The following is a 57,671-nucleotide window of genomic DNA, read 5'->3' on the forward strand; positions in this document are numbered from 1 at the left end:
ATTTTTTGCATACACTGCAGGGAATCACCCTTTGTATTTAAACTATTACAAAATAAGTTTAGGAAGGATTAACAGGAAATTCAAATGAAGAATATTCAATTTTCAGGACACGATACAGTTGCCTTAGCAGAACAGTACGGCACCCCCCTTTACGTCATGAGCGAAGATATTATTCGCGACCGCATTGAATCTGTCAAAAAAGCATTTGAAGAAGCAGGTGCGGATTACGAAATCAATTTTGCGGGAAAGGCCTTTACCAATATTGCTATGTGTAAAATCGTCGATTCGGAAGGTATTGCACTGGATGCTGTTTCAAAGGGAGAAATCATGACTGCGCAGGCAGCTGGTTTTCCGATGGACCGTATCTGCTATCACGGTAGCAACAAAAAGGCCAGTGAACTGAAATACGCTTTGGAAAATGGTGTCGGGCTTATTGTTGTCGATAGTGAAGACGAACTCAAAAAACTGATCCAGGTGACGGACGAATTAGACCAGGACGTCAATATTATGTTCCGCGTCTCTCCAGGCGTTGAAGCCCATACCCACGAATTGATTCAAACTGGCACCCAGGATACAAAATTTGGCCTGCCCTACAGCTTGGCGAAAGATATTATTGTGAGTGCTAACGCACAGCCGCACATTTCTGTTGTCGGCATTCACTGCCATATCGGCTCTCAAATTGTCGATGAAGTGCCGTTTATTGCAGCAGCAGACAAGATGATTAGTCTATATCAGGATATTCGAAATGACGGTGTCGATCTGCGTGCCATCAATTTAGGCGGCGGCTTTGGTATTCCGTATCTCGAAGGTGATGAATACTTCGAAACACTGAAATACATTCCTAAGCTGGTTGCACACGTGCGCACAATCTGCGCTGATCGCGATGTGCCGATGCCGAAACTTATCGTTGAACCGGGCCGTTTTTTGGTCTGTGAAGCTGGCGCAACTTTGTACACCATTGGAACTGTTAAGGAAATCCCTGGCGTGCGCAAATACGTCAGCGTTGACGGCGGTATGAATGACAATCCTCGTCCGGCGCTTTACGGTGCGGAATACGAAGCTGTCGTCTGCAATGGCAAGGAGTCTGAAAAAATGGAACCTTACCGTGTCAGCGGCCGCGCCTGTGAAACAGATACACTGATCGATTCGGCAATGCTCAACCAGCCTCAGGTTGGCGATATTTTGATGGTTAAAAATACAGGCGCTTACAATTACTCAATGGCCAGCCGCTATAACCGCTATCCGATTCCGGCTGTCGTGCTGCTGTCGGGGGATCGTTCGGCTGTGATGGTTGAACGGGAAAGTTACGAAGATCTTCTCAGCCACGACCGCGTACCGGATTGGTTGAAATAATCGACTTGGTTTGCGATGATGTATTCATCTAATTACTTTCTGTCGCTGCTGCTGAGTTTGCCAGGTATCCTCATTGCCATTACCTTTCATGAAGCGGCTCACGGTTATGCGGCGGAGGCAATGGGCGATGATACGCCAAGACTTTCCGGAAGGCTTTCACTCAATCCGTTTCGTCATATTGATTGGATCGGTTTTTTGGCCATGATTTTTCTGCATTTCGGCTGGGCTAAGCCGGTGCCGATTAATCCGAATAATTTTTCGGATCGAAAGAAGGGAATGATCCGCGTTGCACTGTCTGGCTGCCTGACCAATCTTCTGCTCGGGTTCATTGGCTACGCAGTTTATTTGATCTGCCTGCCGCTTAATAATCTTGTACTGTCGATCGTGCTCCAGTCTATTTATGAATACAATGTCGTCTTCGCGGTTTTCAATTTGATACCAATTCCGCCACTGGACGGGTATCATATTTTGTACGAGTTTCTCCCGTACCGCGGCAAGGTGCGCATGGAGGCCATGGCGCGGTATGGATTTATTATCCTATTGATTTTGATGTTTGCCGGTGTTTTTGGATGGATCATTACACCGCTTTCCAGTGGGATCATTCGGCTTTACAATTTAGTCCTTTCGCCCCTTGCAAAATTGGTTGCGTTATGATCGAGAATAAATCGATTCAGTACGATGTAGGCGATTTTGAAGGGCCGTTGGATCTGCTTTTGCGTCTCATTCAGAAACATCAGGTTGATATTTACGATGTTTCGATTACCGAGATCATCGATCAATATTTGGAAACCATTGAGAAGTGGGAGCAGGACCGGATGGCGGTTGCCAGCGAATTTATCGTGATGGCGTCGCGGCTGATCAAGATCAAATCAAATAAACTGCTGCCGTCTGCAAATGAAAACCACGAAGACGAAGTGGATGACGAGGCGCTCTTGATCCGTCAGCTGGCCGACTACAAGCAGATCAAGGCAGCCAGTTTGGCCATTGAAAAAAGATTTGAACAAAAAAGCGGGTCCGTTTATCGTGATCCGCTTTATTTGCCGGAATTATCACAAAAAAAATGGGATCCGGAGCTGAAAATCAAGCCTGAAAATCTCGGTCAGACCTTTGACCGTTTAATCCGGCGCTACCAAGAAGAGCACACCTATCGGAACATTCTCAGGCCGGAGCCGGATCGCTATACTGTCGAACATCAAGAAGCCGTCATCACCCGTTCTTTAAATGAATGTGCGGAGATCACTTTTAGAAATGTGATTCAATATCACGAGGCCAGTGAAGTGACGACTTCTTTTTTTGCAGTATTGGAGCTTTACAAGAAAGGCATGCTCGACATGACGCAGCAGCAAAATTTTAGTGAAATTCAACTTAAGGAGAAAAAGGGTCACGATGATCAAACGCAATAATCAGACAGAGGCAGAAGGCTTTGAGCTGGAGGTCTTCGGATGGCTCGAGGCGCTGCTTTTTGCGTCAGGCGATGGGCTGACGGTAAAAGAGTTGTCTGGCGCTGTCGGGCTCAGTGAGAAAGATACCGGACGCTATTTAGAAGTGCTGTCGGATTCATATCAAACCGTACGCCGGGGATTGCGTCTGGTCTGCACAGCGGGGGTCTGGCAACTGTCGACTAAACCGTCGCTCTATCCTGTTCTGATGAAGTGGAAGCAGCTTGACAAGGGTCACAATCTGTCGCGTGCAGCTTTTGAGACCCTTGCCATCATTGCGTACAAGCAGCCGGTGACTCGAGTGGATATAGAAGCGATCCGCGGCGTCGCATCGGCCAGTTCGATTCACGTGTTATTGGACCGAGAGCTGATTGCGGAAGCCGGGCGCAAGGAGGCGCCGGGCCGACCATTTTATTACAAAACGACGCCAGCGTTTTTAAAGTCGCTGGATATTCGAGAATTGTCAGAACTGCCCGATTTTGATTCGTTTCAGGAAAGGGAAGCGCAGAATGTTTTGATGACAGAGGACGAAGATTGATGAGATTACAAAAATATATGGCCCATTGTGGTGTCGCGTCGCGGCGGAAGGCCGAGCAGATGATCGCGGAAGGGCGCGTTCAAATCAATGGTGAGGTGGTAACCTTTCCGGGCACACAGGTGCGCGAAATAGATGAGGTCTTGGTGGACGGCAAGCGCATTGCACCGGAACAGCACGTCTACATTTTATTGAATAAACCCAAAGGCGTGGTTTCCACATCTTCAGACCGCCATGCGGATCAAACCCTTTTGGATTTGATCCATTCCCACGCGCGCCTTTATTCTGTGGGCAGACTCGACAAGGAAACATCGGGGCTCTTAATTTTGACTAACGACGGCGACTTGACTTTTAAGCTGACGCATCCGAGCAAACACGTTACGAAAACTTATCGATCCACCGTAAGGGGAAAAGTGGAAGCATCGGCTTTAAAATGCCTTAGAAATGGTGTTTCGATTCCGATGGACGACGGCAGCCGTTATCAGACGCAAAGCGCTGAGGTCGAAGTCGCCAAAGAAAACCGCGGGTCGACCGTGCTCATAATACGCATTTCGGAGGGAAAGAAACGCCAGGTCCGGAAAATGTGCGCAGCGGTTGGTCATCCGGTCATTCACCTCGAACGAACGGCAATCGGCAGTCTGACCGATCCGTCTCTGAAACCTGGACAATGGCGTTATCTAACATCAGATGAAATTGAACAGCTGAAGGCGGAACATTAAATGATTGAAACATTCAGACGACAGACTTTTTTTATTAAGGCTTGCATTCAGGATGTGCTTAAGCCCGGGGATTCAGCCATCGATGCGACAGTCGGAACGGGAGAAGATACGGTTTTTCTGGCTGAATGTGTCGGCAGCGGGGGATGCGTCTACGGCTTCGACATCCAACAGGGCGCGATCGACGAAGCGAAAAAACGAGCAGAGCAGCAGGGCGTCTTGGAGCAGATTACGTGGTTCTGCGACGGTCACGAGCATATGGACCAGCATCGCGACATCGTGTGCAACCCGAGGATTGGCGCAGTGACTTTTAACTTGGGTTATTGGCCGGACGGCGACCCTGGTATAACGACACAGCCCCAAACCACGCTTGCAGCCCTTGAACAGAGTGCGGTGCTTTTGAGAGCCGGTGGAATTCTAACCATTTGTGCATATTCCCACTTGACGGGACAAGCGGAAAAAGAGAAAATTGAGGCGTGGGTTCAAAATTTGGGACGCGGATATGACGCCTATAGTTTTGAAGTAAAGAATCACCGGAAAGCCCCAACGGCTTTTATCATTTTAAAAAAGTGAAACAGGAAAATAATTGAGATATATATGAGTGAAAATGTCATAGTAATCGGTGGCGGTCCCGCCGGCATGATGGCAGCGTACTCGGCTGCGTCGGAAGGCAGTACGGTAATCCTCTGCGAAAAAAATGAAAAGCTGGGGAAAAAGCTGTACATTACCGGAAAGGGACGATGTAATCTGACCAATTTCTGCGATCAGGAAACTTTTCTAAAAAATGTCATCCATCATCCGAGATTTTTGTATTCGTCGATTTCTCGCTTCGATCGGGAAAATCTAATGGATTTTGTGACGGACAACGGCTGCGAGCTGAAAGTTGAACGAGGGCAGCGGGTTTTCCCAAAATCGGATAAATCGAGTGATATCATTAAAGCGTTTAGACGGGCGTTGATTTCAGCGGGCGTTGAGGTCCGGCTCAATACACCGGTGGCGTCGATTGTAACGCAGGATGATGAAGCGCTTGGCGTTAAGCTTAACGATGGCACGACGCTCGAAGCGGATAAAATCATTGTAGCGACTGGCGGACTCAGTTATCGTTCGACCGGATCGGACGGCTGGGGTCTTCAGGCTGCAAAAGCCCTTGGACATACGGTGACACCGTGCCGGCCGTCGCTCGTCGGAGTGAAAACCAAAGAAACCTGGCCGTCTCAGGTTCAGGGGCTCGCGCTTAAAAACGTGGACGTGACGCTGGTGCACAAAGGGAAAAAGCTTCGGACGGAACGGGGCGAGATGCTCTTGACGCATTTCGGCGTTTCTGGACCGTTGATTTTGACCGATTCGGCTTATATGGACGATGCACCGGAAACCTACCAGCTTATTTTAGATTTGAAGCCGGCGCTGACCGATCAAAAGCTGGATCAGCGGATTCAGCGGGAATTGAGAGCGAATGAGCGCAAGCAGGTTGTGCACGCGTTAGGATCGCTGCTTCCGAAGAAACTGATGCCGATTATGCTGAATTTGGCCGGTGTCGATCAGACTAAAACCGCCAATCAAATAACGAAAGCGGAACGGCATGCGGTGGTCGATGCGCTCAAACGGCAGAAACTTCAGATCAGTGATTTTCTAGACATCAACACAGCGATTGTCACATCAGGCGGTGTGAGCGTAAAAGAAATCAATCCCAAAACCATGGCATCAAAAAAGATTCGTCATTTGTATTTTGCAGGGGAAATGATCGATGTTGACGCGCTGACAGGCGGATTTAATATACAAATTGCTGCGACGACAGGATTCGTAGCGGGAACAAGGAGTGAATAACGTGCAAATTGCGATAGATGGACCTGCAGGCGCAGGAAAAAGTACCATAGCGAAACAGATAGCCAAAACTTTAAATATTACTTATCTGGATACTGGTGCGATGTATCGTGCGATCACAAAAGGGGTTATTGATCGTAAAATTGATTTTGCTGATCAAAAAGCCATTGCGCAGTACGCAGCGAGCGCAGTCATCACCTTTAAAGGACAGCGTGTATTTTTAGACGGAGAAGAAGTAACCGAAGGGATCCGTACGCCGGAGGTTAGTGAACATACGAGTGAGGTTGCACCGATCCCAGAAGTGCGGAAGGTTCTCGTTCAGCAGCAGCAAAGAATTGCTGAAGGGACAGACGTCATTATGGACGGACGGGATATTGGTTCAACGGTGCTGCCGAACGCGGATTATAAATTTTATTTGGACGCGGCCGTTTCTGAAAGAGCGAAACGCCGCTACGAGGAACTTCAGGAAAAAGGCGGACTCAATGGAAAAACTCTCACGGATATTGAAGCTGATATTGCAAGACGTGACTACAACGACAGCCACAGAGCAGTCGATCCGTTGGTCTGCTGCGATGACGCAGTGCGCATTGATACGACGCACATGACGATTCCGGAGGTTGTGGCTTGCGTTATTGATCACGTTGAAGACGGTACGGCGAAATAACGGAGGGTGAGATGATTTATCGAATCGCACACGTTTTATTTAATATTGTCAATTTTTTATGGCTTAATATCACCGTTGAAGGGGTTGAAAATGTGCCGAAGGACAGCCGCGCGGTGATTTGTCCGAACCACATGTATTGGTACGACCCGCTGTTGATCGATACGCTGATCAAAAAACCGGTCAGGCCGGTCAATTTTATGGCAAAGGCGGAAATTTTTTCCAATAAATTTGTCAATTGGATTCTTAAAGAAGTTCATGTTTTCCCAGTGGAACGGCACAAAGTATCCATGACGACGCTCAGAACAGCAATGGGGATATTAAATGATGATCACCTATTGGGCATTTTCCCAGAAGGGACACGCGTCAAGCCAGGTGAAAAAGTTAAACCCGCGGACGGTTTCATTTTCTTTGCGTTAAAGACCCATTCGCCGATCGTGCCGGTGCACATTCAAGGCAGTTATAAATTTCGCGGAAAAATCAAGGTGGTCTTTGGCAAACCCATTGAATTGACAGAATATTACGGGAAGCGACTGAGTGCAAAAGAAAATGAGGCCCTCGGCCAAAAAATTCTCGATCAGATCTACAGCCTGTGATCGATTGAATTGTCAATCTTGAAAAAAATTAAGAAAAATAAAAAAAAAGATAGACAACAGGCATTTTATCAAATAAAATAATGGAGATAGTATATGAAGATCATTGTAGCGGAGAAGGCCGGTTACTGTTTTGGCATTACCAATGCGATGAAGCTCGCGGAGGATACACTGAAACAGAAAGAGAACCAGCCAATCTACTGTTTGGGCGATTTGTCTCACAACCGCCAGGAAATGAAACGCCTGGAAGAACGGGGTATCATCAAAGTAGATCGAATTGATGATATTCCAAGGGGAACAGTCATTATTCGATCCCACGGTGTGAGTAAGGAAGTCATCGATCAAGCAAAAGCGAAGCATTTAAAAATTGTCAATGCGACCTGTCCATTTGTCGGCGCTATGCAGCACAAAGTGTACGATTACGACCGCAAGGGTTACCAGATCGTGATTGTTGGCGATGCAGATCATCCGGAGGTCCAGGGGGCAGTCGGCTGGTGCGATGAACGCGCCATAGTGATCAATACGCCTGAGGAAGCAGAGGCCCTGCCACATTACGAGAAAATGTGTGTCGTGGCTCAGACGACCGCTATAGAAAAGAAATTCAATGCCATCACATCGATTCTGCAGGAAAAAGCAGATGAATGTATGATATTTAACACGATTTGTTCGGCGACCGCAGAACGCCAATCAGCTGCAGTTGAAACGGCAAAACGTGTGGAATATATGATTGTTGTGGGCGGCTACCACTCGTCAAATACGCGGAAGCTTTTTGAAGTTTGCAAGGCGCACTGCAGCAATACATGTCACATAGAGACAGCCGGAGAATTAAATCTCGCTGAGGTGAAAAAATACAACGTCATCGGAATTACAGCGGGAGCGTCCACGCCGGACTGGATCGTTAAGGAGGTAACGGAAAGAATGGAAGAAAACAAAACGGAAAACACACAAGTTCAGGATCAGGCAGTCGAAGAAACAGTTGATGAAAATGATTTTGCCGCAATGCTGGACCAGTCTCTGCAGGATAAGCCAATCCACAGGGGTTCAACAGTTGAAGGGGAAGTCATTGAGGTCACTGACGATGAAATCATCCTGAACATTAAATATAAAGCAGATGGTGTCATCAAAAAAAGTGATTACTCATGGAAAGATGATATTGATCTGAAGGAAGAAGTCAAAAAAGGCGATATGATCAACGCGGTTGTCACCAATATGAACGATGATAACGGTGCGGTCAGACTGTCTAAAATTAAATATGACAATCAGAAAATTCAGCGTCAGCTCGAAGAAGCTTACAAGGATGAAACCATCCTCGACGGTAAAATTAAAAGTGTATCCGGCAGCGGCCTGATTGTCGATATCGGATTCACAGATATTTTCATGCCGGCTTCTCAGTACAGCGTCCGCTATATCAAAGATTTAAATACTTTGGTCGGCAAAGACGTCCGCGGTAAAATCATTGACTACAATGCAAGACGCCGTCGTGCTATTTTCTCACAGCGTGTCATTCTCGAAAAGGAAATGAAAGAACGCCAGAAGGAACAGCGCGCAAGAAAAGAAGAACGTTTCAACGAAATTCAGCAGGATGATGTCGTGACCGGTAAAGTCAAGACCATCACCAATTTTGGGATCTTCATTGATTTGGATGGCATTGACGGATTTGTGCATCGCTCAGATTTAACATGGTCTCGTGCTAACGAACCGAAAAACCTGGTCGAAAAAGGACAGGAAATCGAAGCGAAGGTCATCCAGAAGAATGACGAAGAAAAGAAAATTAAATTAAGCGTGAAGGCACTCCAGCCGAAACCTTGGGACGCGTTTGTTGAACAGTACAAAGAAGGGGACATTGTCGATGTCAAAATCACAAATGTTCTGGATTTCGGTGCGTTTGCCGAAATTATTCCGGGTGTCGAAGGCTTAATTCACATCTCTGAAATTTCTTACCGCCGTGTTGAATCTGTCGCATCTGAACTGAACCCTGGCGATGTGGTCAAGGTGAAGATCATCGGCATCAACCGCGAAAAAGAAAAGATCAGCTTGAGTATTAAAGCCACCCAGAAGGCGCCGGAACGTGCTCAGAAACGTCACCGCAAGAGCGGCGAAGGTTTCCAGGGCCGTCAGGGCGGACGCAAACCGCGTAAACGCCAGCCACAGCATAACACCACTGTGTATGAAGATAACGCAAACTTCACACTGGGTGATTCCTTCGGCGATCTGTTGGGTAAACTTGATTTCGGCAATGCTGAAACCGAAGAAACAACAGATAGCGAAGAATAATCTACGCCATCAAATAGAGCTCCAATCGGAGCTCTTTTTTTGTGCCCTTTTGGACAGAATTGAAGGCGGCACTTGATCTTATTGATGCAGATATATTTCGAGTGAACTGTTGAAGTTTTGCGGATTTTCTATTGGCAGGCTCGGAAAATGCGAGTATAATAAAAAAAACGTTATCATCAGAAGCGGCAGAAGAGCAGCATCAAATAAGGAGAAGATCATGTTAGCGAAAATTTTCAGCTGCGGTTTGCTGGGTGTGGAAGGTGTAATCGTCACAGTAGAAGTGGATTTAAATTACGGTTTGCCGGGCTTTATTGTCGTCGGCTTGCCGGATGCGGGCGTCAAGGAATCCAGAGATCGGGTTTTTTCTGCGATTAAAAATAATGGATACGCCTATCCGGATAAGAAAGTAACGGTCAATTTGGCACCAGCAGATCTCAAAAAGGAAGGGCCATCCTACGATTTGCCGATTGCGATCGGGCTGTTAACGGCGTCCAATCAAATTGAAGGTAATTTTTCAGACACATTGTTTTTTGGCGAACTGTCTCTGAATGGGGATCTGCGTCCTGTCCGTGGTGTCCTGCCCATGGTGTTGGCCGCCAAACGCGAAGGCTTTCACAAAGTCGTCCTGCCTCAGGCCAATAAAACCGAGGGAGCGGTGGTGGACGGTATGGATATTTTGCCAGCTGACAATCTCAAACAGGTGATTGAACATTTAAAAGGCAAAAAGTCGATTGTACCTTATCAGATTGATTCACAGGCACTGCTTAACAAAGGGCAGGCGTCGTACCGTGTGGATTTTTCGGAGATTAAAGGACAGGACAACGCGAAGCGCGCGCTCGAAATTGCGGCGGCAGGCGGCCACAATGTACTGATGAGCGGCCCGCCGGGCAGTGGGAAGAGTATGCTGGCTAAGGCGTTTCCGTCTATTCTGCCTGCCCTGACCCTAAATGAAGCCTTGGAAATCACTAAAATTTATTCGATTGCGGGGCTGCTCAAAGATAATATCATGACCCACCGGCCTTTCAGAGCACCGCACCACACGTTGTCCAACGTTGCCATTGTCGGCGGCGGATCGCTTCCAAAACCAGGCGAGGTGTCGCTGGCGCATCTCGGTGTGCTGTTCCTCGATGAGCTTCCCGAATTTCAGAAGACGGCTCTGGAGGTACTCAGACAGCCGATGGAAGACCACGAGGTGACGATTTCTCGGGTCAATGCAACATTGACCTATCCGGCGTCTTTTATGTTGATTGCGAGCATGAACCCCTGTCCCTGCGGATATTACGGCGATCCGACGCATCAGTGTACGTGCACAAAAAATGAAATCAGGCGTTACAACAGTAAAATTTCCGGTCCGCTGCTGGATCGCATCGACATCCGTGTCGAAGTGCCGGCGGTGGATATCAAGGAACTCGAGAGCCGCGCACCGGGGGAATCCTCGGAAAGCATCCGGGACCGGGTCAATCGGGCGCGGGCCATTCAGAATGCGCGCTTTAAAAATGACAAGGGCGTTTATTTCAATGCACAGCTCGAGCCCCATTTGATTGATCAATACTGCGCGCTCGATCAGGAGGGCAGGGATTTTATCGAGATGCTTTACGATAAACTGAAGCTGTCCGGGCGGGGGTATCATCGGATATTAAAGCTGGCCCGAACGATCGCCGATTTGGATGGAGCAGAACAGATTGGACTGATCCACCTGTCTGAGGCGACGTCATATCGTTCAGGGCAGTAGTGCGAGGGAGGACAAATATGGACAGCAAAATGATCTACGATATCTGGCTTTCCTCGCTTACCAACGTCTCAAACATCAAGAAAAACACGCTGCTGACTGTTTATGAAACTGCAGAAAATATCTACAAGGCATCCGCATCAGATCTTCAGCGAACAGGACTGCTTCGGGAAAAAGACATACAAAAGATCCAGGATCAGAAGAGCATGGCGTTGGCAGAGCGCGCTGCGCGTTTTATCGAGAAAAATAATATTTTCTGTCTTCCAAAAAATAGTCTGCATTATCCGAGCCGACTTGAGAAAATATACAATCCTCCGGTCATGCTCTACGCGATGGGAAACGTCGGGCTTCTCGAACGAGATTTGACCGTTGGCATGGTCGGGTCGAGAAAATCCAGCCTAGAGGCGAGAAAAACAGCACGGCAATTCGGTGGACGTTTTTCAGAGATGGGGATCACGGTGGTTTCTGGAATGGCTGACGGTGTCGATAGCGCAGCAGCTGAAGGGGCCCTTTGCGGCATCGGCTCAACAGTCGCCGTTTTTGGCTCGGGGATCGATGTCTGTTATCCGGCAGGAAATCGCAACCTTTACGAGCGTATTCGGGAAAAAGGGCTGCTATTAAGTGAGTTTTTCATCGGTCAGCCGCCAAAGTCCGGGCATTTTCCGCTGCGCAACCGGATTATCGCAGGGCTTTCCGACGGTGTTGTAGTGGTCGAAGCGCGCCTTAAAAGCGGGGCACTCATCACGGCGGATTGCGCCCTTGAACAAGGCAAAACGGTTTACGCAATGCCCCAGAGCATAAATGTGAAATCGGCGGTGGGCTCCAATCAGCTGCTGAAAGAAGGCGCGAAGCTGGTCACCGAGCCAGAGGATGTACTCGAGGATTTCATCGAAATAAAGGACATCCAAAAAATAAAACCGGCACCGCCTGAAAAGTCTCAGGAATCGGTGCGGTCTGAAAAAAACGTGTCGCTTTCAGAAGACGAAAAGACAATTCTAGACGCCGTAAAAGCGGGAGTAAATACTGTTGATGGGCTGGTTCAGAGGCTCGACGAGCCGATCGCCAAGCTCAACGCGGCGCTGATGATGATGGAAATTAAACAAATGCTCAAAGTCTCTTACGGGCAGATTACGCTTTTATTTTAGTCGTGTGTCATTTACAGTAAAATGAAACGTTTTGTCACCAAAGAGCGAATTATTTATCAGGGGGGGATGGAATAAAGAAAGATAAAAAATAATGTAAAAATAGGCCTGGCTTTGCTTAATGGGAAGAGATTTTGATTTGCATAGAGGCTGTCTTGTGTTAGAATAGCGTGAAAATGTGGGAATGATATCTCCCCTGGAAAACTAAAACCGCAATCATGCTGATGATGTCTACACTTAATACAACAAGGAGGTTATTGATGTTGAATTGTGTAGCTGTTGGAATAGGTGGTTTTTTTGGTTCAGTAGCCAGGTATCTCATTAGTCAAATTCGCATCAAGAATGGAACAGTATTTCCAATCAATACATTTATTATCAATGTGGCTGGGGCTTTTGCCCTCGGTTATGTTGTGGCAGCATTATTACGAGGTGGAAATATTGATCCGAGAATTACATTGTTTTTAAAGGTTGGCGTATGTGGTGGTTTTACCACTTTCTCGACGTTTTCTTTAGAAACTCATGAACTCATGCAAACCGGGCACATGACGATAGCGGTTGTATATGCTGCCGCGAGTATATCTTTCTGTGTCTTGGCAATTTTTATGGGACAGGCGGTCGCAAAATAAAAATATAAAGCATCTCTTCGGAGATGCTTTTTTGGATTAACGACAAAAAGAAAGTCGGTAACGATTATGGGATTTTTTGATAACAGATTATTTTGTTTAGCCTTGCTCGTTTTGAACGTCGCGGATGGCGTCGAGAATACAGTGGGCGACCTCGGATTTAGTCATCAGCGGCAGGGCGACATTGCCGCTTCTAGTGATTAGGGTGACAACATTGGTGTCGCCCTGAAAGCCGGCGCCGCGCACCTTTAAATTATTGGCGACGATCATGTCGATGTTTTTCTTTTCCAGCTTTTTGCGGCTATTTTCAATTAAATTTTCCGTTTCCATTGAGAAGCCACAGATAAATTGATGATCTTTTTTGATGTCGCCAAGTCCTTTTAAAATATCTGTTGTGCGTTTAAGCTCGATCGTCGGGACACCCTTCTCTTTTTTGATTTTTTCGCAAGCTGTTGTTTTGGGCGTGTAATCGGCGACGGCAGCCGCTTTGATGATGATGTCCTGTTCTGGAGCAGCAGAGAATACGGCTTCTGCCATGTCTTCAGCGGATTGGATTGGAATCAGATTGACGAAGGGGACGGGCTTCAGATACGTCGGTCCGGATACGAGGGTGACCTCAGCACCGCGCAGCATTGCGTCGTAGGCGATGGCGTAGCCCATCTTTCCGCTGGAATGGTTGGTGATGTAGCGCACCGGATCGATGGCTTCGTACGTCGGTCCGGCTGTAATTAATATTTTCTTCCCGGTCAAATCCTTCTTGTAGGCGATTTCGCGGTAAATATAATCGAGGAGCGCATCGGGCTGGGGGAGCTTGCCAGCACCATTGTCCTTGCAGGCGAGGACGCCGGAATCGGGCGTGATGACAGTCCAGCCGTATTGTCTTAGAATATCCAGGTTGTGCTGGACGATCGGATTATTGTACATAGCGGTATTCATGGCCGGTGCGATGTATTTTGGGCAGGTACAGGCCAGCGCCGTTGTCGTCAGCATATCGTCGGCAAGACCATAGGCCAGTTTCGCGATGATGTCGGCGGTAGCCGGTGCGATGAATAATAGATCGGCCTTCTTAGCCAGCGCGACGTGGGCGACGCTGTATTGAATTGTCTTATCGAAAGTATCTGTGATACAATTATTTCCAGTCAGCGTGGAAAAGGTCATCGGCTGAATGATTTCGGTGGCGTTCGGCGTCATGATGACGTGAACATCACATTTTTGTTTGGCCAGAGCCGATGCGACATCGGCCATTTTATAGGCGGCGATGCTCGCAGAAACGCCGAGAATCACCGTGCGGTTTTCTAAATTCATGTTGCCCTTTCTCCAATATTTTGGCATTCGTTATTTTTCAGTATTATAGCAAAAAGGTGGGGCGTATACAAGATGAGCACGATTGATCCGCACTGGAAGGAGGTTTAATATGTATACCTTAATACGCAGCAACCGAAAAACCATCGCCCTAAAGGTATTGAAGGATGGCACTCTGCAGGTGAAGGCGCCGCGGCAGGCCAGCCGCGAAGAAATTGAAAAGTTTATTGATGAAAAATCGGACTGGATTGCGAAACGGACCGCACAGGCCGTTTCGGCTCAAGATTTTGAAATCGCGGACGGTTCCTGGCTTCGGGTGCTCGGTGTCGACATTCCGGTTTTAGCGGTTCCAGACGGCCATTTTGAGTTTAAGCGCGCAGTGAAGCTGAACCATTCTGTGATCACAATCCCAACAGGTGCGGATCCAAAAACGGTCAAGGCAGAGATCGTCAAAATGTATCGGGAATTGGCAGAGGATGTGATCCTTAAGCGTGCCGCCTGGTACGAGACTGTCATGGACTTACATCCGTCCAAGGTGCGCATTAATAACGCCGGCGGCCGATGGGGATCGTGTTCGTCTAAGAAAAGTGTGAATTTTTCGTGGCGGTTGATCATGGCAGACGGCAAGGCCATTGATTCTGTCGTGATTCACGAGCTGGCACACATTAAGTACATGAACCATTCGAAAGATTTCTGGCATTTGGTCGAACAATTCTGTCCAGACTACAAAGTCCAGCGTAAAAAGTTAAACCGGCTTTCTGAAAAATTGATGGGTGAAAATTGGGATGTGTAAAAAAAACATTAAAACTACAAATTCAATTTGCATTTTTACTCATCCTATCATATAATACTTTGTATACATAATGAAAATATTACAAAAAACCTGATTGTACATCTGTTTCTCGAAAAATAGTCGAAACTTAACGGAAAACGATCGGTTGTAATGTAAATACTTGAAAATATGAAGTGTAATTTTATGTATGCAATTTAATAAATATAAATCTGAAAGGAAGACTTATGTACGATTGTGATTTATCTTTTTTGGGATTAGACGGAAAAAAAGCACTCGCGAATGCGAAAGCATCAGTTTTGACAGAAAAGGCACTCTCCCGCGGTGAAGGACATTTGTCTGATACCGGCGCGATCGTCGTCAACACTGGCAAATACACCGGGCGTTCACCGAAAGACCGCTTCATCGTTGATGATGAAGTCAGTCACGACAAAGTCGCTTGGGGTTCCATTAACATGCCCTTTGACGAAGATAAATTTGAAGCTTTATACAAAAAGATGACGGCATATGTCGGCACTTTAGACGAGGTCTACGTCTTCAACGGGTACGCTGGCGCAGATAAGGATTATCAACTGCCGATCCGCGTTGTTAATCAATACGCAAGCCAGAATCTTTTTGTCCGCAATCTATTTATTGATCCGGAAGATGATGAAGAAGCCAAGAAAATCGATCCGCAGTTTACTGTGATCGCTGTTCCAGGATTCCACTGCGATCCAGAAGTTGACGGCACCAACAGCGAAGCGGCGATTATCATCAGCTTCAAGAAACGTGTAGTGCTGATAGCGGGCTCCCGCTACTGCGGCGAAATTAAAAAATCGATTTTCTCTGTTATGAACTACCTGCTGCCGCAGAAAGACGTTTTAACCATGCACTGCTCAGCTAATATGGATGACGACGGCCGAACAGCACTGTTCTTTGGGCTTTCTGGAACAGGGAAAACGACGCTATCTGCCAACCCTGAACGCGGCCTCATTGGCGACGACGAACACGGCTGGAGTGACAACGGCATTTTCAACTTTGAAGGCGGATGTTTTGCAAAATGCATCGATCTCGAAGAAGAAAGCGAGCCTGAAATCTACCGCGCCATTCGCTTCGGCACGGTGGTCGAAAACGTCGTTTTAGACGAAAACGGCAAGCCCGATTACAGTGACGACAAATACACGCAGAATACGCGCGCGGGCTATCAGCTGAGCTATATTCCCAATGCGGTGATTCCGAGTATTGGCGGTCATCCGAATACGATCATTTTCCTGACGGCTGACGCATTTGGTGTTTTGCCTCCGGTCGCAAAACTCAATAAATACCAGGCCATGTTCCACTTTGTTTCCGGTTACACCAGCAAACTGGCGGGGACGGAACGCGGCGTTACTGAACCGCAGACGACATTTTCCACATGCTTCGGCGAACCCTTTATGCCCCTTCCGGCATCGCGTTACGCCGAACTTTTAGGTGAAAAAATCGATCAGTATCATTGCAACGTTTATTTGGTTAATACCGGGTGGTCCGGCGGCCCTTACGGTGTCGGCAGCCGCTTCAAATTGAAATACACGCGCGCGATTGTATCCGCAGCGACGGCAGGAAAACTTGAAGACGTTCCAACCGTCCACGACGATTTATTCAATATCGAAATTCCGACAAGCTGTCCGGGTGTGCCTTCAGAACTTCTGATGCCGAAGAACACATGGGAAGATAAAGAAGCATACGACAAAACGGCCAAAGATCTGGCTGCACATTTTGTTGACAACTTCAAGAAATACGACACCATGCCGCAGGAAATCATCGACGCAGGCCCGAATATCAAGTAATTGAATCGCTTTGTCTAAAGGCCGGATATCTCTGACAAGGGATATTCGGTCTTTTTCTTTAAATAAAACTGAAGCGCCTTGACAATCAGATGGGGAATGTATATACTGACATCGAAATTTAGGTAAAACCAAACTAATTTATACAAGCGATTTCGATGTATGACAGGAGCGTATATGGCATGTAGAAGGCAAGATTTAATTCAGGCATTGAGTCATTTAACTGCATTGGGAACCCATTGCAGCGATGCGGCGAAAGATGAGTGTCGTACGATGCTGACGCGCCGTCAAGTCGAGTGCCTGCACATTATTGATGAGCGTCAGAATATTACTTTTTCTGATTTAGCACATACTTTTAGTTTATCGAAACCGACCATTACGGAAATGATCGACAAACTCTCAGATCAAGGCTGTGTGGTTCGTGAGCGAAGTCAACAGGACAGACGGGTCTCTTATATCCGGCTGACCGAAAAAGGCGAGGCAGCCGCACGCTGCGAACAGCGCGGAAAAATGCAGCTGATTTATCACATTGAAGCCAGTTTGACGGACGATGAGATTGATCTGCTGATTGCGTTGTTGAAAAAAGTGCATTAACACAAACAGGAGGCGATACTATGGCCACAGAAGGAAGAATCCCAATGAAGGCACCGGTCATTCCAATAACAGAGACCGTTATCTTTCCGGGCATCAAAAACCGGATCTACGTCAATGAGACCATTGGCAATAACATTAAACAGTACATGGGTGATGCGAACACGCTGGCTGTCGGTTTAACGACAAAGGGCAACATCCCCTACGAAGAATTAAACGATTCGTCATTTTACCGTATTGGGGTGCTGTTTCAATTTAACCGGATCGAAGAAGCGAACAATGGCGGCTACATCATCGAAATTTTCACGCTGCGCCGTGTCGAGGTCTTAAGCGTTGCAGATACCCCGGATCATCAGCTCATGGCAGAATACGAAGAATATCCGGAATGGGAAGACATGACAGAAGCCGATGACGAAGAAATGACGGCTTACATTAAAAATCTGTGTAGCGAATTCTCAGAAAACTTCAAAGGTGCGGATTACTTCATGAAGGTGCTGGACCGTCAGCAGCACGTTCAGCAAATTATGGGGTACTTGGTGCCCATGATGAGCATGTCCATTTCAGAAAAGCAGGCGCTTTTGGAAATTAATTCTCAAAAACGGCGTGCCCTTAAATTCATCGACTACTTGATTAAAGAAAAGGATTCCGTGCATCTGCAGCTGGAAATCAGCAGAAAGTACGCCAGAGAAAAGGACAAGAATTACCGCAACGCCATGCTTCGAGAACAGCTTCACAACATCGAAGCGGAGCTTGGAGAAGAAGATGGCGACGAATCTCAGAGCTACCGGGAACGTGTCGAAGCGTCCGATATGCCGGAAGATGTCAAAAAAGTCGCGATGCGGGAGGTCAAGAAGCTTGAAGCGGTGCCACAGGGATCCTCAGAAATGTCGATCATTATGAACTACCTCGATTTACTCCTGGATCTGCCATGGACTTGCGAGCCACAGATGATCGACATCGAAGAAGCGAAGCGCGTGCTCGACGAAGATCACTATGGCCTCGAAAAGGTGAAGGAACGCATTATCGAACACTTGGCGGTCATGAAGATGAAGAACGACAACCAAGGCACCATTTTGCTCCTCGTCGGCCCTCCGGGAACCGGGAAGACCAGTCTCGGCCGATCCATTGCGAGAGCTCTTGGCCGCGAATACGTCCGCGCCAGCCTTGGCGGCGTTCGGGATGAATCTGAAATCAGGGGTCACCGCCGGACCTATATCGGCGCATTACCGGGCCGTATTATCAAAGGCATCCGCGACGCCAAAACGATGAATCCAGTTTTTGTTCTCGACGAAATCGACAAACTGGGCATTTCTGCTCAGGGCGACCCTTCGGCCGCGCTGCTCGAAGTGCTCGACCCGGAACAGAACAATACGTTCTCAGATCATTATCTGGAAGTCCCTTACGATCTGTCCAATGTCTTTTTCATCTGCACGGCCAATGATGCTTCCCGAATTCCGGGGCCGTTGTTGGATCGTGCCGAAATCATTGAGCTTTCATCTTACACCAATACAGAAAAGCTGCACATCGCACAAGAACATCTGGTTTCAAAAGTTATCGAAGAAAATGGGCTGCAGCCGGAACAGCTGACCATTTCGAAGGAAGCCATTGCGCGCATCATCGAAGATTATACGGCTGAAGCTGGGGTCAGAGGGCTGACCAAGCAGCTCGCGAAAATTGCACGAATGACGGCTGAAAAAATCGTCACCGGCAGCGCCGAAACCGTTTCGGTGGATGCCGACGATGTGGAAACATGGCTTGGACACAAGAAGCGTTATCATGAAAAAGTCAGAGCCCACAATGCGCCGGGTGTTGTGACAGGGATGGCTTGGACAGCAGTCGGTGGGGAAATCTTGTTCACCGAAGCGACATTCATGCCGGGCTCCGGCCGATTAATCATGACGGGTCAGCTGGGCGACGTCATGAAAGAATCAGCGACGATTGCGATGAGCTTGATCCGCTCCCGGTTTAGCGAAGAAGCGACGGGCTTCGATTATTCGAAATTTGATACGCATATTCACGTGCCGGAAGGGGCAACACCAAAAGACGGCCCGAGCGCCGGCGTGACCATTACCACAGCGTTGGCATCCTTGATTCTCGGGAAATCGGTAGACAGCCGCTTGTCGATGACGGGCGAAATCACCTTGTCCGGCAATGTACTTCCGGTTGGCGGCATTAAAGAAAAGGTTATTGCGGCGCAGCGTGCAGGTGTAAAGAAAATTATCTTGCCGATGGAAAATAAGGAAGACCTTGAAGATGTGCCGAAGGAAGTCACCGACGCACTTAAATTTGTCTACGCGGAAACGATTGACGATGTGCTGAAAGAAGCTCTCGGCGTCGAAATGCCTAAATATCAGATTCACACCAATATTCAATTGGACCCTCAGAAAAAGGAACAGACAGATTTATCAGTCATTCTTTAAAAGGATGAGATCGTTTCGATTCAAATGGGATCCGGTTTGTCGCCGAATCCCATTTTTTTTGAAATGTTCTTGCATTTTGCGAAGGGTTTTGATAACATAAGAAAAGTGATTTTGCGCTCGTAGCTCAGGTGGATAGAGCAATGGTCTCCGAAGCCATGTGTCGGCCGTTCGAATCGGCTCGAGCGCACCATTTGAAAGTTAAGCGCCGTTTGATACAAGATCAAACGGCGCTTTTTCTGTGCTTTTAAGTATATTGGACGTTTTGTAACTCCGGCGTCAGCTGTTTGTCGAGCTGCGACTCGATTGCGGATAAATCGGCCTTAATCCCGGGAAGGGGCAGATGGGCGTAAGGGTCGCCTTTAATGAGCAGGGCGTAGCATTTTTCTTTCGCTGTATTTAAATGATGCATCGCAGAAAGTAAATCGGGCGGACATCCGATGCCGCGGAAGAGGCAATGCCCAATGCGGGAGACGATGTTGGGATAATCGGGGCTTTTGGGCGTGACGCGGGACAGCGCCTGTTGGTAATACTGGAGCGCCATGCCGCCGTCTTGCACAACAAAACGGCCGTCCCGGTACATGTCGCCGAGTTTGTACAGCGCGCAGTGGTCGCCTTTTTCTGCAGCCAGGGTGAATTCACGAAAGGCTTTTTCGTAGTTGATCGGGATATTTCGCCCGTAAAAATGGCAGTAGCCAAGGTAGAGGTGGCCGCCAACTTCGCCAAGTTCGGCGGCGCGTTCGAACCATTTTCGGGCCTCTGTGTAGTTTTGGTCGACGGTAAAGCCCTCGTAATACAGTCGGCCTGCGAGGTACATGGCCTGGGCGCTGCCGTCCTCCGCTGCGGCTAAAATATCGCTTTTTAATGCGTCTTTTTCGTCCTGACCCATTGCACTGCGGTCGCAGGTCTCAAAACGCGATTTCAAGGATTTGGCCATCACGCCTACGCTCCGATGATTTTGATCAAGGCATGCTTGTCGCGCTTGCCGTCAAATTCGAAGTAGAAAATCTGTTCCCAGGTGCCGAAATCGAGTTTTCCGTTTGTCACGGCGACCACGACTTCCCGCCCCATGATGGTCCGTTTCAGGTGAGCATCGCCGTTATCTTCGAAGCCATTGTGGTGGTAACGGCTGTAGGGCTTTTCCGGCGCCAGTTTTTCAAGCCAGTTTTCAAAATCCTGGTGCAGTCCGGGTTCGTCGTCGTTGATGAAAACGCTGGCGGTGATATTCATGGCATTGACGAGGACAAGCCCTTCTTGGATACCGCTTTCTTCGAGGGCGCTTTCGACGTCTGGGGTGATATTGACCAATCCCCGGCGGGTATTAAAATGGAAGTGCAGTTCTTTTCTGTAGGATTTCATGGTGAGTCTCCTTATTGTTTTTTCTTCGCATTATATCACAGGCGGCAAATCGTTTCACAGAACGGATATTGCCCGAGGATATGCCCTGTGGTATGATGACGGTGAAGACGAACCGATTTTACAGATCGATTACGAAGTAAAAGGGAAAATTATGCGAAAAGAAAAAGAAACAGAACGGATGCTTGCCGGACAATTATTCTCACCGTTTGAAGTCGGAAAAGATGACTGGGACCGGGTGCATGCGGCGCAGAAAGCGTTTAATGAATCGGCATTTTGGTGTGACAGCAGCGCCCTGGAGGAATTGAAAAAATGCTTTGGCGCGGCTCCGGATGATTTGAAACTTACCCCGCCGGTTTATTTTGACCGGGGCGTCCAAGTATTTTTCGGAAAACATTTTTACGCGAATACCGATTTGACGATTCTCGACGAAAATGACGTCCGATTTGGCGACCGCGTGATGGTCGGTCCTCACGTCAGCATCTACACAGTGAGCCATCCCATCGATCCGGAAATTCGAAACACGGAGCTAGAAATTTCAGCGCCGGTTACGATTGGCGATAACGTCTGGATCGGCGGCAATGTGGTGATCAATGGCGGCGTTACCATCGGTGAAGGGGCCATCATCGGGTCAGGCGCTGTCGTGACCCACGATATCCCGGCACACGTCGTAGCGGCGGGCAATCCGTGCCAGGTTATCCGCCCAATCGGTGAGGCAGACCGTCAATTTTGGCAGGCACAGTACGAAGACTATCTGCGCCAATTTCAAGAATTCGATGAAAAAGCGAAACCCTAAAAAAATCCCCGATGAAAATCCATTTCATCGGGGATTTTGGTATTACTTACGGATTGGGAAAGAGTTTGTCGAAAAGCCAATGTGTAAACGGCGCGGCGAAAAACATGTTCCAGAAAAACGCCATCGGCAGATTTTTAATCACTGTTCCGACCCAGATCGCTGGCAGATTAATCGGGTTGGCGTGGGCAAGAATGAGGTTGAATAAAATCGAGGCAATCAGACTCATCGTCGGGCACATGATCGCGACCGTTCCGGCCTGGCGCATGATTCGGCAAAAATACGGGCTGTCTTTGTGGGGATCGGTGTGCCGAGCGGCGAAAGCTGCGCCGATTCGATTGCCCCAGAGACTGGAAGTGATAAAGACAAAAACGCCCATGTACGATGCTTCAATTGCAGCGCTGACAAAAACATGATTGGTCATGGTACTGAAGCCGCCGATGTTCAAATTAAAGCCCTGTTTTATGGCGATGTTGTAAACCTCCATGCCGTAGGCCATCACGTACGACATCAGTAAACCGAAAATAACACCTTGTTTTTTTGTTCTTGGCATATAAATATACTCCTTTCATCAAATTAAATTTTATTCTTGGTACGTGGTTTGGCTGGATTGCTGATGGGCGCCACACGGGGGGAAAAGGTCCATTTGAGCAGGAGAAGGGCTACTGCAGCTGCGGCCGCTTCTCCGATAGGGAAGGCCCAGAAAACGGCAGTCGTCGCCAGTGCCGAGTGGCTGAAAAGCCACGCCAAAGGCAGTGGAATAATGAGCAGTCTCAAAAGTGAGACAATCAGCGACGCATTTCCCGCTTCCAGCCCCTGAAATACACCTTGCAGCGCGATATTGACTCCGGCGAAAACAAAACCTACGCTGATGATGTGCATGGCACTGACACATAGAGATTCAGTCACCTGAGTCAGACCAAAGATTTGCGCGAGGGAGTGGGCAAAAATTTGGAGAATAAACATCCCGAAGATCATCACGGTGATGGTATCGATGAGCCCCCAACGGATGCACTGTACAATCCGATCTTTCAAACGGGCGCCGTAATTGTAGGCCGTCAGCGGCGTAATGGCGTCCCGCAGGCCAAATCCGGCGAAGAAGACAAATTGCTGGATTTTGTAAAAAATCCCGTAGGCGGTGACGATCTGCTGGGAAATGGTCCCGAAGATGATGTTGACGCCGTAAGTCATAAAGCTCATCAGCGTCTGCATGACAATGGCTGAGAAGCCAATTTGATAAATGCCGCGGATCGTCCTGACATGCGGTTTTAAAAAGGTCAGGCCCATTTTGATTTCTTTATTTTTTGTAATTTGGAACACGAGCGCCAGGACCAATGAAACAATTTGACCAATGACAGTGGCGTAAGCCGCGCCGGCGATGCCCATTGCAGGACAGCCGATCAGTCCGTAAATCATGATCGGGTCGAGGACAATATTGGTCAAGGCCCCTGTGATTTGGGCTGTCGTGGACAGCACAGTCCGTCCAGTGGATTGGAGGAGCTTTTCGAAAATTCCGTACAGGACATTGCCGAAGCAGAACACTGTGCAAATCTTTAAGTATTGCGTGCCCATATTGAGGACGACAGGATCGGAAGTCTGGGTCTTCAGATAAGCCTTAGAGCCGAAGACACCGAAGATCATGAAGACGACAGTGATAATAATACCGAGGAAAATGCCATTGCCGGCTGTTTGCGCGACGCCCTTCTCGTCTTTCTGACCGAGTTGTCTCGAGAGCATGGCGCCGACACCGACGCCGGTGCCGATGCCAAAGGCGACGATTAACATCTGAACGGGAAAGGCGAGGGTCAGGGCGTTGACGGCAAGCTCGCCAGCGTGGACGATCCCGCCGCTGTCGGGCATTCTCGCGACGAACATGCTGTCGACGATGTTGTACATCGCCTGCAGAACCATCGACAAAATAATCGGCAGTCCCATTGACAGCATCAGCTTGTCGATCCGTTCAGTGCCCATCTTGTTTTCTTTCATGCATATACCTTCTTTCTTTGATTTCTTTTCACAAAAATAGCAAATAAAAAAGCAGACAACACGGAGTTGTCTGCCAACGGAGTCACGTCTACCAGCGAAATCAAATATTATGTTCGTGACTATTTTATCGGATTGTACGCATTTGTGCAAATGATTTATTACAAAAACTGAAACAAAATTTGAGATGGTTGTTTGTTAAATTGAAAATAGATATAATGAAATAAAATTTGATTAACGGAATGGGAGTACAATGGAAAATAAAGTAAAAAATATACCGAAGGGTGTGTTGATCGGCGAGAGTATTTTTGACATCGCGTATTTATTATTTGCTTTTACCGCTTCGGCCGTTTTCTTTTCTCACGGCACAGATCCAGTCTTTTTCTGGTACGGCTGGCTGACATTGATTCTGGGCGCTGGCGATGCTTTTCACCTTGTTCCCCGAGTCGTCCATCATTTATGCGGAGACAACGATCGGGTGCAGTGGTGGATGCAGCTGGGCCTGCTCGTCTCGTCGATGACGATGACGGTGTTTTACATCATATTAGTGAGAATTTGGACCCTATTGTTCGATCCAACGTCGATCTCGTCAGTCTTTATTTTATTCGTCGCTTTGTTTGCTTTTATTCGTATCGTGCTTTGTGCCATGCCTCAGAACAAATGGTTTTCTGGCGGCGATATGAAATGGAGTTTTGCACGGAATCTGGCTTTTCTACTGTTGGGGGGCCTTGTCGCTTTTTTGTTCGCCTCAATCGGCAATACCGGCGGGTACGGCCTCTGGAAAATGGCATTGGCGATCGCCATCAGTTTTGGGTGTTATTTGCCGGTAACAATTTGGGCGAAAACAAAGCCAGCCATTGGCGCGCTGATGATTCCGAAGACCATGGCGTATATTTGGATGATCGCGATGGGATTGGCGCTGCTGAACGTCTGATGACTTAAGCAGTTGTTGCAAGGGTGCTTGCCGGATGCTGAAGATTTTGATATAATAAAAAATAATCGAATAAAGGGAGCTGTAAAGGGCTGAGAGGAAATGCAAATTTCGACCTTAAACCTGATTTGGATAATGCCAACGTAGGGAAAATATGTATGTCAATTGGCAGTCCAAAGGGCTGCTTTTTTTAATGCAAAGGAGATGAGGTTTTGGTTCAGATTAATGGAGAAGCCGTGAACGCAGCAGGCAAAACGGTTGGTGCGTATTTAAAAGAGACGGGAATCGATCCCCAGCGCGTCGCGGTTGAATACAACAACAAAATTTTAAGCAAGGAAGCGTACGATACGACGCAGATGTCAGACGATGATGTCGTTGAAATCGTGAATTTTGTGGGCGGCGGCTGCTAAAGCGCCAGATAATGGAATCAACAAAAGTGATTTAGAAGGGAGAAAAACAATGGAGAAAGATCAACTGGTCATTGGCGGTCATGCCTTTGATTCGCGTTTTATACTGGGGTCTGGAAAATATTCTTTTGAACTCATCGATGCGGCGGTCAAACACGCCGGTGCGCAAATTGTGACTTGCGCGATTCGACGGACGAAGCCGGGTGAACAGAATATTATGGACTACATTCCTAAGGAAGTTACGCTTTTACCGAACACTTCCGGCTCACGAACAGCAGAAGACGCCATCCGCATTGCGCACATGGCGCGTGAATTGGGCTGCGGGGATTTTGTCAAGCTGGAAGTTATTCCGGACACGAAATATCTGTTGCCGGACAACGCCATGACCATTGAAGCGACAAAAGTATTGGCCAAAGAGGGGTTCATCGTGATGCCCTACATGTTCCCGGATCTGAATGCGGCGAAAGCGCTGGCCGACGCCGGTGCGGCAGCCATCATGCCTCTGGGCGCGCCCATCGGCTCAAATCAGGGTCTGGCCAGCAAGGCCTTTATTCAGATTCTCATCGACGAAATTGACCTCCCGATTATTGTTGACGCAGGCATCGGCAGACCGTCTCAAGCCTGTGAAGCGATGGAAATGGGGGCAGATGCGATCATGGCGAATACGGCTCTTGCGACGGCAGGGGATATTCCGATGATGGCTTCAGCTTTTAAATCAGCGATTGAAGCGGGCCGCAAGGCGTATCACGCTGGACTGGGCCGCGTTTTAGTGCGTGGCGGTGCGCCGTCGGACCCGACGACGGGAACCTTGCATGGCTGATTTTAAACTCGTCTGTATCACCAACCGGCATTTTTTTGACGACACGACTGATTTTTTGAATCACCTCGACCGTTTGGCAGCAGCCCGACCGGATTTGATCGTTCTCAGAGAAAAAGATTTATCTCTTCAGGCGTATACCGAGCTGGCCAAAAAGGTGCTCGATATTTGTGAAAGACACGGTGTCGTCTGCGCGTTGCATACCTATGTCACGGCAGCGGTTGCGCTGAAGGCAGCAGCCTTTCACGCGCCGATGTCAGCGCTCAACACCATGACGGACACAGAGAAACAAAGCTTTAAACATCTCGGCGCGTCGACCCACAGCCTCAAGCAGGCGCATACGGCGGAGGCAGCCGGCTGTAGCTATATCACAGCAAGTCATATTTATGACACTGACTGTAAAAAAGGACTGCCGGGACGGGGACTTCGATTTTTAGCCGATATCGTACGACAAACTGAAATTCCGGTTTACGCCTTAGGCGGCATCACGCCAGACAAGCTGATAGAGGTTCGGCGTGCTGGTGCAGCGGGCGCCTGTGTGATGAGCGGCGCGATGACGTGTGCAGATCCGATGCAATATCTTGCAGGTCTGCGGCAGTTTTCTAATTAATGCGCGGACATCTTGTATTTATTAATCGGGTCTGATAAGATGTGTCACGGATAAAATGAAAAGTTTCAATGATAGAGCCTGAAAATCAGGCTCTTTTTTAGTGCAAAGGAGGCATTCTTTTGGCGAATCGACAGTCTTTGAAGAGTAAGCAGCGGCAGATGATTTCTGAAAGCTTTCGGCTTGGGGCGCTTTTGGCGTTAGTCGGCGGTTTCCTAGACGCTTACAGTTATACAACCCGCGGGCAGGTTTTTGCCACAGCGGAAACCGGCAACATCGTCTTAATGAGTCTTAATTTGTCCCGAGGTGATTTTCGCATGGCTTTGCACTATTTGCTGCCGATTTGTGTTTACGCCCTCGGGATTCTCGTTGTCAAGAACGTTGAGGATAATGCGAATCAGCACCACTTAATTGTCATTCATTGGCGTCAGATCATCATTTTCTGTGAGGCTTGTGTCTTGATGTGCGTGACCTTTATCCCGCAGACGCCGCGGATGAATCTGCTGGCCAATGTGCTCATTGCCTTTGTTTCATCCATGCAGGTGCAAAGTTTCAGAAAACTCAAAGGTCTCGGTTTTGCGACGACCATGTGTACCGGCAATCTCCGTTCGGCAATGGATCGGCTTCATTGTGCCTATCGCGACAAGAGCCGGGCCGAGCTGATCAACGGTCTTCGTTATCTTGGGATTATCTTTTCGTTTGTCGTTGGTGTCTTCATTTCATACCGCTTAACGCAACGCTGGGGCACCCACGCGATGCCTGCTGCGGTCTGCGTCCTGGTTGTCGTCTTTGTTTTGCTGGTCCGTGAGCCGCGGGAATTTGAAATGTAGGTTAATCCTGTGTCAAATTGAAAATTTTCAATAAAAAAACGCTAAGATTGACGTGTTTTTGATATAATGGTTTCAATTAATGATTACAGAACAACCGCGGAGGCGAATTATGGAAGACAAACAGTATGAATCCTTACTACAAAAGATAAAAACCCGACAAACGCTTAATACGGATGTTCTCGATGAGGTCATGCATTCGGCTGACATTGTCGCCGTGCTGGATGAAGACGATATTACGGACGAAGACCTGAAATGGTTTTTCAGCGCGAACGATAAAGAATTTTTGGCTGATGTCCTCGAAGATGCAGATGACAAGCTGCAGTCCCGTGTGGTGCATCAGCTGGACTACGACGATATCATCAAAATTTTCTCCTACATGCCGAAGGATGAAATTGCGGATATTTTAGGTGATCTGCCCATTGGGCAGCGAAAAGAACTGCTTAATATGATGAAGGCCAGCGACAGCCGAGAGCTGCGCGTGCTGCTGGGCTACCGCGACGATACAGCCGGCGGCTTGATGACCACCGAGTACATTGCCCTGTACCAGGATTTGACAATGTATCAGGCGCTGGCTAAAATTCGAGAAATTGCCCCGAAAACAGAAGTTATCAGTACGATTTTTGTTTTGAACCGAACCCGTCAGCTCGTCGGCTGGGCAGACCTTCGAGATATTTTGTCAGCAGATCCGGGCTTGACGATTGAAGATATCACAGATTCTCACGTAATCACGGTTGATCCGTTGATGGACCAGGAAGAAGTCGCGCAAGTTGTGAGAAAATATGACTTAACCGCGCTTGCTGTGGTCAACCGGCGCCATTCGCTTCTGGGGGTCATCACCGCTGATGATATCATGGACGTCATGGTCGACGAACAGACCGAAGATATCCTGCACATGGGGGGTGTTTCCGGGCAGGAAGAAATCGGCGGACCCATTGGCGTTTCGATTAAACGCCGCTTGCCCTGGCTGGTTGTCAACCTCGTGACGGCCTTTATCGCCGCATCGGCCATTTCACTTTTTGAAGGAGTCATCGAGCAGGTCGTTGCCCTTTCTTCCATCATGACGATTATTTCGGGAATGGGAGGCAATGCTGGTTCTCAAACTCTTTCTGTCGCAATTCGCGGCATCACCCTCGGCGAGATCAATTTGAAAGAGGATTGGAAGCTGGTGTTTAAAGAAATTTTGCTGGGGATGCTGGATGGTGCGCTGATCGGTTTGATCACCGGTATTATCGTGTCGCTGCGTTACGGCAATGCCTATCTGGGTGTCGTGACGATTATGGCAATGATCGGCAATCTGATTATTGCGGGCATTGGCGGCTATTTGATTCCGCTTATTCTTGAAAAAATCGGACAGGATCCGGCATTGTCGTCTTCTATTTTTTTGACGACCCTTACGGACACTTTCGGATTTTTCATTTTCTTAGGTTTGGCGAAATTGTTTTTACCACTCCTTGTGTAAAAATGAGGTGAAAAGATTGAATCCTCAGTGAAAAGTTGATAAGATAGGGCTATAAAATAAAGTGAGGACAGATGTGAAATGAAACCTTTGACGGACAAGAAAAAGCAGCGGGAAGCAAAAGAAAAGAAACGTCTTGTTTTTCCTTCGCTGTCTTTAAGTATGTCTTTCAAAAGGCAGAATAATTTGCTGCACATCTTCCTGCACGGTAAATGGCATGGAAAAAAAACACAGATGGCCCAGAAATACATCTATCGGCGCGACGGCAGCCTGCTTCGGGTGTTAGTCATCTGGTCCAATGAAGGTTCGTCAAAAGCAGCGACGGGCCTGCTGTGGCTTCACGGCGGGGCTTACGCCTGCGGCGTACCTGAACAGGATTACGGGTTGATCGATCATTTCTGCGCTGATGGCAATTGCGTCGCGGTTTTGCCGGAATACCGGCTGTCGGGAGAAGCGCCTTATCCGGCTGCGCTGGAGGACGCTTACTTGGCGCTGTATTGGATGAAAGAACACGCTGATTCCCTTAAAATCAATCCAGATCAGCTTTTTGTCGGCGGCGAATCAGCTGGCGGCGGCTTAGCCGTAGCGCTTTCGCTTTACGCCAGAGATCGACGTGAGGTTTCCATTGCGTTTCAGATGCCGCTTTTTCCAATGATTGATGATCAATATCTCAAAGAAAAGGCTAAATCCTATAGGCTTAAGGATCACGAAAAAGCGCGGCTGAAGGGATGGGAAAATTACCTTAAATCTTTTAAGAATGCCAATATCATTCCAATCTACGCCATTCCGGCACATGCTAAAATTTTAGATCACCTGCCGCCAGTGTGCACCATTGCGGGAACGGAAGGCCCGTTCTATTACGAGACGGTAAAATTTGCCAAGCGGCTCAAGGCAGCGGATGTCACGGTTTACTTCAGAACCTTTGACTGTTATTTCAAGGTTTACAATTGGCTTGAATTTCCTGACCGCAGCCATAGAGAGGCGCAGCAATTTGTGATCGACTGTTTTCGCAATGCGCAGAAAAATTATTTCGCGTCTCAACCGGCTGGGATTACGAGAAAGGCGCGCAACATCGCGAGGCGCCATGCCTTTTTTAATCGTCGGCGTCGAAGGCTGAAACAAGAAGCCGAGGGCGGGCAGGCTGTATCGAGAAACAATCATTCAGATCCGGCCCCAAATCCGGCAACGAAAGCTCAAATAAAGGAAGAAGAGGAAACGAATTCATGAACGAAGAAAGAGGAGAAGTCATGCTCCGCATGCGCGATCACCGCGAGGTGACGGGGTTTCGTTCGGCGATTGCCTATCAGCTTTTGCCGGGGGATCCGCTGATCCCTGCAGACAACGCAATGCGCAAGACCATCATGATGAACGACGAAATAATCGAAAGAAATATTGAACAGATTAAAATACACTTTTAACATCGATGAAAAAAGAACAGCCAGAACTTAAATTAATTGTTGGAGAAAATCATGGGTCTCTCATTTCGCCTGAAATGCACAGGCGTCTCGACCGCAAGATCAATACATTGATTGAGCGTATGGGGGATCCGTCAGAACCTGAGGATACACGGGAAAAGGTGAAGGACGCCCTCAATCATCTCATTCGCCAGGAAGAGATGAAAATTCAACGCGTTTTTGAAAAAGGCGACGAGGATGCGTCTCAGCTCCAGTGGAACATTGCAATGGCTTCAAGAGATCACATTGCAATTGATGAAGGCTTTTTGTATCGCCAGATGGAACGCATCCGGAGTGACAACGAATCGGCCCAGATGCTGCTCGAAAATCTCGGACGGGCCAGATGGGCGGTAACGCGTTGGGAAAGAGTGCATTTGTTAAGTGACACCGGCTTGAAGAAAAAAAGAAAGACAAAATAATGTCAGTTTGAAAAATAACACCCCGGCAGGGATTGCGACTTCAACAATCGCCATCTACTGCCGGGGTGTTTTGTGTCTGAATGGGTTTGATTTCGCAACTTAATTGGATTCGAGAGAGAAAAGCGTTTCTTCGTCATTGACAAAAAGATTGAGGTTTTCCATTTCAGCGTAGGTTTTAAAAAAAGCCGTGACCCGAGGATCGGCGTGGTCAACCGTGAAAAACAGGCCGCTTCCACAGGTGTCGTGAACGTGCACCGCGACGTTTAGGTGAGACGCGATAACTTTTTTGATGCGACTTGCATCGATAATGGATAATGCTGCCATGATCGTTTAACCTCCAATTTTAACTTGATTATAAAAAAGAAGGGTAATGGTTGTCAATGCAGAATATTGTACAGAAGTTGCGAAATCATGCCAAGACATTTATAATAAAAAATATCGAAGATATCATCGAGAGGAGCGTTGTACAATGATCAAAATATTCGGAATGGAACAATGCCCGCATTGCAGACGATGCAAGGGTGAATTTGATGCGCGGGGCATCGCTTACGAATTTATAGATATTTCTAGATTGGAAAATTTAAAGCAATTTGTCAAACTGCGGGACACTCAACCGACATTTGAAGGCATCCGCGGAACAGAACAAGTTGGGATTCCGGCTCTGGTTTTTGACGACGGCAGTGTCCGCAGAGATTGGCAGGCCTATTTAAGCGAAGTCTTTGGCGACGTGAGCCTTCCCGATGAAGCGGAAGGGGCGGCGTGTTCTCTGGACGGGTCGGGATGCTAGAATAGCATATCGGAAAATATAAGGCGTGCGGAAAGATCTGAATGATTTCTCAATAAAATTGCAAGGCGATCAAGGCCTTGCTTTTTTTATATGTTAAATTAATATTTATCTTTTTTTATCCTTTAAAGTCGTATAAAATAAAAGTTATATTAAAGAAAGACTTAATAAAGAAAGGGGTTTTAATATGTTTTATGGGACCTGGTGGTCGTTAGTGCCGCCATTGGTTGCAATCATTCTGGCATTGATCACAAAAGAGGTCTATGTGTCTTTATTTTGCGGCGTGTTTTTAGGTGCGCTTTTTGTTGGGAATTTTCATTTATGGAAGGCCTTTACGGTTTTGCTCAACACCATGGTCAAAAGTGTGGATTTGAAGATCATCATTTTTGATGTACTGCTTGGCATGATCGTTGTCTTAATGGGTCGAAGCGGCGGTACAGCGGCCTACGGACGCTGGGCAACCAAAAAAATTAAAAATAAGCGTCAGGCAGAAATTACCACGAGCCTACTTGGGGTTTTGATTTTTGTCGACGACTATTTCAACTGTCTGACTGTCGGATCGGTTATGCGCCCGGTCACGGATAAATTCAAGGTATCTCGTGCGAAACTGGCGTATATCATCGACGCGACCGCTGCGCCGGTGTGTATCCTCGCACCGATTTCGTCCTGGGCGGCTGCCGTGAATTCATACGTGCCCAAGGGCGGTGCCATTAACGGCTTTCAGCTTTTTGTGAGCACCATTCCTTTTAATTTGTACGCGATTTTGACGCTGTTTATGGTCTTTTACACGTCGGCGCGGGGAATCGATTTCGGTCTAATGGCGAAGCACGAACGCAACGCAGAAAATGGTGATTTGTTTACGTCTAATGCCGATGAATTTAAAGATGAGATGGAGCAGGAAAGGAAGAACGTCAATCCTAAAGGTACGGTGAAGGACTTGATCCTGCCAATGATTGTGATGATTGGCACGGCTGTTGGCGCGATGATTTACACTGGTTTTTTGGGCGGAGCCAAGTCGGTCACAGAAGCCTTTGCCAATTGCGATGTTGAAACGGCGTTGGTCTTCTCGATGCTTGTCACCATCGTATTCATCGCTTTTCTTTATCTGCCGAGAAAACTCATCACTTTTAGAGAAATGATGGAAGCATTGCCCGAAGGGGCTAAGATGATGATCCCGGCGATCTTAATTCTGACATTTGCCTGGACATTGAAGGGCATCACAGATCGTCTTGGCATCGGCGCATTTTTCAGCACGACACTGAATCTATCGACGACAGGTGTTGCGTTCATTCCGGTGATCATTTTCTTCATTGCGATTTTTATTGCATTCTCAACGGGGACATCCTGGGGAACATTCTCGATTTTGGTGCCGATTGCCATTTCGATTTTCAATAATAATAATATTCAGATGATGATCATCACGGTTTCAGCAATTTTAGCCGGTGCAGTCTGCGGGGATCACGTTTCACCGATTTCGGATACGACGATTATGTCGTCTGCTGGGGCACAGTGCCACCATATTAATCATGTATCCACGCAATTGCAGTACGCGATACCTGTTGTGCTGTCCAGCGGTATCGGATTTATCATTGCTGGCTTCTGCCGAAATTGGTGGCTGCCGCTGATTGTCGGGGTCTGTGTGCTTTTGGCAGTACTGACGTTGATTATGAAATACACAGGCAATAATGGCGAAAAAATTTCAAAATTTGAAAGCCGCCTTGAAAAGGGAAAGGTCTAAAGGAACCTAAATAAATTGAAAAAGAAATTGGATTTGCCAGTTATTGATCAAACGGAACGCTGGCCCACTGGGTGCGAATCGGTTTCATCGGTGATGGTGCTGCACCATTTGGGCATCGACCTCTCTGTCGATCGCTTTATTCAATCTTTTCTGCCTAAGCGCGCCATGCACTTGACGCAAAGCGCAGAATTGGTCGGAGATGTCAACATCGGAACCGGGCCTGATCCTGATGAATATTTTGCGGGAGATCCATACAGTGAGGCGGCCTTTGGCTGTTATCCCGGTGTCATCGTAAAGGCTTTAAATACTGTTTTTAAAAGCTTTAACGCGCCTTACCGCGCAGTAAACGGAACGGGGGCGCCTCACAAGATTTATTGCCGGTCGATCGACGCGGGGCTGCCTGTCATTTATTGGGCGACTCTCTGCTTTGAGCCGGCGGTTTACGGACCGAAATGGCAAATTGCTGGCACTCAGCGCACATTGACTTGGCAGAGCCGTGAACATTGTCTGGTTTTGACAGGGTACGACGACGAGCAGCTTTTGTATTATTTAAACGACCCGTGGAATCATCGCGGGAAGCTCGCGGTGCCCCAAGCGCTGTGTGAAAAGCGGCACCGGGAGCAGGGCAGCCGCGCGGTTATGATTGAAGAGATAAAATAATTCGTCGAATGATGATAAAATTTTGAAATGCAGGTTATTCGAGGCGGAACGTGTTAAAATAGACCGTAAGAAAGGGGATTAACAACATGTGTACCGCGATTAGTTATCAGACGAAGGATCATTATTTCGGCAGAAATCTTGATCTGGAAATATCTTTCGGAGAATCTGTGGTGGTGACACCTCGACATTATCATTGGCATTTCAGAGAGGCAGCAGACCGAGATGACAGCTACGCCATCATCGGCATGGCTACGGTTGAGGACAATATGCCGCTTTATTACGACGGCACGAATGAAAAGGGCCTCAGTATGGCGGGATTGAACTTTGCTGGAAACGCGCACTACTTTAGTCAGGCAGATCCTGGCAAAAACGGCATCGCTTCTTTCGAAATGATTCCATGGGTTTTGGGACAATGCAAGAATGTAGATGAAGCGAAAGCGTGCATTCAAAATTTAACTGTACTGGACACACGTTTTAACGAAAAACTGCCGACTTCTACGCTGCACTGGCTGGTGGCGGATGCGTCGAGCTCCTTCGTTGTTGAATCCGTCGCTGACGGTCTGCACATTTACGACAATCCGGTCGGGGCATTGACGAATAATCCGCCGTTTCCGATTCAGTTATTCGGTTTGAACAATTATCGCCAGCTCAGGGCTGGTGTGCCAGAAAACCGTTTTGCAAAGGGCTTGGATTTAGATTTGTACAGCCGCGGTATGGGGGCAATTGGGCTGCCAGGCGATTTGTCTTCGGCGTCGCGTTTTGCGAAAGTGGTGTTTACCAAGTTAAATTCAAAGTGCGGATCGGGAGAAGAAGAAAGCATCAGCCAGTTCTTCCATATTCTGGGTTCTGTTGAACAGCAGCGGGGCTGCTGCGATCTCGGAAACGATCAATACGAATACACGATTTACTCGTCGTGCTGCAATACGGATACCGGCGTTTATTATTACAAGACTTACGACAACAGCCGGATCACAAAAGTGGATATGCATCACGAAGATTTAGATGGTGATAAATGGCAAAGCTACCCATTGTTAATGGGCGAAGATATTCAAGCACAGAATTAAAAAAAGTCTTTCAGGCCGGTTGTGAGCCTGAAAGACTTTTTTGTTATATGCGAAACGTTATGGATACCACTTTCCGTTTCTTTCAAGATAATCGGTATTCATGGACAATAATGTTGGATAATATAAAATAGTCGACAGATAGTAGCGAGGTTTGTTTATGAAAATGGTCTTAACGTTTGTTTATGTTATGGTTGTCTTGGCGGCAGCCAGAGGATTGTGGTCGTTATATTTATGGCTGAAAAACAAAAAAGAAGATAAAACGGGGAAATCAAGGCATTGATTACATAGAGGCGCACAAAATAGCGAGCGTTGAACAATTATTCTAAGGCGCCTGAAAAATATACTATGATTTGCTTGCTAAACGTAAAAAGAATAGATAGCTTAATTATAGGTGATTATTGTTACGAGAACGAAAAAGACATTGGAAGTTTTCGGTATAATATTAAAACAGACAGTTATGAATCTGTAAAATATAATGCAGAAGATGAAAAGTATAATGCTCCTTATGGCTTTGGAAAAATCATTCAACTATTGCGTCAAATGGTAAAATATAATAAACACCTAAATCATATGACCTATCTGTGGTATTGATTGACAATAATTTGATTTCAAAGCATCGCTTAGGCGATGTTTTTTAATATGTCAGTTCAGTGGGATTAAATGAATCAACGATACGAAAGTACATCTGAGCTATTCAGTTGAAACAACCAAACGTTTTGATCGCGAATTTAAGAAGCTTGATCGATATACTAAGCAAATGGTGAAGTCATGGATTGAAAAACGTTTAGTTGGTTGTGAGAATCCCCGATTATGGGGGAAGCGCAAAATGGCGACTTTAACGAATTATGGCGTTATCGTATTGGAGTGTATCGTTTTATCTGTGACATTCAAGATGGAAAACTTTTTATATTAGCCTTGTCAATTGGATACAGGCGGGAGATTTATAAAAAGCGCTAATAATCTGAAATAAATTGCAAAAAATGTCAGAAAGAAATAATGTTGGACCGTTGTCTCAGCGATACTCGCCGAGCACGTGATCTATACGATTGTTGTGCTGCTGAACAGCATTGTTGCGGTCGCGATCGAGCAGATTATAGATCGGCATAAGACATCTTCAGAGCGCCTTTAGGCGTTTTTTTATTGTTAAGAATCGGTTGGTGACTCAGAAACGTAGACCGCCGGTAAGTGGATACGTACACTAAAGTAACATAAGGACAGATAAAGGATACGTAGATAAATATGGAATGATAAAATATAGAAATCCAATTTGTTATATAAAAAAAAGAAACCGCTAAATTTAGCGGCTTCTCATACTTTTAAATGGTGGAGATGAGGGGATTCGAACCCCTGGCCTTTTGAATGCCATTCAAACGCGCTCCCAACTGCGCCACACCCCCAAAAGGAACGATATTTATGTTAACGTAACACAGAGAAATTGTCAAGAATTATTTAAAGATTTTCTAAAATTATATTGGGAAGGGCGAAGTTCAAATTGAACTCGGCGAAAAAATCGTCTATAATGTCTATGATTATGTTAGATTGGGCGAGCGTTTCTGTGCCCTGAAAATAAAGGAGAACTGATCCATGAAAAAATTAACCTGTTCCGCTGAATCGAGCCATAAGACTGAGATTTATATTCATAATGGATTAAGAGAACATTTATACGAATTAAAAGATAAATTCGAAAAATACAATTCTATTGTCATTATTACCGATAAAAACGTTGCAAAACATTATCTGCGCTTGGTGGTGCAGCAGATGAAGTCCTTTGGCGGCAATGTGTATTCTATTGTCATTCCGGCCGGTGAAATGTCTAAAAATTTAAGTCAGGTTGAAAGCATTTACTATAAATTGGCAGAGTTTAACGTGACCCGTTCTGACGCGATCGTTGCGCTGGGCGGCGGTGTCGTCGGCGACTTAGCCGGTTTTTGTGCGGCAACTTATTTGAGAGGGATCGATTTCTTCCAGATTCCGACATCTTTGATTGCAATGACTGATAGCTCGGTCGGCAGCAAGACCGGAGTTGATTTGGACGTTGGGAAGAATTTAGTCGGGGCGTTTTATCCGGCAAAAGCAGTATTTGTCGACCCTGAATGCTTGATGACGCTGGAAGATCGTTACTTCATCGACGGTATGGCCGAAGTCATCAAATACGGCTGTATCGCTTCGAGCAAGCTCTTCGTCCGCCTCGCCGGTTATCAGTATCAGGAAGACCTGCAGGACGACATGGAAGAGATCGTTGCCAAATGTCTGCAGATCAAGCGCAACATCGTTGAAGAAGATGAAAAAGAATCCGGCGTGCGCCGAATCTTAAATTTTGGCCACACCATTGGTCATGTCATCGAAAATTATTTCGGTTACGAAGGTTATTCCCACGGTGAAGGCGTCGCCGTCGGCATGTACAATATTACGAAGATGAGCGTGCGTGAAGGTATCACTTCTCAGGAAGATTTGGATAATCTCGGCAAAATGCTCATTAAATATGGTCTGCCTATCGATATGCCCGATATGGATTTGAAACGTGTTCAGGAAATTGTCGCGCACGACAAGAAATTTACCGGAGATATATTAAACGTCTGTGTGATGCCGCGCATTGGTACTGCAGAGATCGTGCGCGTCCAGAAGGATAAGGCGATTGATCTTTTTACGCCGGATGCAGCGGAGACAGAAATGTCTGCGCCTGTGTCTGCGGATCAGTCCGATCAGAATTAAGTCTCCGATATGGATATCACGATACAACCGAATCCAATTGGCGGGACGGTGCAGGTGCCGCCGTCGAAGAGTCTCAGTCACCGGGCGCTGATCTGCGCAGCTTTGGCCGACGGCGAAAGTACGCTTGAGCATCTTTTGGTTTCTGAAGATATTGTGGCAACTTGCGGTGTGCTCGAAGCGCTGGGGGCAAAAATTGAAAAACTGAATGCGGATGGCTCGAAACTCAAAATAAAAGGCTGTGGGAGGCCGTTCGTCGGGAACATCACCCTGGACTGCCACGAATCGGGCTCGACCGTTCGCTTTCTGATGCCTTTGGCGGCCATCAACGCGAAAAACGTAATTTTGACTGGCAAGGGGCGGCTGCCGAAACGGCCCCTTGAGCCTTACCGGCCGATATTTGAAGCCTCTCAAATCAGCTGGAAAACAGAAGGTACCGACGCGCTGCCGTTAATTTTAAATGGCACCCTCAAGCCCGGTGATTACAAAATGCCGGGTAATGTCTCGTCGCAGTTTATCAGCGGCTTGCTTTTCGCCCTGCCATTGCTGGATCATCCGTCGACGCTGCGCGTCACAACGCCGCTTGAATCGCGTCCTTACGTCGACTTAACTCTCGGCGTTTTGAAACGTTACGGGATCTCAATCGATGTCTCAGAGGACGGCCGGTTTTACACCATTCCGGGCGCCCAGCATTACCATGCAGCTGATTATAGTGTCGAAGGTGATTTCTCTCAAGCCGCATTCTGGTTTGCCTTTGGTGTCAACGGCAGAGCGGTGCGGTGTGAAAATCTGCCGAAGACGTCCCTGCAGGGAGACGCGGTCATTATTCCGCTGATTAGGCAAATGGGCGGTCAGGTGGAGTGGCAAGACGGTGCCTGGGTGGCTCAGCCGTCTGTCCGTCACGGCATTGATATGGATGTTTCCCAATGTCCGGACCTCATGCCGATTTTGGCGGTGCTTGCAGCGACAGCAGAGGGGCAGAGCAGAATTGTTGGCGCAGGCCGTTTGCGGCTCAAAGAATCCGATCGGTTGAGTGCAATGGCTGATTTACTCACACGTTTGGGCGTCCGGGTGGAAGAAGCGCCGGATGGTATGACCATCTGGGGCGTATCACAGCTTACAGGCGGCGAGATCGACACAGTAAATGATCACCGTATCGCAATGGCGGCAGCAGCCGCAAGTGAATGCTGCAGTGGGCCAATGATCATTCGCGGCGCGGAAGCTGTGGGTAAATCCTATCCGGACTTTTGGCAAGATTTTAGACAAAACGGAGGACAAATGGCATGACATCATGTTGGGGACAGCATATCCATTTATCGCTTTTCGGTGAATCCCATGGTCCAATGATTGGCGCCGTGATCGACGGATTGCCTTCGGGTTTTTCAATTGACGAAACACAGATTGCCGCAGAGATGACCCGTCGCTCGGCCAGCGGCAAGGACTTGGCGACGCCGAGAAAAGAAGCGGACCGCGTGACCATCGTCTCGGGTTTTTTTAACGGGAAAACGACGGGGACACCGTTGACCGGTATCATTGAAAACAGCAACACCCATTCGTCGGATTACGAGAAGACGAAAAACAAAATGCGCCCGGGGCACGCAGATTATACGGCTTTTCTGCGGTACGGCGGTTTCCAGGATTACCGCGGCGGCGGCCATTTTTCGGGTCGGCTGACTGCGCCAATGGTCTTTGCTGGTGCTGTCGCAAAACAAATCCTTGCCCAGAAAGTTCCGGCGCTTTCTGTCGGCAGCCGCATCGTTCAGATCGGTCAAGTGCGGGATCATTCGGTTTTAACACCATCAGATTACGCGGCGCTCACTTACGCGGACAGGACTTTTCCGGTTGTGAAGCGAGAACTTCAGGATGCGATGATACGGGAAATCACCGAAGCCAGAGCCCAGAGAGATTCGGTCGGAGGCATCGTTGAGGGTTATATCACGGGGGTTCCCGGCGGACTCGGCTCGCCGATTTTCGACAACGTCGAAAGTCGGCTGGCGTCGTTTCTTTTCGCAATTCCTGCGGTTAAGGGTGTGTCTTTTGGCATCGGCTTTGACATCAGCGGGATGCGGGGCTCTGAGGCCAATGATGCTTTCCGCGTGAAAGACGGATGTGTTGTGACATCGACCAATCACAACGGCGGTATCAATGGCGGCATTACCAATGGCATGCCGATCGTATTTAAAGTGGCTTTTAAACCGACCCCATCGATTGCGCAGCCGCAGCCGACAATTGATATTGCCCAGCACAAAAACACAGAAATTGAAATTCACGGGCGCCACGATCCGTGCATCGTGATCCGCGCGCTGCCGGTTGTCGAAAGTGCTGCGGCGCTTTGTCTGCTGGATTTGATGATGGAGGCAGACGGACGCCATGAGTGAGCTGGATTTATCCGAAATCAGAGAAGAAATCGACCGCATCGACCGCCAGATGATCGCGTTGTTTCAGAAGAGGCTGGACTGCGTCTGTGATGTAGCCCGGTACAAACACGCCAATGGCCTGCCTATTTTTGACGAGACGCGAGAAAAAGCCGTCATCGCGAAACGGCAGGCGCAAGTTGAGCCTGAAATCAAGGCGGCGGTTGGGCAGTTTATGCAGGCGGTGATGGATACGTGTAAGCTTGTCGAGGCTGATGTCATCGATCAGTTGGAAAAGTTTCATTAATTGGCAAAGAATGGCAAGACTTTTTGTGCTAGGATCGGTATAAATGAATCATTACGTTTTGAGAGGATAAAAGGATGCTTAAACAATTTAAAAAAGTATTGATCGCCAATCGCGGCGAAATTGCTATACGGATCATCCGCGCCTGCCATGAGCTGGGCATTTCGACCATTGCAATTTATACCCAAGAGGATGAGATGTCGCTCTTCCGCACCAAAGCGGATGAAGCGTACATGATCAATTCCGCGGGCGGACCGGTTCAGGCTTACCTTGATATGGATAAGATTATTTCCCTTGCGTTGGATAAGGGGGCCGATGCCATCCACCCGGGGTACGGCTTTTTGTCGGAAAACGCCGAATTCGCGAGAAAATGCGAAGAAGCGGGCGTGACTTTTATTGGACCGACCCACGAAATGATGGAACAGATGGGCGATAAGATTCAGTCGAAGAAAATGGCGAGCAAGGTCGCTGTGCCGACGATTCCAGGCGTTGAAAAACCGATCACATCCAACGAGGAAGCCCTTGCCTTTGCAAAGAAGGCGGGCTATCCGATCATGCTGAAGGCGGCTTCCGGCGGCGGCGGACGCGGGATGCGCATTGTCCGTGAAGAAAAGGATCTGCTGAAGGAATACCACTCTGCGGTCAGCGAATCCACTAAAGCTTTCGGCGACGGTACCATCTTCATTGAAAAATATTTAGAAGATCCTAAGCACGTCGAAGTACAGGTGCTGGGGGATCAGTACGGCAATGTGGTGCACTTGTATGAAAGGGACTGCTCGATTCAGCGGCGCAATCAGAAGGTCATTGAATTTTCACCTTCGGTCTTTTTGACCGACGAACAGCGCAAGGCCATTTGCAGTGACGCAATTAAGCTCGCCAAATCTGTGAATTATTGCTCCGCGGGGACGATGGAATTTCTCGTGGATAAACACGGGCACCATTATTTTATTGAAATGAATCCGCGGATTCAAGTTGAACACACAGTGACGGAGCTGGTGACGGGCATCGATATCGTCCAGGCGCAGATTTTAATCGCGGAAGGGTATGCTCTGGATTCTGACGCCATTCAAATTCGCTCCCAAGACGACATTTCGACACGGGGCTACGCGATTCAGTGCCGAATTACGACGGAAAATCCAAAGATGCATTTTATGCCCGATACCGGCCGGATTGACGTTTACCGAACGGCCAGCGGTCCGGGTATCCGACTGGACGGTGGCAACGGGTTTACCGGATCGGTCATCTCACCTTATTACGACAGTCTGCTGGTCAAATGTTCCGCCTACGGCCGGACATTCGAGGAGACGCGTCGGAAAGCGATTCGTGCCCTCAAGGAAACGATGATCAGCGGCGTAGAAACCAACAAGGATTTCCTGATTAACGTGCTTGAACATCCGATTTTCAAGTCGGGAACATGTACGACAAAGTTCATCGGCGACCATCCGGAGCTATTCGAAATTGAAGATAAAAAGAGTCCGGAAATGGACACCATTCGCTATTTCGGCGATATTGTGGTCAACGAAACATTCGGGAAAAAACCGGTGCTCGCTGAACCGAAAGTGCCGGAGCTGCCCCGGAATGCCAGAATTCAACCACTTTCAGGTACGAAGCAGATCCTCGATCAGCGTGGGGCAGACGGCCTTGTCAATTGGATCAAGGCACAGGATCGGCTGCTCATTACAGATACGACGATGCGGGATGCTCATCAATCGCTGATGGCAACGCGCGTACGTACGCGGGATATGGATCGCATTGCGGCAGACACGGCGTATTACGGACGAGATTTGTTCTCGCTGGAAATGTGGGGCGGCGCTACTTTTGATGTGGCGTACAATTTCTTGAGAGAATCGCCGTGGCACCGGCTCGACCTACTTCGGAAAAAAATCCCAAATATCTGTTTTCAGATGCTGCTGCGCGGCGCCAACGGTGTCGGTTACAAAAATTATCCGGACAATGTCATTCGCAAATTCGTGCAGCAGTCGGCAAAATCAGGCATCGATGTCTTCAGGATTTTCGACTCTCTGAACTGGATGGAAAATATGAAAGTGGCCATCGAAGAGGTGCTCAAGGCAGGGAAAGTGGCTGAAGTCGCGATGTGCTACACCGGTGATATTCTCGATACATCGAAGACGAAATACAATTTGGATTATTACGTCAAAATGGCGCATGAAATCGAAAAGACCGGCGCACATATCCTCGCGATCAAGGACATGTCTGCGCTTTGCAAGCCTCAGGCGGCGAGGAAGCTGGTCTCGGTTCTGAAGAGTGAAGTTAAAATGCCGATTCATTTCCACACACACGATACGGCCGGCAACGGTGTGGCTTCTGCGCTGATGGCGGCGTACGGCGGCGCCGATATTGTCGACGCGGCTTTAGCCGGAATGAGTGGTTTGACCTCGCAGCCGAATTTGAATTCCATTGTCGCAGCCCTCAAACACACGCCGTTTGACACGGAACTTGACGATCAGGATCTTCAGATCCTCTCTGATTACTGGACGGGTCTGCGGCCGACGTACAGCAAATTTGAAAGCGGCTTGAAGAGCAGCAGCACTGAAATTTACGACATGGAAATTCCAGGGGGGCAATACTCCAATCTTCAAAAACAGGTCGAAAGCTTTGGCTTGGGTCATAAATTTGGTGAAGTCAAGAACATGTATAAGGTGGCGAACCAGCTGCTTGGCGATATTGTCAAGGTAACACCTTCGTCAAAGGTCAACGGCGATTTGGCCATCTTCATGGTTCAAAATGACTTGAACGCGGACAATATTTACGAGAAAGGCAAGGATTTAGCATTTCCAAATTCCGTTGTTGATTTCTTTAAGGGCATGATCGGACAGCCGGTCGGCGGATTTAATAAACGCCTTCAGAAAATTGTGCTGAAAGGGCAGAAGCCGATCACAGTCCGGCCTGGATCACTGATTCCGCCGGAAGATTTCGATCAAGTCCGAAAGACATTCAAAGAAAAATATGACATGGATTTGGATGACCGCCAGCTGGTTTCAGCGACGATGTATCCAAAAGTTTACCAGGAATATTTGGATTTCAAACAGAATTACGGCGATCTGGAACGGATGGAAAGCCACGCGTTCTTCTACGGCCTTAGAGAAGGTGAAACCACTGAAGTGGAAGTTGGAACGGGTAAGAAAATCATTGTGACTCTGATCCGCGTCGGCGAACCAGACGAAGATGGGGAACGTACCGTAACCTTCGAAGTCGACGGCTTCCGCCGGCGGATTAAAGTACAGGATAAATATTCGCTGTCATCCCAAAAGAAAGATCGCATGTTAAAAGCGGATCCAAACAATCCGAAGGAAGTCGGTTCGGCGATCCCGGGGACAGTGCTCAAGGTGCAGGTCAACGAAGGTGATCAAGTCAAGAAAAATCAGGTGCTGACAGTAGTCGAAGCGATGAAAATGGAAACGGAAATCGTGTCACCAGTTGATGGCACAGTCGATACGATTTATGTGTCGGAAGGACAGACAGTCGAATCTGGTGAATTGATGATGAAATTGAATTAGAGAAGAAGAGACGGGGAACCGAAAGGGGAACCGTTCTTTTTTATATGATTTAAGATAATTTTTGCAAAAAAATAAGACCAGTCTTGCTCGTTCTCAGAGATTTTACTTCTTCGATTTGATGCAAGCTGGTCTTTAGATCTCACTTAAACTTTGCACTTCCGGTGGTCCATCCTCCTTTCGTTGAATTTAAAAGACGATGATAAACTTCTTCAACCTATCAACCACTATGACCTTCCGATAAATCTGCCTTACTAAGCCGCTTTCCAATTAATAAAAACTAATTGCCTAACCTTCTGCTTAATACGCTGGATTTTGGTAATGATCGGGTTAATATTTATCTCATTACTCTTTTATTTACCATCTGTACTTTTATTTGTCTACAGTATAGCAGGGAAAAGCAGAAATGTAAAGGTTTATTTATAAAAATATTAAATGACTTTAATCATATCATTACATTTGTTGAAAATTATACAGAGAATATTTAAATTACATAAACACAGTGTGTTAGTGTATAATAAAATATAATCTAATTAAATAAAGGAGGCCCTCAATGGATAATTTCTTTATTACGCTGAGATCGCAGTTTTCCTTTTCCAATGTCATTGAGATCCTCGTCATTACTTTTTTAATTTATAAAATACTCATGTGGATTCGTGGGACGCAGGCGGAGCAGGTCGCAAAGGGATTGATCATTGTGCTGGTTCTGATTCCGCTCAGCTCCTGGCTTGGGTTTACAACTTTAAATTATATTTTAAATATTGTCGTGACTTGGGCGGTCATATTAATTGTTGTCGTGTTTCAACCGGAGTTGCGCTCAGCGCTGGAACAGTTGGGCAACAATAAATTATTTGATCGCATGTTCAGGTCATCCGGTGAGCGAAAAATTTATAGCAATATTCAGGAAATCGCGAAGGCCGCGGCGGATATGTCCGAAGTTAGAATGGGTGCGTTGATGGTTTTTCCGGTGAACACTGGCCTCAAAGACATCGAGGCGACGGGCATTAAGCTCAATGCAGATATTTCAACTGAGCTGATTGAAAATATTTTTACGCCCAATCGGCCGTTGCACGATGGTGCTGTGATCATTGATTTGTGGAGCGGTAAAGTTAAAACGGCGGGGTGTCTTCTGCCACTGACAGACCGCAAGACGTTAAACTCGTCTCTGGGAACGCGGCATCGTGCTGGCATTGGTATTTCTGAGAAATCAGATGCGGTGGTTCTCATTGTCTCAGAGGAAACGGGAACCATATCCATGGCCGAGAAAGGCGTACTTCGCCGCGGATTTTCGGAGGATGAGCTCGTAGACCTGCTCGCCGAGCGCTTCATTACTATCGATGAAGATGATGACAGTGAAGACGATCTGCCCTATGATGAATATGAAAATATCAATGATTACGATGAACCGGCAGATGAGAAAGAAATGTCGACGACGGAAACCTTTGCCAATGGAGAATCGAGCGATGAAGAAAAGTAATAAAACAGGCAGTGACAGAACAGCGCGCATCGTGCGGCTGATCATTGCAGCGTGTCTCTCAGTCTTTTTGTGGTCGTACATTAACGGCAATGACATCAATATGATCACACAGGAAATTAACAATATTCCGGTTACGCTTATCAATACGGAAAAGCTGACGTCAAAGGGACTTCTGCTCTCAGAACAGAAAAATTATTTCGTCAATATTCGGGTTCGCGGAAGCGAGCGGAACGTGAGCAAGCTGGACGCTTCGCAGATTACGGCAACGGCAGATCTTTCAGGGGTGAAAGGGCCGGGAACCTATACCGCAGATGTTGTGCTTCAGGGGCTTCCGAATTCTGTTATCCTGCAGGAGACACAGCCCTCTGAAATCAGGATAAAAATCGACAGCATTCGCCACAAATCCCACAGTGTGACGATTAATACCAGCGGGAAGCCCGGAAATCATTTGTCTGTCGTTTCGGCGACGACTTCGGAGAAGGTCCGGGTGGAAGGGCCGAGTCAATCCGTTAATAAAATCAAGTCGTGCGTTGCGACGGCAAATGTCCAGGATATCACAGACGATACAGATGTGAATATTCCCGTTCGGGCGATTGACAAAAACGGCAATGTTCTCTCAGATGTAGAATGTAAGCCTTCGATGATTAAGGCGAGCGTTAAAATCGGGAAGACCAAGCGCGTCAAAATCAAGACACCCAAAACGACAGGCAGCGTAGGCGATGGGTACAAAGTCGCAAAAATGACAGTCAGCCCTAAAACAGTGCTTCTTGGCGGGAAGGAATCGGATCTAGACAGTATCGATTCTGTACGACCGGAGTCAATCGATTTAAACGGCATAAAGAGCGGTACAGTGATACAGAAAAAATTGAATTTGCCGTCAGGTGTGACGGATATGGATGGCAACACCAATGTGACGGTGACCATTAAGGTGGAAGCGCTGACAACCAAGCGGCTTATGATTGACGACATCGAACAGCGAAATGTTCCAAACGATCTGACAGTGACAAAAATAGAAAATGCATCAGTGTCAGTCAAAATTGAGGGCACGAACAGTGAACTGGCAACCCTTGACAGCAAAGATTTAAGTGCTTGGATCGATTTCTCTGATGCAGCGGAGGGAACGGGCTCGTACAATATTCAGGTCACGACTGATAAAGGAACGATCAAATCCGTTTCGCCATCTTCTACATCGGCAACCCTCAAATCAAAAAACTAATCAAGTGAGATAATAAACATGGATAAATTCAACAGGTTTAAGATTTGGCAAAATAAAAACGTACGCAGATCGATTCCGTTTTGTATTGCGATCCTCTTTTTTCTAATTATGACGCATCTCGATTTGATCGGAAGGGCCATTGCGTTTCTCTTTAACTTCATTTTACCGGTCATTGTCGGGATTGTTCTGGCCTATATCATGGACCCGCCGATACGAAATATTGAAAAGAAGTTCAGTGAACGTGGCACGAGACATGCAAGGGGCAAGGCCATTACAATTGTCATTTTAATTATTCTGGTCTCGCTCGTTTTGTTAATCGTTGCAGTGGTGCCTCAGGTACTCAGCAGTGTGGTCAAGTTTGCAACGAGCAAAACGTCTTATCACGGTGCGCTGCAGCAATTTGTCGACGGCATTGCGAAACGCCACGTCGATATGAAGACGGCATTTTCCACAATTGACAATATGCTTGACAAAATGCAGAGCCAGGTGCAGGATCGTCTGGTTTCCGGCTCTGGCTCCGGCGGACGCCATATCCTCAATTTTGTCATTGACTTCATTTTGGCGATCTATTTTTTGGCAGATAAAAAACGTGTACAACGCAATGCGCGCAGATTCTTCAGGCTTTCAATGCGGGACACGACGTACGAAAGAGTTTCGTCGGTATGGAAGCGCTGTGACCGCATTTTCATTAAATTCTTATTCTGCGAAGTCATCGATGCGCTGATCGTCGGCTGCGCAAACGCTGCTTTTATGCTGATTTGCCGGATGTCCTATGTGCCGATGATTTCGGTGGTTGCCGGGTTGACGAATCTCGTGCCAACTTTTGGTCCGATTATCGGCGCCGTCGTTGGGGCTTTTGTGTTGATGATGAATAACCCGATTCACGCGCTGCTGTTCCTTATTTTTACGGGCATCATCCAGGCTGTTGACGGCTACATGATCAAGCCGAAGCTTTACGGCGACACGTTAGGCGTTCCCGGCATATGGATTTTGATCGCTGTGGTCATCGGCGGACGGGTTTTCGGCGTGTGGGGGATGCTTTTAGCCATTCCGATTGTCGCCATTCTCGACATCCTGATCCGTGAAACCTTACTGCCGATGATGGAACAGAGAAAAATCAAACGCGAAATGGCCGCGGCAGATCGGAAAATGAAAAATAGTGAAGAAACCGGCGCCCTTGAGCTGCTTCAGGCACTTCAAAAGGACGCGCAGGAAAAATAAAAGACGCATAAAAATAACGATCAGGATTTTGAGGTCCTGATCGTTATTTTTTAGTGTGATGATTATTTCATGTTTTCTGGTTTTTCCGGCCCGATGTGATTAATGGCAGAGACCAAAGCGCGAATTGAAGCGACGATGATGTCATTGTCGATTCCGGCGCCCCATACTTCACGATTGTCATTTAATGTCAAGCCGATATACGCGACGGCGCGGGAATTTGAGCCCTTTTCGAGAGCGTGTTCGCTGTAGGATAAATCCTTGATCGGCGTGTGGATGTGCTGAATGACGGTGTTGGTAACCGCATCGATGCGGCCGTTGCCGATTTCGCTGTAATCGCCAATGTCGCCTTCGTTGTTAATGGTGAGGTGTGCGCGGATTTTTCCGTCAGGGAGCTGTTTAAAATGCGCAGCTGGAATGCTGAAGTAATCTTCTTTGTTGACGTAGTGGTCGTTGAAAATTTCGTAGACTTCTTCCGGTTGCAGTTCGCGATGTCCATGATCAGAAACGTTTTTAACCAGATTGCGCATATGGTCGCGCATTTTTTTAGGCAGATTGAAGCCGTAGTTGTGTTCGAGGATGAAGCCGATGCCGCCTTTTCCAGATTGAGAGTTGATGCGGATAACATCCTTGTCGTATTGACGGCCGAGATCTTCAGGGTTGATGGTCAAATACGGCACATCCCAATGATGATCTTCGCTTTCCCGTGCCATTTTCATGCCTTTGGCGATGGCGTCCTGATGACTTCCCGAGAAGGCAGCAAAGACCAGGGCGCCTGAATAAGGCTGACGTTCGTAGACGTGCATCCGGGTATCTCGTTCGTAGGCTTCGCAGAGTTCTGGCAGATTGCTGAAGTCCAGCTTTGGATCGACGCCGTGGGTGTACATGTTGAGCGCCAAGGTGATGATGTCGACGTTGCCGGTGCGTTCTCCATTGCCAAATAAAGTGCCTTCGACACGGTCAGCACCGGCGAGGAGGCCGAGTTCTGTATCAGCGACGCCGCAGCCTCGATCGTTGTGCGGATGGAGTGAAAGAATCACGTTGTCGCGGTATTTCAAATGTTTGCTCATGTATTCGATCTGGCTGGCGTAAACGTGAGGGAGGGATAATTCAACGGTAACCGGAAGGTTGATGATAACCTTGTTTTCGGCCGTCGGCTGCCAGACGTCGAGCACGGCGTTGCAGACATCGCAGGCATAATCCACTTCTGTGCCGGTAAAGCTTTCCGGTGAATATTCAAATTGGAAATTGCCCGGGGTTTCTTTAGATAAATCGTTGAGCATTTTGGCGCCGTCGACAGCCAGCTGCAAAATTTCTTCTTTGGATTTTTTAAAGACTTGTTCGCGCTGTTGGCGGGACGTCGAATTGTAGAGGTGAACGATGGAATGTTTACAGCCTTCCAACGCTTCAAATGTTTTTTTGATGATGTGTTCGCGTGCCTGGGTCAAGACTTGAATCGTTACGTCGTCCGGGATCAGATCCTGTTCGATTAAAGTTCTTAAAAATTCGTATTCCGTTTCAGAAGCTGCGGGGAAGCCGACTTCAATTTCTTTAAAGCCGACATCGACCAAATACTTGAAATAGTCGATTTTTTCTTCGAGGCTCATGGGGATGATCAACGCTTGGTTGCCGTCGCGGAGATCGACAGAGCACCAAATCGGCGGATGATCGATGTATTCTTTATTAACCCAGTCTGTGCAGGGTACTGGGGGCATAAAATAATTCCGTTTGTATTTTTTTGGATTCATCATTTGAATAATCCTCCTTATAAAAAGATGAATACTGTGCTTATGACAAAAAAACGCCTCTATGCCAATGCATAGAGGCGATGTATGACGGTCGCTGTACCACTCTAATTCACATTTTATTGATTAATGCTAAAATAAAATGCCTTATTACAGATACGTCTTTAAAAATAAAGATTATATCCTCCTGCGATAACGGGCAGGACCCGGTGTGCCTAATAGGAAAACTGTTCAGCATTCCGCTCCGAGGCCAGTTCGAAAATTTTCAGCGGCTGCTTCACACCTGCCAGCAGCTCTCTGGACGCTTAGAATTTTTTAATATCCCTCTTCATTGCGTTGTGTTTATCTTAGCGGTAAAAAAAAGAGATGTCAAGTAAAAGTTTTAGGGAAACGTTTTTATCTGATGTTTTGGTTTACGCGGCGCATTTTAATTTCCATCAGGTATGTTATAATAAAAAACAAATTCAACGGATAGAGAAGGAAGATTCATGGCCATATCTTTTATTCATACCGGGGACATCCACCTGGAAAAAACTTTTCATTTTAAGAATCATCAACGTGATTTCGGCAAAGCACACCGGATTGACCTCTGGCTGACCTTTGATCAAATTATCAACACGGCTGAAAAAAATCATGTAGATTTTCTGATTATCAGCGGAGATTTATTTGACACACCCGATGTTTCGAGTAAGGCGCTCAAACGCGTCGCTGAAAAATTCGCGCACCTGACCGAGACGGAAGTGGTCATCTGCCCGGGCAATCATGATTTTTACACGCCGTCTGCGCTCTACGGACTGATCGAATGGCCGCAGAACGTTACGATTTTCAAACAAGGGCAGATGGAATCGAAATATTTTGAAGAAAAAGAGACCCGCATCTTTGGCATTGGCTGGACGAAAGACACTTATGATACGATGCCTTTTGACGGCAGCCATATCAATCTGTCAGAGGCGGACAACAATATTCTGGTGCTCCACGGGGACGCCTACAATCAAATTTCACAGTACATGCCCATTGACTTGGCGTGCTTTGATTATTTCGACTATGTGGCGCTGGGGCATATTCACAGGAGCGAGCGGCTGACCCTTCGCGCAGCGTATTGCGGCTGCCCAGAACCTCTGACCTTTAAAAACATCAATGAGCCGAGTATTTTCTACGGTCAGATCCACCACCACAGGCTGGATCTTCAGAAAATTGAAACCGGAAAACGAAAATTCTTTCAGAAGACCCTGCGCGTTTCACCGGAGATGACGCAAAATGATCTGCTTATGGCTTGTTCAGATTTGAGCGATGACGACAGCAAAGGGAAAGATTATTATAGACTTTTCCTTAACGGGTACGCGGGTGCAGACATCGACGTTGAAGAACTGAGAATGCAGCTGGCGCAGATATTTTATTACGTCGAGGTGGACGATAAGAAGCTCCTTCCCAACATCGACGTGGATAAGCTGCTTGAAGAAAATCAAGACAATATGATTGGGCGCTTTATCCAGGAAATGCGCCGCAACGGTGACAATCCGACAGCAAAAAAAGCGCTGTATTACGGATTAGAAGGTTTGTTGAACAGTGAGGAAAAAGGGTGAAAATTAAGACACTGCATTTAATTGCATTTGGAAAATTTAAACAGACCACCATTGAACTCGACGACGGCTTTAATCTGATTTACGGGCCCAATGAAGCGGGAAAGTCGACGATTCAGGCCTTTATCGAGGGGATGTTTTTCGGTTTTTACAAGCCTTATCGAAAGCGCCGCACGTACAGCGAGGCTTTTGAACAATACAAACCGCTGTACTCAGAACAGTATCGCGGCGCGATGATTTATGTTGATGAGATGGGGCGGGAAATCAGAATCGAACGGGATTTCTTAAAAGAGCGGGACGGGGTCCGGCTTTTTGACAATATCACGGGAGAGGATATTACAGAGACCTTTCCCTACGACAATATCACGAAGCAATACATGCCGCTGGGCTATCAGTCGATTAACGCGTCGATTTACAACAATACGGTCAATTTCAGGCAGATGGCGTCGAAAACCAATGCGGATCTGGCGCGGGAAATTAACGACAAGCTCATTGACATGGCCAACAATGATACAGATATTTCTGTGCATCGGGTCATCGATTATTTAGATGAAAAGAAAAAAGCCATCGGCACGTTTCGCGCGACGAAGTCCAATTACGGTATGGCGGTCCGCAACCGAAGCGAGCTGGAGGATAAGCTGGAAATTTCAGAAGAAAAATACCAGAAAATACGGCTCAACCAGCGCAAGATCATGGACTATCGTGAAGAGATAAAACGCTTGACGCAAGAACAGGCAGATATTGCGGCAGCTGAGGAACGGCAGAAGGTTCAGGCTATTGAGGCACAGAAGGAGAAGCTGGATCGTATCAAGGCAGAAGGGGAAGCGCTCGAAAAGACATTGGCCGCGTATCAGGCGGACGCTGAAAAATACAACATAACGACGTACAATCACTTACAGATGTTGGAAGATGACCGCAGTCAGCTGAATCGCCAAATCAGCCGCTACGAACAGCAAATTCGAGACATTGAAGAGAAAATTGAGAATACGCAGAAAAAATCCGAGCGTCTTCACGCCAAGGTACGTCATTACAACGCGCTTCAAGTGGAGAAAGATCGTGAAGATTTAAAACGCATTCAAAGCCAGTACAGCAGAACCGAGAAAAAATTTGAACGGCAAAGGGGTGGCCTGTCCATTTTTGATCGCCATCCGATTTCGACTGCGGTCTCCGTTGTCGATTCGCTTGTCGGCGTATTCGTACTGCTGCTCTCGCTGATTAACCCGGGTCATTTTCTGCCAAGCGCTGCGGTAATCGGCCTTGCAGTCGTCGGTGGGGTTCTCGCGTTATTTTTTGGATTATCCTTTTATGCAGCTCATCGCCGGTCAACACGCTTGTCCGAAACGGCGGCGAGCTTTGACCCTCAGGATCGCATTGCGACCCATTTATCCATTTTGATGGAACGATACCGCGAGCCTCGGGATTTAGACGCGCTGAGGATGCAGATGGACAGTATCCTGGATGCCTTTGACCGTGTGACGGCGGCTGACCAGGAGTTGTCTAATCTGTCCCTTCAAAAACAGAGCCTTGAAGAACAAATTGAAAGCTACTCCGATAAGATAGACAAGGATCAACAGGCCATCAATGATGTTTTAAATCCGCTCGGGATCTCGAAACTCGAGGATTACAGACAGGGTCTTGACAATGAGCGCAAAGCTTTGGATATTCAGGCAAAGATTACGGCGAACCGCCAGTTATACAACGATTTAGAGGGTGAAAATTACATTCGCGTTTCAAAGGAATCGGATTTATTCCAGGAAGCAAAACAGCGCAAACGAACGGTAAAGAGAAGCATTGCGTCGGCTCAGCGGGAAGTGGCAAGGCTTGAGGGCGAGAATCAAACACTTGCGGATGAAGTGGATTCGCCGGTGGCTCTTCGAGAAAAAATCGACGGAATCAACGGGCAGATTGCGGCGTACGAAGAAGAAATTCGCGCCTGCGATATGGCAGAATCTTTTTTCATGCGTTATCAGAAAGAAACACACCGCAGTCAGGCGGGCAGCCTTAATGAACGCATCGGTGATATCTTGAAAAAAATCACGAACAAGTATCGCGAGGTCCGCATTGACGATAAGCTGAATATTAAAGTGATGGATCCGCAGAACTCAAATTTGATAGATCTCAATCAGCTTTCCGGCGGGACCATTGATCAGATCTATTTCGCACTGCGATTTGGTCTTCGGGATATTGTCGATGAACAGCGGACACTGCCGTTTATTCTGGATGATCCCTTTGTCCAGTACGATGACAAACGCAGAAAAGAAGGTATTCTATTTTTAAGCCGAGTGGCAAAGGATGATCAGGTGATTTTGCTGACCTGCAGCCAAAATGAAAAACAGATTTTGGATCAGGACGACATCCCGTACACAGGTATCAGTTTGTAGGTGATGAATGATTTCTTGGCTTTTATTTAAACAAATTGTGGTTCTTTTCGTCATGATGGGGATGGGCTTGCTCATTGTCAAAATGAAGTTTTTAAAGCCAGAAGACTCCAGAATTTTATCGGTCGTGTGTTTATATCTCATCGTACCGTGTATGCAGATTGAAGCCTTTCAGATTCACTATTCTAATCGCATCCTAAACGGGTTTCTCCTCGCACTTTTGTCCGCCGGTGTGATGCATGCGATGTTATTTGGCGTCACTTATGGAATCATGCGCCCTTTTCATTTAACGAATGTTGAGCGCGGCACCTTGATTTACACCAATGCAGGCAATTTGATCGTGCCACTGGTGACCAGTGTGCTGGGGCGCAGCTGGGTCATTTACGCGAGTGCATTCATGTTCGTTCAGGCCCTTTTACTTTGGTCCCAGGGGAAAAGAATGATGCAGCCCGGCGGAAAAGTTGATCTCAAGAAATTATTATTAAATATCAACATCATTGCCACATTGCTGGGTGTGTCGCTGTTTTTGAGACATGTAGAGATTCATGGTATTCCAAGGGATGTGTTGAGGGGCGTTGCTCAGATGCTCGGGCCCATCAGCATGATCACCATCGGCATGGTCATTGCCGGGGTTGATTGGGCGCAGGTTTTTAAAAACCGAAGGATTTACGGCATAACCGTGATGCGCATGGTCGGTTTTCCGCTTCTCGCGATACTGCTACTGAAGCGCATTCCATTTTATCTTCTGGCAGACAATGGCAAAAAGATATTGCTGGTGTCCCTGCTTGCGGTCGCGGCACCATCGGGGGTGACGATTCCGCAAATGGCTCAGATTTACGGCGGCGATGCGGATTACGCAGGTTCAATCAATGTCTTGACGACATTGTGCAGTATTGTGACGATGCCGCTGATGATCTATATTTATCAATTGTAAAATAAACTGATCATCAGGACGAAGTGAAACAGCATGACGCGAATAAAAATGATTTTATTGACAGTTTTTGGTATGTATGTTAAAATTATCACAAAGAATAAATTAAATTACACATTGCAGAGACAAAGGCGTCTGAAGCAATAGCTTCAGACGCCTTATTGTTTATTTTTTCCTAGAGAGGCGTCAAGCGCCAGATAAAAAAAGGAGGATCATAATGGGAAAAGTTGTAAAAGAAGGCAAAAGGGGATTCCATATCTCTCTGACGACGCAGATTTTGCTTGCGACGGTTGGCGGGTTGATCTTCGGTTCACTTGTGGGAGGATGGGCAGCCAATATTAAATTTATTGGGACCATATTCCTGCGTTTGATCCAGATGTCCGTCGTTGTGCTTGTCATGACGTCTGTTGCCAGCGCGGTTGGGTCTGGCACAAAGGGTGTCGGAAAGATGGCGCTGCACACTTTCAAGTGGATTATTATCTTCACTATTTTTGCCGCATCGCTCGGCGTGCTGCTCTCTGTTCTGATTCAGCCGGGTGTCGGCGTTCATTTGACGGGATCCGTTAAAGCGGCCAAGGTTGAAAACACGTCTCTCATCGATACGATTACAAATTTTGTGCCGGCTAACGTTTTACAGTCGATGGCAAACGGAGATATGATTCCGTGTATCGTTTTTGCGCTGTTCTTTGGCGCTGGCATGATGAAGTACAAAAAAGATACCGGCAAGACCAATATTGAAGAATTGATCAAGGGCATCAACGTCATTATCACGAATATTATCGAATTTGTTATGAAAATCGCCCCGATCGGTATTTTCTGCCTACTTGCGGATGTTGCAGGAAGCACAGGTCTCAAAGTTGTTGTGCCTATGATCAAATTCCTCGGTCTGCTCTTAATTGGCGACTTGATCCAGTTCGCGATCCTCACGCCGTTAACGGCAGCACTGACGAAAACAAATCTTGCAAAATATCCAAAGAAATACTCTAAGATGTCGATCATGGCGCTGACGACAACATCAAGCGCTGTCTGCCTGCCGACCAAAATGCAGGATGAAGTGGAAAAATTTGGTGTCAGCCGCCGCGTTGCAGATTTTACCGGCCCGATCACCATGTCGATGAACAGCTGCGGCGCCGCGCAGTGTTACGTGGCAGCGATCTTCTTTATGGCACAATCTACAGGCGTGAGCATGAGTGCCTATCAGATTTTTATGGCGATTCTGCTGTCCTGCCTCATGTGCATGGGGACGATTTCTGTTCCGGGCGGATCGATTATCGTCTACACCTTTTTGGCCTCTACCATGGGACTTTCTATGGATTCCATTGCCATTCTGATTGGGATCGACTGGTTTGCGGGCATGTTCCGAACTGTTATGAATGTGGATGTCGACGTGATGGTGGCCATGCTGGTTTCCGGCAAGCTTGGTGAACTTGACCACGATGTTTTCAATGAAAAGAAGACTGTCAAATACGAAGAATTGGCAGAGTAATTCTAAAATAACGAAGAGCTTGGCGATTTTACAAAACCGGGTTGAAATCTTTTGGTTTCAACCCGGTTTTGTTTAGTTACCAGTTTTCTTGATTATTTAAATATGTGTGTGGATCGTACGAAATATTAGAATAAATGGGCCAGAGTCTTTCATTCCTATGAAATGAGAAATGCAGCGTGTTTCTTTCCATTTATGTTATAATGACAGGCAAGGTTCTAAATGAAGGAGGTTTGTTTGTACCATGGATATGCAGATGAAATTCTATCGAAAACTGCCGACGCCTCAGGAGCTGAAGGAAGAATTTCCGATAGATGACCATATTAAACAAATAAAGGAAGAGCGAGATCAACAGATCGCGGATATCTTTACCGGCAAAGATGATCGCTTTTTGTTGATTATCGGGCCGTGCTCAGCAGATAATGAAGCAGCCGTATTGGATTACATCAACCGTTTGGCGAAAACCGCAGAACAGGTTAAAGACAAAATTTTCATTATTCCTCGGGTTTATACGAATAAACCGCGTACAACGGGCATGGGGTACAAAGGGATGCTCCACCAGCCGGACCCGGATGCGAAAGAAGACATGCTGGCCGGCTTGATCGCCATTCGCGAAATGCACACCCGTGTTGTTAAAGAAACCGGCTTAACCTGTGCCGATGAAATGCTGTATCCGGAAAACCACCGCTATTTATCGGATTTGCTTTCGTATGTGGCGGTGGGGGCCCGTTCAGTGGAAAATCAGCAGCATCGTCTGGTCGCCAGCGGAATTGGTATTCCGGCTGGGATGAAGAATCCGACTTCTGGGGATTTTTCTGTGATGATGAATGCAATGGTTGCGGCGCAAAACAGCCACACGTTCTTGTACCGCGGGTGGGAAGTCAAATCGACAGGTAATCCGTTGGCACATGCAATTTTGCGTGGCTACGTTAACCGCTATGGGCGTTCTTATCCCAATTATCACTACGAAGATCTTCAGGCACTGTTAAAGGCCTACCGCGAAAAATCGGAGCTCAAGAATCCGGCTGTCATCATTGACACCAACCACTGCAATTCGGGGAAAAATTTCCTGGAACAGATCCGCATTGCTAAAGACGTGCTGCACAGCTGCAAGCACTCCAAGGATATCCGAAAACTGGTCAAAGGACTGATGATTGAGTCCTACCTTGAAGACGGTCGCCAGGAAATCGGCGAAGGCGTCTTTGGAAAATCCATTACGGATCCGTGCCTTGGCTGGGAAAAGACAGAAAGGCTGATTTACGATTTGACGGAATTGGTTTAATAATAAGCGTCATGAAAAAATAAACCCGCTTTGCTGAAAAGAACACAGCAAAGCGGGTTTATAATTATAAAATCACAGCTCATCTGCAATTGTGAATCCCCGCCCTTCCAAAAAAGCGCGGGTTTCAGATTCGGAGGTTTTTATAATAGCAATCGGCGTCGCGGCCTTTCGGTCGTAGGAAATATAAAGATAGTCGATGTTGATTCGACCTTCGTCGAGCGCGTTTAAGATAATATTTAAAGAGCCTGGATCGTCCGGCATATTGACGGCAATGACGTCATCGAGTCGGCACATGTAGCCGTTATTGGTCAGGGCTTTCAGCGCGTCTTCCGGGCGGTCGACAATCATGCGGATGATGCCGTATTCTGCCGAGTCGTTGGAAAGCATGGTAT

General features: G+C 47.4%; 52 protein-coding genes, 2 tRNA genes, 2 riboswitches and 1 other annotated feature (1 of these 57 cut by a window edge). Of the genes, 45 read left to right on the forward strand and 9 right to left on the reverse strand.

All coding sequences use genetic code 11. From position 1 onward, the window contains the following. The first annotated feature begins 84 nt into the window (after positions 1 to 84). From lysA to crcB, 13 genes are all read left to right on the forward strand, one after another. Positions 85 to 1,353: a diaminopimelate decarboxylase gene (gene lysA, locus FYJ52_RS01255; RefSeq protein ID WP_154575438.1), complete on the forward strand. Its 1,269-nt coding sequence runs from the start codon at positions 85 to 87 to the stop codon at positions 1,351 to 1,353. A gap of 15 nt (positions 1,354 to 1,368) precedes the next feature. Next, a complete protein-coding gene (locus FYJ52_RS01260) occupies positions 1,369 to 2,007 on the forward strand; it encodes a site-2 protease family protein (protein ID WP_235901461.1) in 639 nt (212 codons plus the stop codon). Then, positions 2,004 to 2,756 (forward strand): segregation and condensation protein A, encoded by a 753-nt coding sequence (locus tag FYJ52_RS01265; protein ID WP_205960721.1) that lies wholly within the window; start codon positions 2,004 to 2,006, stop codon positions 2,754 to 2,756. Before FYJ52_RS01260 ends, FYJ52_RS01265 begins: the two co-directional genes overlap by 4 nt. Beyond that, positions 2,740 to 3,330 carry an SMC-Scp complex subunit ScpB gene (gene scpB / locus FYJ52_RS01270; protein ID WP_154575440.1) on the forward strand — a complete coding sequence of 197 codons (591 nt, stop codon included), beginning with the start codon at positions 2,740 to 2,742 and terminating at the stop codon, positions 3,328 to 3,330. Before FYJ52_RS01265 ends, scpB begins: the two co-directional genes overlap by 17 nt. Beyond that, the gene (locus FYJ52_RS01275; RefSeq protein ID WP_154575441.1) at positions 3,330 to 4,046 is read left to right on the forward strand and encodes a pseudouridine synthase; all 717 of its coding nucleotides are present in this window, start codon (positions 3,330 to 3,332) and stop codon (positions 4,044 to 4,046) included. The genes scpB and FYJ52_RS01275 overlap by 1 nt, the downstream gene beginning before the upstream one ends. Then, positions 4,047 to 4,616 (forward strand): class I SAM-dependent methyltransferase, encoded by a 570-nt coding sequence (locus FYJ52_RS01280; protein WP_154575442.1) that lies wholly within the window; start codon positions 4,047 to 4,049, stop codon positions 4,614 to 4,616. It abuts the gene before it with no gap. 24 nt (positions 4,617 to 4,640) lie between these two features. Then, positions 4,641 to 5,867 (forward strand): BaiN/RdsA family NAD(P)/FAD-dependent oxidoreductase, encoded by a 1,227-nt coding sequence (locus FYJ52_RS01285; protein WP_154575443.1) that lies wholly within the window; start codon positions 4,641 to 4,643, stop codon positions 5,865 to 5,867. A gap of 1 nt (position 5,868) precedes the next feature. Further along, positions 5,869 to 6,528 (forward strand): (d)CMP kinase, encoded by a 660-nt coding sequence (gene cmk, locus FYJ52_RS01290; RefSeq protein ID WP_408003666.1) that lies wholly within the window; start codon positions 5,869 to 5,871, stop codon positions 6,526 to 6,528. Positions 6,529 to 6,539: 11 nt separating this feature from the next. Then, positions 6,540 to 7,121 (forward strand): lysophospholipid acyltransferase family protein, encoded by a 582-nt coding sequence (locus FYJ52_RS01295; protein WP_154575444.1) that lies wholly within the window; start codon positions 6,540 to 6,542, stop codon positions 7,119 to 7,121. A 93-nt stretch (positions 7,122 to 7,214) separates the two neighbouring features. Continuing rightward, positions 7,215 to 9,392: a bifunctional 4-hydroxy-3-methylbut-2-enyl diphosphate reductase/30S ribosomal protein S1 gene (locus tag FYJ52_RS01300; protein ID WP_154575445.1), complete on the forward strand. Its 2,178-nt coding sequence runs from the start codon at positions 7,215 to 7,217 to the stop codon at positions 9,390 to 9,392. Positions 9,393 to 9,609: 217 nt separating this feature from the next. Continuing rightward, positions 9,610 to 11,124, forward strand: coding sequence for a YifB family Mg chelatase-like AAA ATPase (locus FYJ52_RS01305; protein ID WP_154575446.1), 1,515 nt, complete (start codon positions 9,610 to 9,612; stop codon positions 11,122 to 11,124). Between the two features lie 17 nt (positions 11,125 to 11,141). Beyond that, entirely contained in the window at positions 11,142 to 12,266 is a 1,125-nt protein-coding gene (gene dprA, locus FYJ52_RS01310) for a DNA-processing protein DprA (RefSeq protein WP_154575447.1), read from the forward strand. Positions 12,267 to 12,434: 168 nt separating this feature from the next. Then, a riboswitch (Fluoride riboswitch) is annotated at positions 12,435 to 12,504 on the forward strand. A gap of 19 nt (positions 12,505 to 12,523) precedes the next feature. Next, complete coding sequence (crcB, locus tag FYJ52_RS01315) at positions 12,524 to 12,889, forward strand: fluoride efflux transporter CrcB (protein ID WP_154575448.1); 366 nt, start codon at positions 12,524 to 12,526, stop codon at positions 12,887 to 12,889. Between the two features lie 96 nt (positions 12,890 to 12,985). Here the strand turns inward: crcB and coaBC are convergent, their stop codons facing one another. Further along, on the reverse strand, positions 12,986 to 14,191 hold the full coding sequence (coaBC, locus tag FYJ52_RS01320; protein ID WP_154575449.1) for a bifunctional phosphopantothenoylcysteine decarboxylase/phosphopantothenate--cysteine ligase CoaBC: 1,206 nt from the start codon (positions 14,189 to 14,191) through the stop codon (positions 12,986 to 12,988). A 109-nt stretch (positions 14,192 to 14,300) separates the two neighbouring features. On the opposite strand from coaBC, the gene FYJ52_RS01325 reads away from it, so the two are divergent. From FYJ52_RS01325 to FYJ52_RS01345, 5 genes are all read left to right on the forward strand, one after another. After that, positions 14,301 to 14,981 (forward strand): M48 family metallopeptidase, encoded by a 681-nt coding sequence (locus FYJ52_RS01325; protein WP_154575450.1) that lies wholly within the window; start codon positions 14,301 to 14,303, stop codon positions 14,979 to 14,981. A 224-nt stretch (positions 14,982 to 15,205) separates the two neighbouring features. After that, on the forward strand, positions 15,206 to 16,783 hold the full coding sequence (gene pckA, locus FYJ52_RS01330; RefSeq protein WP_154575451.1) for a phosphoenolpyruvate carboxykinase (ATP): 1,578 nt from the start codon (positions 15,206 to 15,208) through the stop codon (positions 16,781 to 16,783). Positions 16,784 to 16,957: 174 nt separating this feature from the next. Next, positions 16,958 to 17,374: a MarR family winged helix-turn-helix transcriptional regulator gene (locus FYJ52_RS01335; RefSeq protein WP_205960722.1), complete on the forward strand. Its 417-nt coding sequence runs from the start codon at positions 16,958 to 16,960 to the stop codon at positions 17,372 to 17,374. A gap of 20 nt (positions 17,375 to 17,394) precedes the next feature. After that, positions 17,395 to 19,791 (forward strand): endopeptidase La, encoded by a 2,397-nt coding sequence (gene lon, locus FYJ52_RS01340; protein ID WP_154575453.1) that lies wholly within the window; start codon positions 17,395 to 17,397, stop codon positions 19,789 to 19,791. 113 nt (positions 19,792 to 19,904) lie between these two features. Next, positions 19,905 to 19,981 (forward strand) — tRNA-Arg (locus FYJ52_RS01345). A 54-nt stretch (positions 19,982 to 20,035) separates the two neighbouring features. On the opposite strand, the gene FYJ52_RS01350 is transcribed toward FYJ52_RS01345, so the two are convergent. Beyond that, entirely contained in the window at positions 20,036 to 20,725 is a 690-nt protein-coding gene (locus tag FYJ52_RS01350; protein WP_154575454.1) for a tetratricopeptide repeat protein, read from the reverse strand. 5 nt (positions 20,726 to 20,730) lie between these two features. Then, entirely contained in the window at positions 20,731 to 21,147 is a 417-nt protein-coding gene (locus tag FYJ52_RS01355) for a secondary thiamine-phosphate synthase enzyme YjbQ (protein WP_154575455.1), read from the reverse strand. On the opposite strand from FYJ52_RS01355, the gene FYJ52_RS01360 reads away from it, so the two are divergent. Continuing rightward, entirely contained in the window at positions 21,146 to 21,940 is a 795-nt protein-coding gene (locus tag FYJ52_RS01360; RefSeq protein ID WP_235901462.1) for a sugar O-acetyltransferase, read from the forward strand. The two genes, FYJ52_RS01355 and FYJ52_RS01360, sit on opposite strands and share 2 nt — an antisense overlap. 46 nt (positions 21,941 to 21,986) lie before the next feature. Here the strand turns inward: FYJ52_RS01360 and FYJ52_RS01365 are convergent, their stop codons facing one another. Continuing rightward, positions 21,987 to 22,490 carry a DUF2798 domain-containing protein gene (locus FYJ52_RS01365; RefSeq protein ID WP_154575456.1) on the reverse strand — a complete coding sequence of 168 codons (504 nt, stop codon included), beginning with the start codon at positions 22,488 to 22,490 and terminating at the stop codon, positions 21,987 to 21,989. Between the two features lie 23 nt (positions 22,491 to 22,513). Then, entirely contained in the window at positions 22,514 to 23,923 is a 1,410-nt protein-coding gene (locus FYJ52_RS01370; RefSeq protein ID WP_154575457.1) for an MATE family efflux transporter, read from the reverse strand. A 250-nt stretch (positions 23,924 to 24,173) separates the two neighbouring features. Here FYJ52_RS01370 and FYJ52_RS01375 point away from each other — a divergent pair, with 250 nt between their 5' ends. From FYJ52_RS01375 to FYJ52_RS01415, 9 genes are all read left to right on the forward strand, one after another. Further along, complete coding sequence (locus FYJ52_RS01375; RefSeq protein ID WP_154575458.1) at positions 24,174 to 24,854, forward strand: hypothetical protein; 681 nt, start codon at positions 24,174 to 24,176, stop codon at positions 24,852 to 24,854. 62 nt (positions 24,855 to 24,916) lie between these two features. Beyond that, a riboswitch (TPP riboswitch) is annotated at positions 24,917 to 25,019 on the forward strand. A gap of 44 nt (positions 25,020 to 25,063) precedes the next feature. Further along, positions 25,064 to 25,261: a sulfur carrier protein ThiS gene (thiS, locus tag FYJ52_RS01380; RefSeq protein WP_154575459.1), complete on the forward strand. Its 198-nt coding sequence runs from the start codon at positions 25,064 to 25,066 to the stop codon at positions 25,259 to 25,261. A gap of 49 nt (positions 25,262 to 25,310) precedes the next feature. After that, on the forward strand, positions 25,311 to 26,078 hold the full coding sequence (locus FYJ52_RS01385; protein ID WP_154575460.1) for a thiazole synthase: 768 nt from the start codon (positions 25,311 to 25,313) through the stop codon (positions 26,076 to 26,078). Continuing rightward, positions 26,071 to 26,685: a thiamine phosphate synthase gene (locus tag FYJ52_RS01390; protein WP_154575461.1), complete on the forward strand. Its 615-nt coding sequence runs from the start codon at positions 26,071 to 26,073 to the stop codon at positions 26,683 to 26,685. The genes FYJ52_RS01385 and FYJ52_RS01390 overlap by 8 nt, the downstream gene beginning before the upstream one ends. A gap of 119 nt (positions 26,686 to 26,804) precedes the next feature. Then, complete coding sequence (locus tag FYJ52_RS01395; RefSeq protein ID WP_154575462.1) at positions 26,805 to 27,512, forward strand: YoaK family protein; 708 nt, start codon at positions 26,805 to 26,807, stop codon at positions 27,510 to 27,512. A 109-nt stretch (positions 27,513 to 27,621) separates the two neighbouring features. Next, positions 27,622 to 28,971 carry a magnesium transporter gene (gene mgtE, locus FYJ52_RS01400; protein ID WP_154575463.1) on the forward strand — a complete coding sequence of 450 codons (1,350 nt, stop codon included), beginning with the start codon at positions 27,622 to 27,624 and terminating at the stop codon, positions 28,969 to 28,971. 78 nt (positions 28,972 to 29,049) lie between these two features. Continuing rightward, on the forward strand, positions 29,050 to 30,195 hold the full coding sequence (locus FYJ52_RS01405; RefSeq protein WP_154575464.1) for an alpha/beta hydrolase: 1,146 nt from the start codon (positions 29,050 to 29,052) through the stop codon (positions 30,193 to 30,195). Next, entirely contained in the window at positions 30,192 to 30,386 is a 195-nt protein-coding gene (locus FYJ52_RS01410; protein ID WP_154575465.1) for a hypothetical protein, read from the forward strand. Before FYJ52_RS01405 ends, FYJ52_RS01410 begins: the two co-directional genes overlap by 4 nt. Before the next feature lie 5 nt (positions 30,387 to 30,391). Continuing rightward, positions 30,392 to 30,841 carry a hypothetical protein gene (locus tag FYJ52_RS01415; protein WP_154575466.1) on the forward strand — a complete coding sequence of 150 codons (450 nt, stop codon included), beginning with the start codon at positions 30,392 to 30,394 and terminating at the stop codon, positions 30,839 to 30,841. A gap of 99 nt (positions 30,842 to 30,940) precedes the next feature. On the opposite strand, the gene FYJ52_RS01420 is transcribed toward FYJ52_RS01415, so the two are convergent. Next, entirely contained in the window at positions 30,941 to 31,165 is a 225-nt protein-coding gene (locus FYJ52_RS01420) for a hypothetical protein (protein WP_154575467.1), read from the reverse strand. 145 nt (positions 31,166 to 31,310) lie between these two features. On the opposite strand from FYJ52_RS01420, the gene FYJ52_RS01425 reads away from it, so the two are divergent. The 4 genes from FYJ52_RS01425 (at position 31,311) to bsh (ending at position 35,087) form a co-directional block, all read left to right on the forward strand. Beyond that, complete coding sequence (locus FYJ52_RS01425; RefSeq protein ID WP_205960724.1) at positions 31,311 to 31,628, forward strand: glutaredoxin domain-containing protein; 318 nt, start codon at positions 31,311 to 31,313, stop codon at positions 31,626 to 31,628. Positions 31,629 to 31,812: 184 nt separating this feature from the next. Further along, positions 31,813 to 33,363, forward strand: a complete 1,551-nt coding sequence (locus tag FYJ52_RS01430) for a Na+/H+ antiporter NhaC family protein (RefSeq protein ID WP_154575469.1) — start codon at positions 31,813 to 31,815, stop codon at positions 33,361 to 33,363. A gap of 15 nt (positions 33,364 to 33,378) precedes the next feature. After that, complete coding sequence (locus FYJ52_RS01435) at positions 33,379 to 34,023, forward strand: C39 family peptidase (RefSeq protein ID WP_154575470.1); 645 nt, start codon at positions 33,379 to 33,381, stop codon at positions 34,021 to 34,023. 86 nt (positions 34,024 to 34,109) lie between these two features. After that, entirely contained in the window at positions 34,110 to 35,087 is a 978-nt protein-coding gene (bsh, locus tag FYJ52_RS01440; RefSeq protein WP_154575471.1) for a choloylglycine hydrolase, read from the forward strand. Between the two features lie 1,321 nt (positions 35,088 to 36,408). Here the strand turns inward: bsh and FYJ52_RS01445 are convergent. Beyond that, positions 36,409 to 36,484 (reverse strand) — tRNA-Ala (locus FYJ52_RS01445). A 187-nt stretch (positions 36,485 to 36,671) separates the two neighbouring features. Between FYJ52_RS01445 and aroB the strand changes: the two genes are divergently transcribed. From aroB to FYJ52_RS01485, 8 genes are all read left to right on the forward strand, one after another. After that, the gene (aroB, locus tag FYJ52_RS01450; protein ID WP_154575472.1) at positions 36,672 to 37,799 is read left to right on the forward strand and encodes a 3-dehydroquinate synthase; all 1,128 of its coding nucleotides are present in this window, start codon (positions 36,672 to 36,674) and stop codon (positions 37,797 to 37,799) included. Between the two features lie 9 nt (positions 37,800 to 37,808). Next, a complete protein-coding gene (aroA, locus tag FYJ52_RS01455) occupies positions 37,809 to 39,083 on the forward strand; it encodes a 3-phosphoshikimate 1-carboxyvinyltransferase (protein WP_154575473.1) in 1,275 nt (424 codons plus the stop codon). After that, the gene (gene aroC, locus FYJ52_RS01460; protein ID WP_154575474.1) at positions 39,080 to 40,174 is read left to right on the forward strand and encodes a chorismate synthase; all 1,095 of its coding nucleotides are present in this window, start codon (positions 39,080 to 39,082) and stop codon (positions 40,172 to 40,174) included. The genes aroA and aroC overlap by 4 nt, the downstream gene beginning before the upstream one ends. Continuing rightward, positions 40,167 to 40,457 (forward strand): chorismate mutase, encoded by a 291-nt coding sequence (locus FYJ52_RS01465; RefSeq protein ID WP_154575475.1) that lies wholly within the window; start codon positions 40,167 to 40,169, stop codon positions 40,455 to 40,457. The genes aroC and FYJ52_RS01465 overlap by 8 nt, the downstream gene beginning before the upstream one ends. A 74-nt stretch (positions 40,458 to 40,531) precedes the next feature. After that, entirely contained in the window at positions 40,532 to 43,972 is a 3,441-nt protein-coding gene (locus FYJ52_RS01470) for a pyruvate carboxylase (protein ID WP_154575476.1), read from the forward strand. A gap of 550 nt (positions 43,973 to 44,522) precedes the next feature. Beyond that, on the forward strand, positions 44,523 to 45,446 hold the full coding sequence (gene cdaA / locus FYJ52_RS01475) for a diadenylate cyclase CdaA (protein WP_154575477.1): 924 nt from the start codon (positions 44,523 to 44,525) through the stop codon (positions 45,444 to 45,446). Further along, positions 45,433 to 46,662, forward strand: a complete 1,230-nt coding sequence (locus FYJ52_RS01480; protein WP_205960725.1) for a CdaR family protein — start codon at positions 45,433 to 45,435, stop codon at positions 46,660 to 46,662. The genes cdaA and FYJ52_RS01480 overlap by 14 nt, the downstream gene beginning before the upstream one ends. An 18-nt stretch (positions 46,663 to 46,680) precedes the next feature. After that, entirely contained in the window at positions 46,681 to 47,883 is a 1,203-nt protein-coding gene (locus FYJ52_RS01485) for an AI-2E family transporter (protein WP_154575479.1), read from the forward strand. Positions 47,884 to 47,945: 62 nt separating this feature from the next. On the opposite strand, the gene FYJ52_RS01490 is transcribed toward FYJ52_RS01485, so the two are convergent. Continuing rightward, the gene (locus FYJ52_RS01490; protein ID WP_154575480.1) at positions 47,946 to 49,631 is read right to left on the reverse strand and encodes a 2-isopropylmalate synthase; all 1,686 of its coding nucleotides are present in this window, start codon (positions 49,629 to 49,631) and stop codon (positions 47,946 to 47,948) included. A gap of 67 nt (positions 49,632 to 49,698) precedes the next feature. After that, positions 49,699 to 49,966: a binding site (T-box leader), on the reverse strand. 147 nt (positions 49,967 to 50,113) lie between these two features. Here FYJ52_RS01490 and FYJ52_RS01495 point away from each other — a divergent pair. From FYJ52_RS01495 to FYJ52_RS01515, 5 genes are all read left to right on the forward strand, one after another. After that, the gene (locus FYJ52_RS01495) at positions 50,114 to 51,208 is read left to right on the forward strand and encodes a metallophosphoesterase family protein (RefSeq protein ID WP_154575481.1); all 1,095 of its coding nucleotides are present in this window, start codon (positions 50,114 to 50,116) and stop codon (positions 51,206 to 51,208) included. Beyond that, positions 51,205 to 53,586, forward strand: a complete 2,382-nt coding sequence (locus FYJ52_RS01500; RefSeq protein WP_154575482.1) for an ATP-binding protein — start codon at positions 51,205 to 51,207, stop codon at positions 53,584 to 53,586. The genes FYJ52_RS01495 and FYJ52_RS01500 overlap by 4 nt, the downstream gene beginning before the upstream one ends. A 7-nt stretch (positions 53,587 to 53,593) precedes the next feature. Continuing rightward, on the forward strand, positions 53,594 to 54,517 hold the full coding sequence (locus tag FYJ52_RS01505) for an AEC family transporter (RefSeq protein ID WP_154575483.1): 924 nt from the start codon (positions 53,594 to 53,596) through the stop codon (positions 54,515 to 54,517). A gap of 214 nt (positions 54,518 to 54,731) precedes the next feature. Beyond that, positions 54,732 to 56,000 carry a dicarboxylate/amino acid:cation symporter gene (locus FYJ52_RS01510; protein ID WP_154575484.1) on the forward strand — a complete coding sequence of 423 codons (1,269 nt, stop codon included), beginning with the start codon at positions 54,732 to 54,734 and terminating at the stop codon, positions 55,998 to 56,000. A 247-nt stretch (positions 56,001 to 56,247) separates the two neighbouring features. Further along, on the forward strand, positions 56,248 to 57,279 hold the full coding sequence (locus tag FYJ52_RS01515; RefSeq protein ID WP_408003667.1) for a 3-deoxy-7-phosphoheptulonate synthase: 1,032 nt from the start codon (positions 56,248 to 56,250) through the stop codon (positions 57,277 to 57,279). A gap of 72 nt (positions 57,280 to 57,351) precedes the next feature. Here the strand turns inward: FYJ52_RS01515 and FYJ52_RS01520 are convergent, their stop codons facing one another. Next, a protein-coding gene (locus FYJ52_RS01520; protein ID WP_154575486.1) for an amino acid-binding protein crosses the window boundary here: on the reverse strand, positions 57,352 to 57,671 show its 3' portion. Its footprint extends 91 nt past the window's final position; the window shows 320 of its 411 coding nt (coding positions 92–411); the start codon falls outside the window, past its right edge; it ends in the stop codon at positions 57,352 to 57,354.

Source organism: Pseudoramibacter porci (assembly GCF_009696145.1).
Classification (GTDB): domain Bacteria; phylum Bacillota; class Clostridia; order Eubacteriales; family Eubacteriaceae; genus Pseudoramibacter; species Pseudoramibacter porci.

Bases quoted from the DNA above. Each gene is read 5' to 3' on its own strand.
- lysA (WP_154575438.1), top strand. From the start codon at position 85: ATGAAGAATATTCAATTTTCAGGACACGATACAGTTGCCTTAGCAGAA.
- FYJ52_RS01260 (WP_235901461.1), top strand. From the start codon at position 1,369: ATGATGTATTCATCTAATTACTTTCTGTCGCTGCTGCTGAGTTTGCCA.
- FYJ52_RS01265 (WP_205960721.1), top strand. From the start codon at position 2,004: ATGATCGAGAATAAATCGATTCAGTACGATGTAGGCGATTTTGAAGGG.
- scpB (WP_154575440.1), top strand. From the start codon at position 2,740: ATGATCAAACGCAATAATCAGACAGAGGCAGAAGGCTTTGAGCTGGAG.
- FYJ52_RS01275 (WP_154575441.1), top strand. From the start codon at position 3,330: ATGAGATTACAAAAATATATGGCCCATTGTGGTGTCGCGTCGCGGCGG.
- FYJ52_RS01280 (WP_154575442.1), top strand. From the start codon at position 4,047: ATGATTGAAACATTCAGACGACAGACTTTTTTTATTAAGGCTTGCATT.
- FYJ52_RS01285 (WP_154575443.1), top strand. From the start codon at position 4,641: ATGAGTGAAAATGTCATAGTAATCGGTGGCGGTCCCGCCGGCATGATG.
- FYJ52_RS01295 (WP_154575444.1), top strand. From the start codon at position 6,540: ATGATTTATCGAATCGCACACGTTTTATTTAATATTGTCAATTTTTTA.
- FYJ52_RS01300 (WP_154575445.1), top strand. From the start codon at position 7,215: ATGAAGATCATTGTAGCGGAGAAGGCCGGTTACTGTTTTGGCATTACC.
- FYJ52_RS01305 (WP_154575446.1), top strand. From the start codon at position 9,610: ATGTTAGCGAAAATTTTCAGCTGCGGTTTGCTGGGTGTGGAAGGTGTA.
- dprA (WP_154575447.1), top strand. From the start codon at position 11,142: ATGGACAGCAAAATGATCTACGATATCTGGCTTTCCTCGCTTACCAAC.
- crcB (WP_154575448.1), top strand. From the start codon at position 12,524: ATGTTGAATTGTGTAGCTGTTGGAATAGGTGGTTTTTTTGGTTCAGTA.
- coaBC (WP_154575449.1), bottom strand. From the start codon at position 14,191: ATGAATTTAGAAAACCGCACGGTGATTCTCGGCGTTTCTGCGAGCATC.
- FYJ52_RS01325 (WP_154575450.1), top strand. From the start codon at position 14,301: ATGTATACCTTAATACGCAGCAACCGAAAAACCATCGCCCTAAAGGTA.
- pckA (WP_154575451.1), top strand. From the start codon at position 15,206: ATGTACGATTGTGATTTATCTTTTTTGGGATTAGACGGAAAAAAAGCA.
- FYJ52_RS01335 (WP_205960722.1), top strand. From the start codon at position 16,958: ATGGCATGTAGAAGGCAAGATTTAATTCAGGCATTGAGTCATTTAACT.
- lon (WP_154575453.1), top strand. From the start codon at position 17,395: ATGGCCACAGAAGGAAGAATCCCAATGAAGGCACCGGTCATTCCAATA.
- FYJ52_RS01350 (WP_154575454.1), bottom strand. From the start codon at position 20,725: ATGGCCAAATCCTTGAAATCGCGTTTTGAGACCTGCGACCGCAGTGCA.
- FYJ52_RS01360 (WP_235901462.1), top strand. From the start codon at position 21,146: ATGGTGAGTCTCCTTATTGTTTTTTCTTCGCATTATATCACAGGCGGC.
- FYJ52_RS01355 (WP_154575455.1), bottom strand. From the start codon at position 21,147: ATGAAATCCTACAGAAAAGAACTGCACTTCCATTTTAATACCCGCCGG.
- FYJ52_RS01365 (WP_154575456.1), bottom strand. From the start codon at position 22,490: ATGCCAAGAACAAAAAAACAAGGTGTTATTTTCGGTTTACTGATGTCG.
- FYJ52_RS01370 (WP_154575457.1), bottom strand. From the start codon at position 23,923: ATGAAAGAAAACAAGATGGGCACTGAACGGATCGACAAGCTGATGCTG.
- FYJ52_RS01375 (WP_154575458.1), top strand. From the start codon at position 24,174: ATGGAAAATAAAGTAAAAAATATACCGAAGGGTGTGTTGATCGGCGAG.
- FYJ52_RS01385 (WP_154575460.1), top strand. From the start codon at position 25,311: ATGGAGAAAGATCAACTGGTCATTGGCGGTCATGCCTTTGATTCGCGT.
- FYJ52_RS01390 (WP_154575461.1), top strand. From the start codon at position 26,071: ATGGCTGATTTTAAACTCGTCTGTATCACCAACCGGCATTTTTTTGAC.
- mgtE (WP_154575463.1), top strand. From the start codon at position 27,622: ATGGAAGACAAACAGTATGAATCCTTACTACAAAAGATAAAAACCCGA.
- FYJ52_RS01405 (WP_154575464.1), top strand. From the start codon at position 29,050: ATGAAACCTTTGACGGACAAGAAAAAGCAGCGGGAAGCAAAAGAAAAG.
- FYJ52_RS01410 (WP_154575465.1), top strand. From the start codon at position 30,192: ATGAACGAAGAAAGAGGAGAAGTCATGCTCCGCATGCGCGATCACCGC.
- FYJ52_RS01415 (WP_154575466.1), top strand. From the start codon at position 30,392: ATGAAAAAAGAACAGCCAGAACTTAAATTAATTGTTGGAGAAAATCAT.
- FYJ52_RS01420 (WP_154575467.1), bottom strand. From the start codon at position 31,165: ATGGCAGCATTATCCATTATCGATGCAAGTCGCATCAAAAAAGTTATC.
- FYJ52_RS01425 (WP_205960724.1), top strand. From the start codon at position 31,311: ATGATCAAAATATTCGGAATGGAACAATGCCCGCATTGCAGACGATGC.
- FYJ52_RS01430 (WP_154575469.1), top strand. From the start codon at position 31,813: ATGTTTTATGGGACCTGGTGGTCGTTAGTGCCGCCATTGGTTGCAATC.
- bsh (WP_154575471.1), top strand. From the start codon at position 34,110: ATGTGTACCGCGATTAGTTATCAGACGAAGGATCATTATTTCGGCAGA.
- aroB (WP_154575472.1), top strand. From the start codon at position 36,672: ATGAAAAAATTAACCTGTTCCGCTGAATCGAGCCATAAGACTGAGATT.
- aroA (WP_154575473.1), top strand. From the start codon at position 37,809: ATGGATATCACGATACAACCGAATCCAATTGGCGGGACGGTGCAGGTG.
- aroC (WP_154575474.1), top strand. From the start codon at position 39,080: ATGACATCATGTTGGGGACAGCATATCCATTTATCGCTTTTCGGTGAA.
- FYJ52_RS01465 (WP_154575475.1), top strand. From the start codon at position 40,167: ATGAGTGAGCTGGATTTATCCGAAATCAGAGAAGAAATCGACCGCATC.
- FYJ52_RS01470 (WP_154575476.1), top strand. From the start codon at position 40,532: ATGCTTAAACAATTTAAAAAAGTATTGATCGCCAATCGCGGCGAAATT.
- cdaA (WP_154575477.1), top strand. From the start codon at position 44,523: ATGGATAATTTCTTTATTACGCTGAGATCGCAGTTTTCCTTTTCCAAT.
- FYJ52_RS01480 (WP_205960725.1), top strand. From the start codon at position 45,433: ATGAAGAAAAGTAATAAAACAGGCAGTGACAGAACAGCGCGCATCGTG.
- FYJ52_RS01485 (WP_154575479.1), top strand. From the start codon at position 46,681: ATGGATAAATTCAACAGGTTTAAGATTTGGCAAAATAAAAACGTACGC.
- FYJ52_RS01490 (WP_154575480.1), bottom strand. From the start codon at position 49,631: ATGATGAATCCAAAAAAATACAAACGGAATTATTTTATGCCCCCAGTA.
- FYJ52_RS01495 (WP_154575481.1), top strand. From the start codon at position 50,114: ATGGCCATATCTTTTATTCATACCGGGGACATCCACCTGGAAAAAACT.
- FYJ52_RS01505 (WP_154575483.1), top strand. From the start codon at position 53,594: ATGATTTCTTGGCTTTTATTTAAACAAATTGTGGTTCTTTTCGTCATG.
- FYJ52_RS01510 (WP_154575484.1), top strand. From the start codon at position 54,732: ATGGGAAAAGTTGTAAAAGAAGGCAAAAGGGGATTCCATATCTCTCTG.
- FYJ52_RS01515 (WP_408003667.1), top strand. From the start codon at position 56,248: ATGCAGATGAAATTCTATCGAAAACTGCCGACGCCTCAGGAGCTGAAG.